This is a genomic window from Streptomyces sp. NRRL F-6676 (assembly GCF_000725625.1).
Taxonomy (GTDB): Bacteria; Actinomycetota; Actinomycetes; order Streptomycetales; family Streptomycetaceae; genus Streptomyces.
The window spans coordinates 403,274-449,819 of record NZ_JOHS01000010.1 but is presented as its reverse complement, the minus strand read 5'-3'; the positions used below and the strand labels follow the sequence as shown (position 1 = coordinate 449,819).

The 46,546-nt window shown below is 72.7% G+C and carries 43 protein-coding genes (1 of these 43 only partly in view); 19 read left to right on the top strand and 24 right to left on the bottom strand.

Annotation, left to right across the window (positions count from 1 at the left end):
- Window positions 1–244: 244 nt before the first annotated feature.
- Window positions 245–601, bottom strand: a complete 357-nt coding sequence (gene cutA / locus IO29_RS10795; protein WP_030383283.1) for a divalent-cation tolerance protein CutA — start codon at window positions 599–601, stop codon at window positions 245–247.
- 116 nt (window positions 602–717) lie between these two features.
- On the opposite strand from cutA, the gene IO29_RS39995 reads away from it, so the two are divergent.
- The 3 genes from IO29_RS39995 (at window position 718) to IO29_RS10780 (ending at window position 3,920) form a co-directional block, all read left to right on the top strand.
- The gene (locus IO29_RS39995; RefSeq protein ID WP_030383282.1) at window positions 718–2,349 is read left to right on the top strand and encodes a M4 family metallopeptidase; all 1,632 of its coding nucleotides are present in this window, start codon (window positions 718–720) and stop codon (window positions 2,347–2,349) included.
- Between the two features lie 260 nt (window positions 2,350–2,609).
- Window positions 2,610–3,134, top strand: coding sequence for a hypothetical protein (locus IO29_RS10785; protein ID WP_030383281.1), 525 nt, complete (start codon window positions 2,610–2,612; stop codon window positions 3,132–3,134).
- Between the two features lie 150 nt (window positions 3,135–3,284).
- A complete protein-coding gene (locus IO29_RS10780; RefSeq protein WP_030383280.1) occupies window positions 3,285–3,920 on the top strand; it encodes a class F sortase in 636 nt (211 codons plus the stop codon).
- A 1-nt stretch (window position 3,921) separates the two neighbouring features.
- On the opposite strand, the gene nirD is transcribed toward IO29_RS10780, so the two are convergent.
- The 4 genes from nirD to IO29_RS10760 all read right to left on the bottom strand — a co-directional run bounded on the left by nirD (window position 3,922) and on the right by IO29_RS10760 (window position 9,182).
- Window positions 3,922–4,272: a nitrite reductase small subunit NirD gene (gene nirD / locus IO29_RS10775; protein ID WP_030383279.1), complete on the bottom strand. Its 351-nt coding sequence runs from the start codon at window positions 4,270–4,272 to the stop codon at window positions 3,922–3,924.
- A complete protein-coding gene (nirB, locus tag IO29_RS10770; RefSeq protein ID WP_030383278.1) occupies window positions 4,269–6,872 on the bottom strand; it encodes a nitrite reductase large subunit NirB in 2,604 nt (867 codons plus the stop codon). The genes nirD and nirB overlap by 4 nt, the downstream gene beginning before the upstream one ends.
- Window positions 6,872–8,107, bottom strand: a complete 1,236-nt coding sequence (locus IO29_RS10765) for an NAD(P)/FAD-dependent oxidoreductase (protein WP_030383277.1) — start codon at window positions 8,105–8,107, stop codon at window positions 6,872–6,874. The genes nirB and IO29_RS10765 overlap by 1 nt, the downstream gene beginning before the upstream one ends.
- Before the next feature lie 139 nt (window positions 8,108–8,246).
- Complete coding sequence (locus tag IO29_RS10760; RefSeq protein WP_030383276.1) at window positions 8,247–9,182, bottom strand: AraC family transcriptional regulator; 936 nt, start codon at window positions 9,180–9,182, stop codon at window positions 8,247–8,249.
- A gap of 74 nt (window positions 9,183–9,256) precedes the next feature.
- Here IO29_RS10760 and IO29_RS10755 point away from each other — a divergent pair, with 74 nt between their 5' ends.
- Window positions 9,257–10,264 carry an SDR family NAD(P)-dependent oxidoreductase gene (locus IO29_RS10755; protein ID WP_030383275.1) on the top strand — a complete coding sequence of 336 codons (1,008 nt, stop codon included), beginning with the start codon at window positions 9,257–9,259 and terminating at the stop codon, window positions 10,262–10,264.
- Window positions 10,265–10,535: 271 nt separating this feature from the next.
- On the opposite strand, the gene ppdK is transcribed toward IO29_RS10755, so the two are convergent.
- A complete protein-coding gene (ppdK, locus tag IO29_RS10750; protein WP_030383274.1) occupies window positions 10,536–13,277 on the bottom strand; it encodes a pyruvate, phosphate dikinase in 2,742 nt (913 codons plus the stop codon).
- A 1,908-nt stretch (window positions 13,278–15,185) separates the two neighbouring features.
- On the opposite strand from ppdK, the gene IO29_RS10745 reads away from it, so the two are divergent.
- Window positions 15,186–16,883, top strand: coding sequence for an LTA synthase family protein (locus IO29_RS10745; protein WP_051707916.1), 1,698 nt, complete (start codon window positions 15,186–15,188; stop codon window positions 16,881–16,883).
- A 75-nt stretch (window positions 16,884–16,958) separates the two neighbouring features.
- Here IO29_RS10745 and IO29_RS10740 read toward each other — a convergent pair whose 3' ends face one another.
- The gene (locus IO29_RS10740; protein ID WP_030382084.1) at window positions 16,959–18,413 is read right to left on the bottom strand and encodes an MFS transporter; all 1,455 of its coding nucleotides are present in this window, start codon (window positions 18,411–18,413) and stop codon (window positions 16,959–16,961) included.
- A gap of 122 nt (window positions 18,414–18,535) precedes the next feature.
- Between IO29_RS10740 and dusB the strand changes: the two genes are divergently transcribed.
- Complete coding sequence (gene dusB, locus IO29_RS10735) at window positions 18,536–19,681, top strand: tRNA dihydrouridine synthase DusB (protein WP_030382083.1); 1,146 nt, start codon at window positions 18,536–18,538, stop codon at window positions 19,679–19,681.
- A 363-nt stretch (window positions 19,682–20,044) separates the two neighbouring features.
- On the opposite strand, the gene IO29_RS10730 is transcribed toward dusB, so the two are convergent.
- The 5 genes from IO29_RS10730 to IO29_RS10710 all read right to left on the bottom strand — a co-directional run bounded on the left by IO29_RS10730 (window position 20,045) and on the right by IO29_RS10710 (window position 27,363).
- Window positions 20,045–24,799, bottom strand: coding sequence for a cation-translocating P-type ATPase (locus IO29_RS10730; protein WP_051707915.1), 4,755 nt, complete (start codon window positions 24,797–24,799; stop codon window positions 20,045–20,047).
- Between the two features lie 18 nt (window positions 24,800–24,817).
- On the bottom strand, window positions 24,818–25,363 hold the full coding sequence (locus IO29_RS39365; protein WP_234307633.1) for a hypothetical protein: 546 nt from the start codon (window positions 25,361–25,363) through the stop codon (window positions 24,818–24,820).
- 146 nt (window positions 25,364–25,509) lie between these two features.
- Window positions 25,510–25,956 carry a GlcG/HbpS family heme-binding protein gene (locus IO29_RS10720; protein WP_051707914.1) on the bottom strand — a complete coding sequence of 149 codons (447 nt, stop codon included), beginning with the start codon at window positions 25,954–25,956 and terminating at the stop codon, window positions 25,510–25,512.
- A 70-nt stretch (window positions 25,957–26,026) separates the two neighbouring features.
- Window positions 26,027–26,347, bottom strand: coding sequence for an NIPSNAP family protein (locus IO29_RS10715; protein WP_030382079.1), 321 nt, complete (start codon window positions 26,345–26,347; stop codon window positions 26,027–26,029).
- Window positions 26,348–26,397: 50 nt separating this feature from the next.
- On the bottom strand, window positions 26,398–27,363 hold the full coding sequence (locus IO29_RS10710; protein WP_030382078.1) for an NADP-dependent oxidoreductase: 966 nt from the start codon (window positions 27,361–27,363) through the stop codon (window positions 26,398–26,400).
- Between the two features lie 147 nt (window positions 27,364–27,510).
- Here IO29_RS10710 and IO29_RS10705 point away from each other — a divergent pair, with 147 nt between their 5' ends.
- Window positions 27,511–28,497 (top strand): GlxA family transcriptional regulator, encoded by a 987-nt coding sequence (locus IO29_RS10705; RefSeq protein ID WP_030382077.1) that lies wholly within the window; start codon window positions 27,511–27,513, stop codon window positions 28,495–28,497.
- Window positions 28,498–28,532: 35 nt separating this feature from the next.
- Complete coding sequence (locus IO29_RS10700; protein ID WP_030382076.1) at window positions 28,533–29,129, top strand: TetR/AcrR family transcriptional regulator; 597 nt, start codon at window positions 28,533–28,535, stop codon at window positions 29,127–29,129.
- Window positions 29,130–29,140: 11 nt separating this feature from the next.
- Here the strand turns inward: IO29_RS10700 and IO29_RS10695 are convergent, their stop codons facing one another.
- Window positions 29,141–29,608, bottom strand: coding sequence for a VOC family protein (locus IO29_RS10695; protein ID WP_030382075.1), 468 nt, complete (start codon window positions 29,606–29,608; stop codon window positions 29,141–29,143).
- Window positions 29,609–29,747: 139 nt separating this feature from the next.
- On the opposite strand from IO29_RS10695, the gene IO29_RS10690 reads away from it, so the two are divergent.
- Window positions 29,748–30,644, top strand: coding sequence for a helix-turn-helix transcriptional regulator (locus IO29_RS10690; protein ID WP_030382074.1), 897 nt, complete (start codon window positions 29,748–29,750; stop codon window positions 30,642–30,644).
- Between the two features lie 63 nt (window positions 30,645–30,707).
- Here IO29_RS10690 and IO29_RS10685 read toward each other — a convergent pair whose 3' ends face one another.
- Entirely contained in the window at window positions 30,708–32,090 is a 1,383-nt protein-coding gene (locus IO29_RS10685; RefSeq protein ID WP_030382073.1) for a glycine--tRNA ligase, read from the bottom strand.
- Between the two features lie 217 nt (window positions 32,091–32,307).
- Here IO29_RS10685 and IO29_RS10680 point away from each other — a divergent pair, with 217 nt between their 5' ends.
- The 4 genes from IO29_RS10680 to IO29_RS10665 are packed head-to-tail and all read left to right on the top strand — an operon-like array spanning window position 32,308 to window position 35,463.
- On the top strand, window positions 32,308–33,270 hold the full coding sequence (locus IO29_RS10680; RefSeq protein ID WP_030382072.1) for a metal ABC transporter substrate-binding protein: 963 nt from the start codon (window positions 32,308–32,310) through the stop codon (window positions 33,268–33,270).
- A complete protein-coding gene (locus IO29_RS10675; protein ID WP_030382071.1) occupies window positions 33,267–34,061 on the top strand; it encodes a metal ABC transporter ATP-binding protein in 795 nt (264 codons plus the stop codon). The genes IO29_RS10680 and IO29_RS10675 overlap by 4 nt, the downstream gene beginning before the upstream one ends.
- Complete coding sequence (locus IO29_RS10670) at window positions 34,061–34,996, top strand: metal ABC transporter permease (RefSeq protein WP_030382070.1); 936 nt, start codon at window positions 34,061–34,063, stop codon at window positions 34,994–34,996. The genes IO29_RS10675 and IO29_RS10670 overlap by 1 nt, the downstream gene beginning before the upstream one ends.
- Before the next feature lie 59 nt (window positions 34,997–35,055).
- Window positions 35,056–35,463, top strand: a complete 408-nt coding sequence (locus IO29_RS10665) for a Fur family transcriptional regulator (protein WP_030382069.1) — start codon at window positions 35,056–35,058, stop codon at window positions 35,461–35,463.
- 143 nt (window positions 35,464–35,606) lie between these two features.
- On the opposite strand, the gene IO29_RS10660 is transcribed toward IO29_RS10665, so the two are convergent.
- On the bottom strand, window positions 35,607–35,990 hold the full coding sequence (locus tag IO29_RS10660) for a winged helix-turn-helix transcriptional regulator (RefSeq protein ID WP_030382068.1): 384 nt from the start codon (window positions 35,988–35,990) through the stop codon (window positions 35,607–35,609).
- 132 nt (window positions 35,991–36,122) lie between these two features.
- On the opposite strand from IO29_RS10660, the gene IO29_RS10655 reads away from it, so the two are divergent.
- Entirely contained in the window at window positions 36,123–36,524 is a 402-nt protein-coding gene (locus IO29_RS10655) for a RidA family protein (protein WP_030382067.1), read from the top strand.
- A gap of 90 nt (window positions 36,525–36,614) precedes the next feature.
- Here the strand turns inward: IO29_RS10655 and IO29_RS10650 are convergent, their stop codons facing one another.
- From IO29_RS10650 to IO29_RS10635, 4 genes are read right to left on the bottom strand one after another with little or no spacing between them, the layout of a single operon-like run.
- The gene (locus tag IO29_RS10650; RefSeq protein WP_030382066.1) at window positions 36,615–37,451 is read right to left on the bottom strand and encodes an isoprenyl transferase; all 837 of its coding nucleotides are present in this window, start codon (window positions 37,449–37,451) and stop codon (window positions 36,615–36,617) included.
- Between the two features lie 28 nt (window positions 37,452–37,479).
- Window positions 37,480–38,226, bottom strand: coding sequence for a DNA repair protein RecO (recO, locus tag IO29_RS10645; RefSeq protein ID WP_030382065.1), 747 nt, complete (start codon window positions 38,224–38,226; stop codon window positions 37,480–37,482).
- Window positions 38,227–38,260: 34 nt separating this feature from the next.
- Window positions 38,261–38,500 (bottom strand): hypothetical protein, encoded by a 240-nt coding sequence (locus tag IO29_RS10640; RefSeq protein WP_030382064.1) that lies wholly within the window; start codon window positions 38,498–38,500, stop codon window positions 38,261–38,263.
- Window positions 38,497–38,703, bottom strand: coding sequence for a hypothetical protein (locus IO29_RS10635; RefSeq protein ID WP_030382063.1), 207 nt, complete (start codon window positions 38,701–38,703; stop codon window positions 38,497–38,499). Before IO29_RS10635 ends, IO29_RS10640 begins: the two co-directional genes overlap by 4 nt.
- A gap of 116 nt (window positions 38,704–38,819) precedes the next feature.
- Between IO29_RS10635 and IO29_RS10630 the strand changes: the two genes are divergently transcribed.
- Both IO29_RS10630 and IO29_RS10625 read left to right on the top strand, forming a co-directional pair.
- Entirely contained in the window at window positions 38,820–39,653 is an 834-nt protein-coding gene (locus IO29_RS10630) for a helix-turn-helix domain-containing protein (RefSeq protein WP_030382062.1), read from the top strand.
- Window positions 39,635–39,925: a DUF397 domain-containing protein gene (locus IO29_RS10625; RefSeq protein WP_030382061.1), complete on the top strand. Its 291-nt coding sequence runs from the start codon at window positions 39,635–39,637 to the stop codon at window positions 39,923–39,925. Before IO29_RS10630 ends, IO29_RS10625 begins: the two co-directional genes overlap by 19 nt.
- A gap of 36 nt (window positions 39,926–39,961) precedes the next feature.
- Here the strand turns inward: IO29_RS10625 and IO29_RS10620 are convergent, their stop codons facing one another.
- The 5 genes from IO29_RS10620 to IO29_RS38870 form a co-directional block, all read right to left on the bottom strand.
- The gene (locus IO29_RS10620; protein ID WP_030382060.1) at window positions 39,962–40,285 is read right to left on the bottom strand and encodes a helix-turn-helix domain-containing protein; all 324 of its coding nucleotides are present in this window, start codon (window positions 40,283–40,285) and stop codon (window positions 39,962–39,964) included.
- The gene (locus IO29_RS10615; protein WP_030382059.1) at window positions 40,282–40,662 is read right to left on the bottom strand and encodes a type II toxin-antitoxin system RelE/ParE family toxin; all 381 of its coding nucleotides are present in this window, start codon (window positions 40,660–40,662) and stop codon (window positions 40,282–40,284) included. The genes IO29_RS10620 and IO29_RS10615 overlap by 4 nt, the downstream gene beginning before the upstream one ends.
- 135 nt (window positions 40,663–40,797) lie before the next feature.
- Window positions 40,798–41,526 carry a TerB family tellurite resistance protein gene (locus IO29_RS10610; protein WP_030382058.1) on the bottom strand — a complete coding sequence of 243 codons (729 nt, stop codon included), beginning with the start codon at window positions 41,524–41,526 and terminating at the stop codon, window positions 40,798–40,800.
- A gap of 236 nt (window positions 41,527–41,762) precedes the next feature.
- On the bottom strand, window positions 41,763–43,484 hold the full coding sequence (gene leuA, locus IO29_RS10605; protein WP_030382057.1) for a 2-isopropylmalate synthase: 1,722 nt from the start codon (window positions 43,482–43,484) through the stop codon (window positions 41,763–41,765).
- Window positions 43,485–43,777: 293 nt separating this feature from the next.
- Complete coding sequence (locus IO29_RS38870; RefSeq protein WP_030382056.1) at window positions 43,778–44,026, bottom strand: hypothetical protein; 249 nt, start codon at window positions 44,024–44,026, stop codon at window positions 43,778–43,780.
- A gap of 222 nt (window positions 44,027–44,248) precedes the next feature.
- Here IO29_RS38870 and IO29_RS10595 point away from each other — a divergent pair, with 222 nt between their 5' ends.
- The 3 genes in view from IO29_RS10595 to IO29_RS10585 are tightly spaced (at most 21 nt apart) and all read left to right on the top strand, a layout consistent with a single transcriptional unit that may run on beyond the window.
- Window positions 44,249–45,319: a M4 family metallopeptidase gene (locus tag IO29_RS10595; protein WP_030382055.1), complete on the top strand. Its 1,071-nt coding sequence runs from the start codon at window positions 44,249–44,251 to the stop codon at window positions 45,317–45,319.
- A gap of 21 nt (window positions 45,320–45,340) precedes the next feature.
- Window positions 45,341–45,607 carry a protealysin inhibitor emfourin gene (locus IO29_RS10590; protein ID WP_030382054.1) on the top strand — a complete coding sequence of 89 codons (267 nt, stop codon included), beginning with the start codon at window positions 45,341–45,343 and terminating at the stop codon, window positions 45,605–45,607.
- Window positions 45,604–46,546, top strand: the 5' portion of a protein-coding gene (locus IO29_RS10585) for a GH1 family beta-glucosidase (protein WP_267882000.1). It continues 458 nt past the right edge of the window; 943 of the gene's 1,401 nt are visible here — the first part of the coding sequence; the start codon lies at window positions 45,604–45,606; its stop codon lies beyond the right edge, outside the window. The genes IO29_RS10590 and IO29_RS10585 overlap by 4 nt, the downstream gene beginning before the upstream one ends.

Sequence of the window (46,546 nt, the reverse complement as noted above, 5' to 3'; positions counted from 1 at the left end):
GGGGTGGGGGTCGGGGTCGGGGAGGCTGAGGGGCTCTCGGTCGCGGTGTCGGCCGGGGCGCCGGGGGCCGGGGGCGGGGCGGGGTCGTCGGGGGAGCAGGCGGTGGTCGCCAGGAGGAGCGTCGCTGCCAGGGCGACGGCCGCCAGGGGGCGTGGGATGCGTCTGTCCGTCATGGCCCGGACCCTAGGCGGGGGGTCACCGGGGAGCGCGGGGGCACACTGCGCGGTCCCCCGCACGGCGGACCTCAGCCCGGTCCGGCGCCGTCCGGCGTCGTCTCCTGCCTCACCCAGCGGAGGTACTCCGCGCTCCCCCGTACCACCGGGGTCGCGATGATCTCCGGGGTCTCGTAGTCGTGGGCGGTGCGCAGCCGGCGTTCCAGGGCCTCGTAGCGTGCGGGCGTCGTCTTGAACGACACCTGCCACTCCGTGGCGGTCTCGACCGTGCCCTGCCAGCGGTAGACGGAGGTCACCGGTCCGGAGATCTGGGCGCAGGCCGCCAGGTGTGCCTCGATCGCGCCCCGGGCCAGTTCCCGCGCCTTCGGCTCGCTGTCCGTCGTCGTCACTACCGTCAGCGCCGCCACGTCCTCGTTCGCTTCGGTCATGGCCCCCATCATCCCCTCACCGGTCCCGTCCCACCCCCACCCAAGGAGGTATGGACATGACATGTCATGACCCCGTAAACCTGAGAGGTCCCCCCTCCCAGCGACCGAGGAGACCGATGAGCCGTACGAGACGTCTGCGCGGGACCGGCATCGCCGTCGCCGCCGCCGCGCTGCTCGCCGCCGCCCTCGCCCCCACGACCTCCGCCACGGCGGACACCCGGCCGAGCAGGGCCACCGCGATCGAGAACGCCGCCCACGTCCTCACGGACCGGGCCGGCGCCCTCGGTCTGACCTCCGCGCAGGACACGAGCGTCCGGGACGTCGTCGTCGACGCGGACGGCACCCAGCACGTCCGCTACGACCGCACGTACCGCCATCTGCCCGTCCTCGGCGGCGACTTCGTCGTCCACCTGGCCCGCGGCGGCGCCTACGAGGGCGCGGACCGGGCCACCACCCGCACGGTCGCGGTGGCGAGCACCACCCCCGCCGTCAAGGCGCCCCGGGCCGCCGACCTCGCCACCGCCGAGCTGCGCGCCGCCCACCGCGGCACGCTCAAGACGGTCAAGGCCAGGCCGGAGCTGGTCGTCGACGCCCTGCACGGCGCCGCCCGGCTGGCCTGGCGCACCCACGCGGTGGGGCTCGACCCGCTCGGCAATCCGGTCGCCCGCACCGTGCTCACCGACGCGCGCGGCGGCGAGGAGATCGACTCCTGGGACGCCATCGAGACGGCGACCGGCGACGGGCAGTCGCTGTACAGCGGGACGGTGCCGCTTCAGACGACGCAGTCGGGGTCGTCGTACCAGCTCAAGGACGCCACCCGCGGCGGTACGTACACCGGTGACGCGGAGAACAAGACCGACCTCTGCCTCTTCGGCATCTGCTTCAGCCGCGCCCCCGCCACGCTCTACACCGACGCCGACAACCACTGGGGCACCGGCACGACCGCGGACCGCTCCTCGGCGGCGGTCGACGCGCAGTACGGCACCGACGAGACCTGGGACTACTACAAGGAGGTGCACGGCCGCACCGGCATCGCCGGCGACGGCAAGGGCTCGTACAACCGCGTCCACTACGGCAGCGGCTACAACAACGCCTTCTGGGACGACAGTTGCTTCTGCATGACGTACGGCGACGGCGACGGGTCGACGTTCGGGCCGCTGGTGGCCCTGGACGTGGCCGGGCACGAGATGTCGCACGGCGTGACCTCGACGACGGCGGGGCTGACCTACTCCGGCGAGTCGGGCGGGCTGAACGAGGCGACGTCGGACATCTTCGGCACGCTGGTGGAGTGGTACGCGGACAACTCCTCCGACGCCGGTGACTATCTGATCGGCGAGAAGGTCGTCCGCTCCGGCTTCGGCGAGCCGGCCCTGCGGTACATGGACGAGCCGTCCCGGGACGGCGCCTCCGCCGACTGCTGGAGCAGCTCGGTCGGCGACCTCGACGTCCACTACTCCTCCGGTGTCGCCAACCACTTCGCGTACCTGCTCGCCGAGGGCAGCGGCGCCAAGACGCTCAACGGTGTCGCGTACGACTCCCCCACCTGCGACGGCTCGGCGGTCACGGGGATCGGCCGGGACAAGCTGGGCGCGATCTGGTACCGGGCGCTGACGGTGTACATGACGTCGTCGACGGACTACGCGGGGGCACGCGCGGCCACGCTGAGCGCGGCGGCCGACCTGTACGGGTCCGGCAGCGCGGAGTACGCCGCGGTGGGCGCGGCGTGGAGCGCGGTGGCCGTCGGCTGACCTCCGCGTCACCCCATTCGCCCCGTCCTCTGCTCCCTCCGGGTGATCCTGTCCGGCGGGTCGGGGGCGGGGCGTTGACCTGCTGGAACGGGGCCGTACCGGTCATGTGTGCGAGGTACGGAACACCCGTTCTCCGTATTTCTGACGGGCGCTCAGGAAGCGCGCGGCCGCCCCTGCCCTTTTGCTCGGTAGGGCAGGGGCATGGCCGACGCAGTGGCACATGAGGGGTGTCGCGGGCCGGGCCCCCTCGGAGGAGCACCATGCGCCGCACGGCCCGTCTGCTGACCGGTACCGCGCTCGCCGTCACCGTCGCCGGTCTCGCCGCCGCGCCCGCGTACGGCGGCGAGGGCGCCGGGAAGCTGGAGGTGTACCCCTCCACGGTGATCCCCGGCGACAACGTGTCGGTGAACACCGGCGCGTGCGGCGCGGACGGCGCGGCCACGGGAGACGCGAGCGCCGTGGGCGCCGGGCGGTTCGCGCTCGCGCCGAGCGCGCACGAGCACGACGCGATCGGCCAGTTCGAGGTGCCGCCGAGCGCGCAGCCGGGGACGTACGAGATCGTCGCCCGCTGCTCCGAGGGCGGCGGGCGGGTCACGGGCGACCTGGTGGTGGCGTTGAGCGCCACCCGGAACCACACCCAGCCCAGAGGAAGCGTGAAGACGGGGGTCGGCGGCGGGCTCGGCGCCGACCCCGTGCGGACCGCGGCCGGCGTGGCGGCCCTCGCCGTCGCCGCCGCGGGCGGTACCTGGCTCCTGCATCGCCGGGCGAGAGGCGAGGGGATCTGACGGACACCCTCCGCTGTCCGTCCGCCGGTACCGCACACGCCCCTCCCCCTCCGGGTCCGCCCGCCCCTCGCGGGCCCGGAGGGGGTGCGGGTCCCTCCGCAGCCGGAGCAGAAGGGGCGCCGGCGGAAGCTGACGGAAAGGGGGCGCCTCGTGCGCAGACGCAGGATAGGCAACTCCGCCATAGCGGCCGTCACCCTGGTCGCCCTCGGGTCCGGCGCCTGGCTGCTGCACGGCGCCGCCGGGACCCAGGCGCCGCCCCCGCAGCCGTCGGCCGCGCAGGCCGCCTCCGCCGGGACCGACCGCACGGGCGCCGCGGCCCCCGCCCTGCCGTCGTCGCCGCCGGACCGCATCCGCATCCCGTCGATCCATGTGGACGCGCCCCTGATGGGCCTCGGCCTGACGAAGTCCGGCAGCCTGGACGTGCCGCCCGCGGACGAGAAGAACCTGGCCGGCTGGTACGAGGCCGGCACCACCCCCGGCGAGACGGGCACCGCGATCGTCGCCGGCCACGTCGACAACGCCGAGGGGCCCGCCGTCTTCTACGACCTCGGCGCCCTGAAGAAGGGCAGCACGATCGACGTGGACCGCCGGGACGGCGCCGTCGCGGAGTTCACCGTGGACGCCGTCGAGGTGTACGAGGCGAAGAACTTCCCCGACGAGAAGGTGTACGGCGCCGCCGCCCGCCCCGAGCTGCGGGTGATCACCTGCGGCGGCGGCTACTCGCGGGCAACCGGCTACCAGGGCAACGTGGTCGTCTTCGCCCACCTCACCGGCAGCCGCACCTGATTCAGCGTGCCCGCACCTCGTACGCCGGTACCCGCACCCCGTCGTCGTCCAGGCACTGGCCCGACTCCAGGTCGAAGCGCTGCTTGAGCAGCGGGGAGGCGACGAAGGGGCGGCCGGCATGGGTGCCGGTCAGGCCGCGGGAGAGGACCGCGGCGCCGGTGAACGGGTCGCGGTTGCCGATCGCGTAGAGGCGCCCCGCGCGGTCGCGGAAGAGGGCGGCCTGGTGGCCGTCGGGGAGGAGGGCGGCCACGCCGCGGCCGGGGGTGAGGGCGGTCAGGTCGCAGACGGTGAGCCAGTCGTCGGCCAGCCGGAGCTGGATCTTCAGGTCCGTCGTCTCGGGGGCCAGGGTCATCGCTGGGCTCCTTCCAGGGGCCGGGTGCCGAGGGTGAGCAGGGGCAGGTCGGGCTTGATCTGGTCGCGCTCGGGGACGAAGGCGACGACCGGGTCGGGGGTGTCGGGGGCGTTGACGAAGGAGACGAACCGGGCGAGCTTCTCCGGGTCGTTGATCGTGTCGGCCCATTCGTCGCGGTAGTGGGCGACGTGCGCCGCCATCAGGGACTCCAGCTCCGCGCAGATGCCGAGCGAGTCGTGCACGACGACGTCCCGGACGTGGTCCAGGCCGCCGGGGAGCCGGTCCAGCCAGACGCTGGTGCGCTCCAGCTTGTCGGCGGTGCGGATGTAGAACATCAGGAACCGGTCGATCAGGCGGACCAGTCCGGCGTCGTCGAGGTCCTGGGCGAGGAGGTCGGCGTGGCGCGGGGTGGCGCCGCCGTTGCCGCCGATGTACAGGTTCCAGCCGTTCGCGGTGGCGATGACGCCGAAGTCCTTGGACTGGGCCTCGGCGCACTCGCGGGCGCAGCCGGAGACGGCGGACTTCAGTTTGTGCGGGGAGCGCAGGCCCCGGTAGCGCAGCTCCAGGTCGATCGCCATGCGGACGGAGTCCTGGACGCCGTAGCGGCACCAGGTCTGTCCCACGCAGGACTTCACCGTGCGCAGCGCCTTGCCGTAGGCGTGTCCGGACTCGAAGCCGGCGTCGACGAGGCGGGTCCAGATCAGCGGGAGCTGTTCGACGCGGGCGCCGAACATGTCGATGCGCTGGCCGCCGGTGATCTTGGTGTAGAGGCCGAAGTCGCGGGCGATCTCGCCGATCACGATGAGCTTCTCGGGGGTGATCTCGCCGCCGGGGATGCGCGGGACGACCGAGTACGAGCCGTTCTTCTGCAAGTTGGCGAGGAAGTGGTCGTTGGTCTCCTGCAACGCGGCCTGCTCGCCGTCCAGGATGTGGCCGCTCGCGCCGATCGTGGGGGCGAGGGAGGCGAGGATCGAGGCGACGGCGGGCTTGCAGACGTCGCAGCCGTCGCCGCCGCGGGCGTTCTCGCGGCCGTGGCCGTCCAGCAGGTCCTGGTAGGAGTCGATGCGCAGGGCGAGGACGGTCTCGTACAGCTCCTCGCGACTCTGCGCGAAGCAGCCGCACAGGCCCTTGTCGACCTCGACGCCGCTCGCCTCCAGCTCGGCCTCGACGAGCTGTCCGAGCACCTTGACGCAGCTGCCGCAGCCGGTACCGGCCCGGGTGCACTTCTTCACCTCGGGCACGGTGGTGCAGGAATGCTCGGTGACGGCGCCGCGGATGGTGCCCTTGGTGACGTTGTGGCAGGAGCAGATGACGGCGTCGTCGGGCAGCGCGGACGGGCCGAGCTGCGCGGGGGCTCCGGCACCGGCGGGCAGGACGAGGGACTCGGGGGCGAGCGGGGGCACCGAGCCGGTGAGGGCGCGCAGGGTGCCGTAGGCGTCGGCGTCGCCGACGAGGATGCCGCCGAGGAGGGTGCCGTCGCGGCCGATGACGAGCTTCTTGTAGAGGCCGGCGCGGGAGTCGGAGTAGACGACGTCGAGACAGTCCTCGGCGGTGCCGTGCGCGTCGCCGAAGGAGGCGACGTCCACGCCGAGCAGCTTGAGCTTGGTGGAGAGGTCGGCGCCGGTGAACGTGCGCTGCTCGGTGTCGTCGGCGGCGATGGCCGCGGCGGCCGTCTCGGCCTGCTCGTAGCCGGGCGCCACCAGCCCGTAGACCCGTCCGTCGGCGGCGAGCGCGCACTCGCCGATGGCGAAGACATGCGGGTCGGTGACGGTGCGGCACTGTTCGTCGACGCTGATGCCGCCGCGTTCGCCGACGGCCAGCCCGCAGTCCCGGGCGAGCTGGTCGCGGGGGCGGACGCCGGCGCTGAACACGACGAGGTCCGCGGCCAGTTCGGAGCCGTCGGACAGCTTCATGCCGGTGACGGCGCCGGTGTCGTCGGCGACGATCTCCTGGGTGCCGACGCCCGTGTGGACGGCGAGCCCCATGTTCTCGATGGTGCGCAGCAGCGCGGCGCCGCCGCCGTCGTCGACCTGGACGGGCATCAGACGGGGCGCGAACTCCACGATGTGGGCGTCCAGGCCGAGCCCCTTGAGCGCGCCGGCCGCCTCCAGGCCGAGCAGCCCGCCGCCGACGACGGCGCCGGTGGTGGCGCGGCGCTTCGCGTACTCCTCGATGGCGAGCAGGTCCTCGATGGTCCGGTAGACGAAGCAGCCCTCGGCGTCCTTGCCGGGGACCGGCGGGACGAAGGGGGAGGAGCCGGTGGCCAGGACGAGGGTGTCGTAGGCGAGCGTCAGACCGGAGCGGGCGGTGACGGTGCGGGCCGCGCGGTCGACGCTCACGGCCGGGTCGCCGAGGCGCAGTTCGATGCCGTGTTCGGCGAGGAACGCGGGGTCGGTGAGGGACAGCTCCTCGGGGGTGCGGCCGGCGAAGTAGGAGGTGAGCTGGACGCGGTCGTAGGCGGGGCGGGGTTCCTCGCAGAGCACGACCACGCGGTGCGTGGCGGTGAGCCCGCGTGCGGCGAGCGCCTCGAGGAAGCGCTGGCCGACCATGCCGTGGCCGACGAGCACGAGCGTGGGGGTGGCCCCGGGGGCGGTGGTCATCAGGAGCCTCCGTCGTTGGTGAGCAGATGGAGCAGGGGGGTGCCGTCGGGGAGCGGCTCCGCTCCCTCCCAGGCGCGGGCCAGCGCGCCGACGGTGCCGAGTTCGCCGACGAGGACCCCGCCGACGACGCGGTCGCCGCGGACGACGACCTTGCGGTAGGTGCCGCGGGTGGCGTCGGCGAGCTGTACGACGTCGTCGCCGGGGCGGGGGTCGGGGTCGCCGAAGGCGGCGAGGTCGAGGAAGGGGTGCGGGGCGGCCGGGGGGCCGTCTCCCGCGAGTGTCAGCCGGGTCAGTGCGCGGGTGCCGGTGTAGCGGGCGGTGGCGCCGGGGTCCGCGAGCAGGGTGGCCAGGACGCCGGCCTGTTCGAGGGCGGGTGCGGCCAGGCCGTACACCGTCCCGTCGTGCTCGGCGCAGTCGCCGATCGCACGGATGTGCGGGTCCGAGGTGCGCAGCTCGTCGTCGACGAGGACGCCCGTGCGGACGGCGAGCCCGGCCTCCTCGGCGAGCCCGGTACGGGGCCGCACCCCGCACGCCAGGACGACGAGGTCGGTGTCGAGCCGGTAGCCGTCGGCCAGCTCCACCGAGCGGACCGCACCGCCCGCGCAGCGCACGTCGCGCACCCGGGTCTCGGTGTGGACCTCCACGCCGAGCCCGGTGAGATGGCGCCGGACCAGCCCGGAGGAGACCGGGTCGAGCTGACGTTCCATCAGTCGCTCGGCCTGCTGGGCGAGGACGACCTGCGCACCGCGCGCGGCCAGCGCGCGGGCGGCGGAGACCCCGAGCAGCCCTCCGCCGACGACGACGGCGCGCACGCCGGGGCGCACGGCGCGGGCGAGCCCGAGGCAGTCGTCCATGGTGCGGAACGCGTGCACGCCCGCGGGCAGCCGGCGGTCCTCGCCGAACAGCCCGCGCAGCGGCGGGAGTACGGGGTTGGAGCCGGTGGCGAGGACGAGCGTGCCGTACGCGATCTCGGTGCCGTCCGCGCACCGCACGCGCCGCGCGGCACGGTCGATCCCGGTGACGCGGGCGCGCACCGGCCCTTCGCCGCCGGGCAGCGCGATCACCTCGGGCGCGTACCGCCCGGCCAGTACCTCGGCGAGCAGCACCCTGTTGTACGGGCGGTGCTCCTCCTCCCCCACGACCAGCGCGGGCACACCGAGCTCACCGAGCCGCCGGGCGAGCGCGACACCCGCGAGCCCGGCCCCGATCACCACCACACGCACGTCCGAGGTCATGCCCCAGAGCGTGCGTCGCGGGTGTTACCCGACCGCATCCCCCCTGTTTCCCCGGAGGAACGCTGCCCTCAGTGGGGGCGGGGGGCGGGTGTGAGGGGGGCGGCTCCTCCAACGCCCGCCGGAGCCGGTACGGGGGGGGTCACGCCGCCCGTCGGAGTCGCTGGCGGTAGCGCAGGGGGGCCTCGCCGACCTCGCGTTTGAAGGCGGTGCTGAAGGCGCTCTCCGAGGTGTAGCCCAGGCGGGCGGCGAGGGCGCCGATGCGGACGTCGTCGTCGCGCAGCGCCCGGCGGGCCAGCAGCATCCGCCAGGAGTTGAGGTACGTCAGCGGGGGGACGCCGGCCGCGGCGCGGAAGCGCACGGCGAACGACGTGCGCGACATCGCGGCCGCGCGGGCCAGTTCCGCGAGGCCCCAGGGCCGGCCGGGGTCGCCGTGCATCAGGGTCAGCGCGGGGCGCAGCCGCTCGTCGGTGAGCGCGCGCAGCCATCCCGGTGGCGGTTCGGCCCGGTCGAGGTAGGCCCGGAGCACCTCGAGGAGCAGCAGCTGGGCGTGCTGGCGTACGGCGAAGGCGGCGCCCGGCCGGTCGCCGGTCGCCTCCTCGACCAGCCGGTCGACGCAGGCGTGCAGGGCGGGCGCGGCGGCGTCGGCCGCCCGGACGAGCGCGACGGGCGGCAGCGCCTGCGTCAGCAGCGCCGCCCCGGCCGGGTTGAGGTCGACGTGGCCGCCGAGGACGACGTCGTCGGTGGCGAAGTCCGCGTCGCCGACGCGCAGCGCGTACTCGCCGGGCGCGGGTGTGAACTCCACGGGCGGACCGGCACCGGCACCGCTGCCCGCGCCGCCCTCGGCGCACAGCCACGAGCGGCCGGTGAGGACCGCGACGTCACCGGCCGTCATCTCGATCGGTGCGGCGAGCCCGTCGGTCGACAGCAGGCACCGGCCGCGCACCATCACGCTCAGCTTGAGCGGGCTGGTGATCACGGAGCGCGTGATCCAGCGGCCGCGCGCCGCGAACGCGCCGGAGAGCTGCCCGCGCACCTCGACGAGGTCGAACACCTCGGACAGTTGATCGATGGCCATGTCTGAACTGTCGCGAAGGAAATGCGTCCCGTCAAGCATTCTCCGTTCAGCCGGACCCGCCCAGACTGGGAGCCATGACCAGCATCCTGGAACTTCAGCAGCCCCTCGCCTCGGGCTTCACCGCGTTCTCCACCGCCGACGAGGTGCTCGCCGGCCTCGACCTCACCGGCCGGAACGTCCTCGTCACCGGCGGCCACAGCGGACTCGGCCTGGCGGCCACCGGCGCGCTGAGCAGGGCCGGCGCCGCCGTCACCGTGGCGGCCCGCGACACCGACCGCGCGGCCGCGGCGGTGGCGGGTGTCGACGGCGTCCGGGTCGAGCGCCTCGACCTGCTCGACCCGGAGTCGATCGACGCCTTCGCCGCCCGCTGGACGCACTCCGGCCGGCCGCTGCACATCCTGATCAACTGCGCGACCGTCACCAACCGGGACCTCGTTCTGGACGCGCGCGGCTACGAGACCACCCTCGCCGTCGCCTTCCTCGGCCACTTCCAGCTGACCCTCGGCCTGCTGCCCGCGCTGCGCGCCGCCCACGGCGCCCGGGTCGTCAACGTGGCCTCCGGCAGCCACCGGCTCAGCGACATCCGCTGGGACGACCCGCACTTCGCCGGCGGCTACGACAGCAACCTCGCGTACGGCCAGTCCAAGACCGCCCTGATGCTGTTCACCACCGAACTGGACCGCCGCTGGGCCGCCGACGGCATCCGCGGCTACAGCCTGCACCCGGGCATCTCGGTGGCCACGTCCCTGAGCAAGGCGTCGGGCTCGCTCTACGATCTGGCGGAGCTGCGCGCCATGGGCCTGATCGGCGAGGACGACCAGCCGGTCATCGATCCCGAGCACGAGAAGAAGACCCCGGAACAGGCCGCGGCCACCATCGCCTTCGCGGCGGCGAGCCCGCTGCTCGACGGCATCGGCGGCGTCTACCTGAAGAACAGTGACATCGCCCCGGTCGACGCCCGCCCCCTGACCCCGGAGATGCTCGCCGCGGGCGAGGTCACCACCGACCTCGCCCCGCACGCCGTCGACCCCGCCTCGGCCCGCCGCCTCTGGGACCTCGCGGAACGCCTCCTGGCGAAGTGACTCCGCCGGTGCGCCGCGCGGGTACAAGGGGGCGCACACGTACGAAGGAGGCGGCACCCCTCCGCACAAGGGGTGCCGCCTCCTTCCGGCGGGCCGGAGCCGTCGCCGCGCGGTGAGGGTCGGTGCGCGGGGTGCGGCGGCTCCGGGGTGTGGCCCGGTGGTGCCGGGGCCCGGCGGTTCGGTCAGGGAACCGGGGCCCCGGCGTTCGGGGGGTGGTCCGGGGCCCGGGTCGGTTCGGTCGGGGACCCGGGCCCCGGGGTTCGCGGGCGGGTCAGCGGTGGTCGCTGCCCGTCGACGACGAGGCCGCGCGGCCGGCCTCCAGGCGGGCGACCGGGATGCGGAACGGGGAGCAGGAGACGTAGTCCAGGCCCACCTCGTGGAAGAAGTGGACGGACTCCGGGTCGCCGCCGTGCTCGCCGCACACGCCGAGCTTGAGGTCGGGCCGGGTCTCGCGGCCCGCCTTCGCCGCGGCCCTGACCAGGGAGCCGACGCCGTCCTGGTCGATCGTCTCGAAGGGCGACACCCCGAAGATGCCCTTCTCCAGGTACGCCGTGAAGAAGCTCGCCTCCACGTCGTCGCGGCTGAAGCCCCACACCGTCTGGGTCAGGTCGTTGGTGCCGAAGGAGAAGAACTCCGCCGCCTCCGCGATCTGCCCGGCGGTCAGCGCGGCGCGCGGCAGCTCGATCATCGTGCCGATCGCCAGCTTCAGCTCCGTGCCGGTGGCGGCCTGGACCTCCGCGACGACCTGGTCGGCCTCCTCGCGGACGATCTCCAGCTCCTGCACCGTGCCGACGAGCGGGATCATGATCTCGGCGCGCGGGTCGCCCTTGGCCGCCTTGCGCTCGGCCGCCGCCTCGGCGATGGCCCGTACCTGCATGGTGAACAGGCCGGGGATGACCAGCCCGAGCCGTACACCGCGCAGGCCCAGCATCGGGTTCTGCTCGTGCAGCCGGTGCACGGCCTGGAGCAGCCGCAGGTCGTTCTCGTGCGGGTCCTTGCGGGACTCGGCGAGCGCGACGCGCACCGACAGTTCGGTGATGTCGGGGAGGAACTCGTGCAGCGGCGGGTCCAGGAGACGGACCGTCACCGGGAGGCCGTCCATCGCCTCGAACAGTTCGATGAAGTCCTGCTTCTGGAGGGGCAGGAGCTGCTTGAGGGACTCCTCGCGTTCGGCCTCGGTGTCGGCGAGGATCAGACGTTCGACCAGCTCACGGCGGTCGCCGAGGAACATGTGCTCGGTGCGGCACAGGCCGATGCCCTGGGCGCCGAAGCGGCGGGCGCGCAGCGCGTCCTCGGCGTTGTCCGCGTTGGCCCGCACCCGCAGCCGGCGCTTGCGGTCGGCGAACGCCATGATCCGGTGGACGGCCTCGACCAGCTCGTCGGCGTCGTCGGCCCCGGCGTGCATCCGTCCCTCGAAGTACTCCACGACCGGCGAGGGCACCACCGGCACCTCGCCGAGGTAGACCTTGCCGGAGGACCCGTCGATGGAGACGACGTCGCCCTCCTCCACGACCACCCCGCCCGGCGCCGTCAGACAGCGCCGCTTGGTGTCGACCTCCAGCTCCTCGGCGCCGCACACACACGTCTTGCCCATGCCGCGCGCGACGACGGCGGCGTGCGAGGTCTTGCCGCCGCGCGAGGTGAGGATGCCCTCGGCGGCGATCATGCCGTCCAGGTCGTCGGGGTTGGTCTCGCGGCGGATCAGGATGACCTGCTCGCCCGAGCGCGACCACTTGATCGCGGTGTAGGAGTCGAACACCGCCTTGCCGACCGCCGCGCCCGGCGAGGCCGCGATGCCCCGGCCGAGCTGCTTGACCTTGGCGTTCTCGTCGAAGCGCGGGAACATCAGCTGCGCGAGCTGGGCGCCGTTGACGCGCTGCAACGCCTCCGCCTCGTCGATCAGACCCTGGTCCACGAGCTGTGTGGCGATCCGGAAGGCGGCACCGGCGGTGCGCTTGCCGACGCGGGTCTGAAGCATCCACAGGGTGCCGCGCTCGATGGTGAACTCGATGTCGCAGAGGTCCAGGTAGTGGTTCTCCAGGGTCTCCATGATCTGCATCAGCTGGTCGTACGACTTCTTGTCGATCTGCTCCAGCTCCGCCAGCGCGACGGTGTTGCGGATGCCGGCGACGACGTCCTCGCCCTGGGCGTTCTGGAGGTAGTCGCCGTAGACGCCCTGGTGGCCGCTCGCGGGGTCCCGCGTGAACGCGACACCCGTTCCGGAGTCGGGGCCGAGGTTGCCGAAGACCATGGAGCAGACGTTGACGGCCGTGCCGAGGTCGTGCGGGATGCGCTCCTGGCGGCGGTAGAGCTTGGCGCGGTCGGTGTTCCAGGAGTCGAAGACCGCCTTGATCGCGAGGTCCATCTGCTCGCGCGGGTCCTGCGGGAAGTCCCGGCCGGCCTCCTTCTTGACGATCTTCTTGAAGGTGGCGACCAGCTTCTTGAGGTCCGCGGCCTCCAGCTCGGTGTCGACCTCGACCTTCTTGGCCTCCTTGGCCTTGTCCAGGGCCTCCTCGAAGAGGTCGCCGTCGACGTCGAGGACCGTCTTGCCGAACATCTGGATGAGGCGGCGGTAGGAGTCCCAGGCGAAGCGGTCGTCTCCGGCCTGCTTGGCCAGACCCTGGACGGACTTGTCGGACAGTCCGATGTTCAGGACGGTGTCCATCATCCCGGGCATGGAGAACTTGGCCCCGGAGCGGACGGAGACGAGGAGGGGATCGTCCGCCTGGCCGAGCCTCTTGCCCATCTTCTCCTCGAGGGCGTCGAGGTGCGCACTCACCTCGTCACGCAGTGCCGCCGGCTCCTCGCCGCTGCCGAGGTAGACCTTGCACGCCTCGGTGGTGATGGTGAAGCCGGGCGGGACGGGGAGCCCGAGGTTGGTCATCTCGGCGAGGTTGGCGCCCTTGCCGCCGAGGAGGTCCTTCAGGTCCTTGTTGCCCTCGGTGAAGTCATAAACGAACTTCACGTCCTCGACGGCGTTCCCGGTTACGTGAGGATCTTTGTTTTCCGACACGGTCTCGACTCCTCGAGGACGCGGTGGCTGCCCTGACGGCGAGGAACATACCCAGATCGAAGGTGCATGGGTACGTCCACTCGCGCGTCGTACGCCCGTAACCAGCCGTCCGCCGCTGGATCGAAAGTGGGTGCGGGAGGGGGCGATGAGCGGGGGTCCGTTCATTTCTTGAAGAGAGGAGGGGAGCCGAAGGCGGCTTTGGCGCTCACATGAGCGCACCTCGGCACGTATGCATGCAGTCCGTGAACGATCGAGCATTGGCACTGAGTGCCACGCCTCCGAGACTTACAGTCGCTCGGCATTCGCTCATCTGAGCATGCCCCCTATCAAGGGTGGCGAGAATCACGCTCTCGGGAGGGGTCGGATTTCACCATGCGGACGCCTGGTGGACATCACCAGGGGGAGCGTTGACGAGGCGTTTGCCGGGTGTTTGCCGGGCGCGGGGGCGCCTGCTTGAACGCGGGCCGACGGGGGCGCGTACGGGAGGACGGCGGGCCGGCCTCCCCCAACGGCCCCGCCTCTCACCACGGCTGCGCACGGAAGGACCCGCGGGTGCCTCTCAATACGGACACGCGACAAACGGCGGACGAGACACCCCCGGCACACCCCGCGAAACGGTCGACGCCGGCGGTGCCGACCGGGGCGGCCGGGGCGGAGGGGCGCGCGGTGCCGGTGGCACCGGCCGCGCCGGCCGCGCCGGCCGAGGCGGCCGAGGCGGCCGAGGCGGCCGAGGCGACGGTCGCGGAGGTCGCCAAGGCCGGGGGCCGCGCGAAGCCGGCGGCACCGGCAGGGGCGGACGGATCCACGGAGCCGACCGGCGCAGCGGGGACGGTCACGCCCGCCGAGGCGGCGGCCGCGGAGGTCGCCAAGGCCGAGGGCCGCGCGGAGCCGACGGCAGCAGTCGGGGCACACGGACAGGCGGCGCTGACCGTAGCGGCCGGGACCGCCAAGGCGGCCAAGGCCGAGGGACAGGCCGAGCCATCGGCACAGGCCGGGGCGGAGCCAACGGCGCCGGACGCGCCGGACGGACAGGCTGGTCCGGTTGCTCAGACCAAGGCCACCGGGGCTGAGAGCCGCGCGGAGCCGACGGCACCGGCCGGGGCGGAGGAGCCGGCCGAACCAGCCGTTGCCAAGGGGCCCGCCAAAGCCACGGAACCGGCCGAGGCGGCTGAGGCGGGTGCACGGACCGACGCAGAGCCAACCGAGGGGACCGAGGCAGGCACGCGGACCGGCGCGGAACCGACCGAACCGACCAAAGCAGGCGCACGGACCGACACGGAGCCGACCGAGGGAGCCGAGGCAGGCGCACGGACCGACGCGGAACCGACCGAACCGGCCGAGCCGAGCGAACCGGCCGAGCCGGGCGGGGTGACGGCCGCAGGGGCCGTCAAGGCCGCGGTGACGGCGGACGCCGCCGACCCGGCGGGCGAGTCCGCACCGGCGAACGTTCCCGCTCCGGCGGACGCCGCCGAACCTGTGGACGCGTCCGAACCAGCGGGCACTACCGCATCAGGCACCACCGCGCCCGCGGACGAACCGGAGCCAACGCAGGACGCCGCAGCGGAGCCGGCGCAGGAAGCCCCGGCGGAGGCGGCGCCCGCCGCGACCGCCGGACCCGGCGAGAACGAGACGGACGAGACGACGCAGGACACCGCACCGGAACCGACGCAGGAAGCCCCGGCGGAGGCGGCGCCCGCCGCGACCGCCGGACCCGGCGAAGACGCGGAGGCGGCGCCCGCCGCGGCCGCCGGACCCGGCGAGAACGAGACGGACGAGACGACGCAGGACGCCGCAGCGGAACCGGCGCAGGAGGCCTCGCCCTCGCCGGCGGCGTCCGCCGCGGTCGCCGGGCCCGGCGAGGGCGGGGCGGGTGAGGCGGAGGGCCGTGCGCCGGACGGCGTCGGCGCAGTGGCCCCGCGGGGGGCGCGTCGCCGCGCCGCATGGCGGAGGCGGCGGGCGTGGCGGGACGCGCACCCCGTCGCCGCGCGCGTGCTCCGCGACGGCACCACCCTCCTCGCCGCCCTCCTCGTCCTCACCGCGATGGTGCTGCCCAACCGGATGCACCTGCGCCCCGCGCAGTTCACCCGCATCCCCGTGGAGGCGCTGCTCGGCGGCGTCGTGCTCATGACGCTGCCCCGGCGCTGGCGGCTGGTCGCGGCGTGGGCCGGCGGCCTCGTCCTCGGCGCGCTGACCGTCCTCAACTTCTTCGACATGGGGTTCTACGAGTTCCTCGGCCGCCGCTTCGACATCGTCATCGACTGGGTGCTGCTCGGCGACGCCAAGTCGTATCTGAACGACACCCTCGGCAAGAGCGGCACGACGGCCGTACTGATCGGCGCGGTCGCGCTGATCGCCGTCCTGGTCGTCCTGATCGCACTCGCCGTCGTACGGCTGAGCGAACTGCTCGCCCGGCACCGCCACACCACCGGCCGTACGCTGCTCGTCCTCAGCATGGTGTGGATGACCTGCACCGTGCTGGGCCTCCGCATCGACGGCGTACCGATCGCCTCCGAACACACGATCGCGCTGGCCCGCAGCCGCGCCGAGGCCGTGCAGGACACCCTGCGCGACGAACGGGAGTTCGCGAAGACGGCGAAGGCGGACGCGTTCGGCGACACCCCGCCGTCCCAGCTCGTGCCGGACCTGCGCGGCAAGGACATGATCTTCACGTTCATCGAGAGCTACGGCCGCAGCGCGATCGAGGACCCGGTGACGGCACCCGGCGTCGACAGGACCCTCGCCGCGAGCACCAAGGCGCTGGCCCGGGCCGGGTTCCACGCGAAGAGCGGCTGGCTGACGTCGGCGACGTACGGCGGCAGCAGTTGGCTCGGGCACTCGACGTTCCTGTCGGGCCTGTGGATCGACAACCAGAACCGCTACCGCACGGTGACCAACAGCGACCACCTCAGCCTGACCAAGGCGTTCCGGAAGACCGGCGACTGGGACACCGTCGGCATCATGCCCGGCGTCCAGAAGGGCTGGCCGGAGGCGAAGTTCTACGGCCTGGACAAGGTCTACAACGCGTTCCAGATGGGGTACGAGGGGCCGAAGTTCAGCTGGTCGACGATGCCGGACCAGTACGCGCTGGAGGCGTTCCAGCGGCTGGAGCACAGCAAGAAGCGGGACAAGCCGCTGATGTCCGAGATCATCCTGACGTCCAGCCACCAGCCGTGGGCGCCGATCCCGAAGATGGTCGGCTGGGACCAGGTGGGCGACGGCTCGGTGTACGACGCGATCGAGAAGGCGGGCAAGGACCCGGGCGACGTCTTCTACGACTCCACGAAGGTCAAGCAGGAGTACGGCAAGTCGATCCAGTACTCGGTGACGGCGCTGACGCAGTTCCTCGAACGCTACGGCGACGACGACACCGTGCTCGTCTTCCTCGGCGACCACCAGCCGGTGGCGAAGGTGAGCGGCGACGGCGCCAACCACCAGGTGCCGGTGTCGATCGTGGCCAAGGACCCGAAGGTGCTCGACAGGATCGCGGGGTGGAACTACACGGACGGCCTCCGCCCGGCGAAGAACGCCCCGGTGTGGAGGATGAGCGCGTTCAGGGACCGGTTCCTGACGGCGTACGGATCGACGCCGCACCCGTCGAAGGGATGAGCCGGCCCCTGGCCCCAAAGGGATGAGCAGGTACTGGTCGTGTCCCTGACCCTGCCCCTGACCCTGCCCCTCCCCTCACGTCCGTATCCGCTCCGCCGCCCCCGCGTCCCGCACCTCGGGCTCCGCCAGCCGCCGGGCCGTCCGCTCGGCGGTGCCGCGGGCCCAGCGGCCGGTGGTCAGCACGCCCAGGGCCAGCACCAGCACCCCGCACGCCATGAGGATCCACCAGCCGGGGCGGGCGGCCGAGACGAACGCGTGCCGGTACGTCGAGGCCCCCACGCCGGACACCAGCACCGCACCCACCACCGCGACACCCAGCGTCTGCCCGATCTGCCGGCTGGTGGAGGCGACCGCCGCCGCCACCCCGGCCTGCTCCCGGGGCATCCCGGAGACGGCGGTGTTGGTGATCGGCGAGTTGACGAAGCCGAAGCCGATGCCGAAGAGGACGTAGCCGAGGAACAGGGTCACGTTCGACGTCTCCCCCTCGAACACGGCGAACAGCGCGCAGCACGCGGTCATCGCGCACCCCGCGAGGACGAGCGGCAGCCGCGGGCCCCGGCTGCCGACCAGCCGTCCGGAGATCGGTGCGCACAGGCACGTCGGCACCGCCATCGGCAGCATCCACAGGCCGGCGTGGAGCGCGTCGAGACCGCGTACGTTCTGTAGGTACAGCGTCGTCAGGAAGAGGAAGCCGCCGAGCGACGCGAACGCGCTGATCGCGATCACGGTCGCCCCGCTGAACGGCGCGGAGCGGAAGAAGCGCAGCTCGATGAGGGGTTCGGCGCGCCGGGGCTCGTACCAGAGAAGGCCGAGGAGGGCGGCGACGACGAGGACGACGCAGGGGAGGACGGCGAGGAACCCGGCGTCCGGCGCCTCGATGATCGCGTACGTCAGCGCGCCGAAGAGGACGATGACGAGGAGCTGTCCCACGGGGTCGAGCCGGCGCGGCTTCGGCGCCCGCGACTCGGGCACGAACTTCAGCGTGAGCAGCAGCGCGGCGACGCCGACCGGCAGGTTGAGCCAGAAGATCGACCGCCAGCCCACGGACTCCACGAGCAGCCCGCCGACCAGCGGCCCGGCGGCCATGGAGACGCCCATGACGGCACCCCAGACGCCGATCGCCCGCGCGCGTTCGCGGGGGTCGGTGAAGGTGTTGGTGATGATCGACATGGCGACCGGATTCAGCATCGACCCGCCGACGGCCTGCACCATGCGGAAGATCACCAGCGTCTGGAGGTTCGGGGCGACGGAGCACAGCGCCGAGCCGGCGGTGAAGACGGCGAGGCCGGTCATGAAGACGCGTTTGCGTCCCATCCGGTCGGCGGTGGAGCCGGACAGCATCAGCAGGGAGGCCAGGACGAGGAGGTAGGCGTCGATCGCCCACTGCAACCCCGAGGTGCCGGCGTGGAGGTCCTTCTGCAACGCGGGCAGCGCCACGTTGAGGACGGTGTTGTCCAGTCCCACGATCAGCAGGCTCATGCAGCAGATCGCGAGCACCAGCATGCGGCGGCGGTGGCTGAGCTCAGGCATTGCCTCATCGTACGACAATAAGAATAGCAAGCCTAACTAATGACTTACCTAATTAATGACCTATGCATCTTCCTGTGGACGACGCCGCACGAGGACCCGGCTCCGTACGGGACAATGGAGCAATGTCCACGCCCACCACCACTCCGTTGCAGATCGGCCCGCACACCGTCGGACCGCCCGTCGTCCTCGCCCCCATGGCCGGGATCACGAACGCACCCTTCCGTACGCTGTGCCGGGAGTTCAGCGCCGGCAAGGGCCTGTACGTCAGCGAGATGATCACCACCCGCGCCCTGGTCGAGCGCAACGACAAGACGATGCAGCTCATCCGCTTCGACGCGAGCGAGAAGCCGCGCTCGATACAGCTGTACGGCGTGGACCCGGCGACGGTCGGGAAGGCCGTGCGGATGATCGCGGAGGAGGGGCTCGCCGATCACATCGACCTCAACTTCGGCTGCCCCGTGCCGAAGGTGACCCGCAAGGGCGGCGGCTCGGCCCTGCCGTACAAGCGGAACCTGCTGCGGTCGATCCTGCGCGAGGCGGTCAGCGGCGCCGGGGACCTCCCGGTGACGATGAAGATGCGCAAGGGCATCGACGACGACCACCTCACCTACCTCGACGCCGGGCGCATAGCGGTCGAGGAGGGCATCACCGCCATCGCGCTGCACGGCCGCACCGCCGCCCAGCACTACGGCGGCACGGCGGACTGGGACGCGATCGCCCGCCTCAAGGAGCACGTGCCGGAGATCCCCGTGCTCGGCAACGGCGACATCTGGTCGGCGGAGGACGCGCTGCGCATGGTGCGCGAGACGGGATGCGACGGCGTGGTCGTGGGCCGGGGCTGCCTGGGCCGGCCGTGGCTCTTCGCCGACCTCGTGGCCGCGTTCGAGGGGCGCTCCGACGCCTACGTCCGCCCGACGCTGCGCGAGGTCGCCGACGTCATGGTGCGGCACGCGACCCTGCTCGGAGAGTGGCTCGGGGACGAGGCGCGGGGCGTGGTCGACTTCCGCAAGCACGTGGCCTGGTATCTGAAGGGCTTCGCGGTCGGCTCCGAGATGCGCAAGCGCCTCGCGATCACGTCGTCGCTGGCGGAGCTGCGGGGCGGACTGGACGAGCTGGACCTCGACCAGGGCTGGCCGACGGGCGCGGACGGCCCGCGCGGCCGGACCTCCGGCAACAACAGGGTCGTCCTCCCGGACGGCTGGCTCAAGGACCCGTACGCATCGGTAGACGTAGGAGAAGAAGCAGAACTGGACACATCGGGCGGCTGACGACACGGCAGCACCACGGCCGACGCGGTCTACGCGGCTCCGCCGCAGGGGGCGCGAGCAACCACCGTGCCCTGAATGGGCGCGGGGCCGTGTTGTCTACGCGGCTCCGCCACGGGGGGGGCGCGGGGTCGTGTTGTCTGTGCGGCTCCGCCGCAGGGGGCGCGAGCAACCACCGCGCCCTGAAGGGGCGCGGGGCTGAGTTGTCTACGCGGCTCCCGCCGCAGGGGCGCGAGCAACCACCGTGCCCTGAAGGGGCGCGGGGAACTGCGCGAGCAACCACGGCGCACCCGCACACCAAAACGCCCCCGAACCCCCCACCCCCTGGGGGGATCCGGGGGCGAAGCCCCCAGGCGGCACCGGGCCCTACGCGGCCGCAGACGCACCCGCAGCCGCAGCCGCGCCCGCAGGCTTCGGGCGGAGCGCCAGCACCGCCCGCTCCAGTCCCGGCAGGTACCGGTGCGCCACAACCGCAAGGACGAGCGCACCGACCACGCCCGCCCACGCCACCGGCCCGAGCGGCGTACAGCCGAACAACTGGCTGAGCCCCGGCGTCTGGATCAGGGCCACCAGCGCCGCCGCCGACCCCAGGGCGGTGAGCCGGACCAGCGGACTGTCCCGCCGGTCGGCCAGCGTCTGGGCGAGCTGCGTGCCGACCACCCCGCACAGCGCCATCGTCGTGGAACGGCGCGCCGTTCCGGGAGTGAAGCGCCCGACCAGCCAGGCGGCGGTCGCACCGAGACACGTCGTGGCCGCGCGATGGCGGATCTGACGGATCAGCGGCTCGCCGAGCAGAGCCGTGACCAGCGGCTCCGTGGTCTCCACGTCGTCCGTCGGGACCTGTTCCTTCGGCGTGACGGCGACCGCCATCGCCGGGAACAGGTCGGTGAACAGGTTCACCAGCAGCATCTGCCGGGTGGACAACGGCGCCGAACCCGACAGCAGCGTGCCGAGGATGCCGAAGCTCACCTCGCCCGCGTTGCCGCCGATGAGGATGGCGATGGCGTCCGCGACGCTGCGCCACAGCGCGCGGCCCTCGGCGACCGCCTCGACGAGGACGGTCATGTCGTCGTCGGTGAGGACGAGGTCGGCCGCGTTGCGCGCGGCGGCCGAGCCGCGGGCGTTGATCCCGACGCCGATGTCGGCGGCGCGGATCGCGGCGGCGTCGTTGGCGCCGTCGCCGACCATCGCCACCACCCGCCCCGCGTCCCGCAGCGACTCGATGACCTGGAGCTTCTGCTCGGGCGCGACCCGGGCGACGACCCCGACGTCGCGCAGCATACGGGCGCGCGCGGAGCGGTCGGCGGCGGCGAGTTCGTCACCGGTGACGACGCCGGTGTCCTCCGGCCAGCCCAGCTCGGCGGCGATGGACCGGGCGGTCCCAGGATGGTCGCCGGTGAGCATCACGGGCCGTACGCCCGCCTCGCGCAGCCCGCGCACAAGGGCGGTGGAGCTCTCGCGGGGCGTGTCCGCGAGGGCGAGCAGACCGGTGAACTCCAGGTTCCCCAGCGGGCGTTCGAGGACATCGGCGGGCCGTTCGCCGTCCGCCAGCGGCCGGTGGGCCACCGCGAGCACACGCAGCCCGCGGTCGGCAAGCTCGTGCGCGGCCTCCGTGGCATGGTCGGTGAGCCCGGCGACGGCGGGCAGAACGGTCTCGGGGGCGCCCTTGACGACGAGGACGCGCGCGCCGTCGTCCTCCCGTCCCACGGCGGCCGAGTAGCCGCGGGCGGCCTCGAAGGGCAGGTACTCGTCCTGCCGCCAGCCGGGGTCGGGCCGGGCGGCGTCGAGGACGGCCTCGTCGGTGGCGTGGGCGACGCGGACGGAGTCGCCGTTCGGCCGGGGACAGGCGCGGGCGGCGGCGCGCAGCGTCCGTGCGGCGGCCTCGGCCCCGCCCCCGGACCCGGCCTCGACCCCGCCCCCAGCCTCGGACCCAGACCCGGCCCCGTCCCCGGCCTCGGCCCCAGACCCGTCCCCGGCCCCCGCCTCGTCCGGCCGGTACACCGTGCCGTCCGCGTCGGTCAGCCGGACCAGGCGCAGCCGGTTCTCGGTGAGCGTGCCGGTCTTGTCGAAGCAGACGGTGTCCATCCGGCCGAGCGCCTCCAGCGTGCGCGGGGCACGCACCAGCACCCCGCGGCGGCTGAGCCGGCGCGCGGCGGCGAGCTGCGCGACCGTCGCCACCAGCGGCAGCCCCTCGGGGACGGCCGCCACGGCGACCGCGACGCCGCCGCCGACCGCCTGGCGCAGCGGCGTGCCGCGCAGCAGCGCCAGGCCGGTGACTGCGGCGCCGCCCGCCATGGTGAGCGGCAGCGCCTTGCGGGTCAGTTCCTGCAACCGGGCCTGGACTCCGGCGGCCGGGGGCGTGCGGGCGGCGAGATGGACGGCGCGCGCGGACTCGGTGTCGTCGCCGGTGTCGACGACGACCGCGCGGGCGTGCCCGGCGACGACGGTGGTGCCCTCGAAGACCATGCAGCTGCGGTCGGCGACGGCGGCCCTCGGGGTGGGCGCGGTCTGCTTGTCGACGGGCAGCGACTCCCCCGTCAGCGCGGACTCGTCGACCTCCAGGCCGTCCTCCCACAGCAGCCGGGCGTCGGCGGGCACGACGTCGTCGGCCCCCAGCTCGATGACGTCGCCGGGGTGCAGCTTGGCGGCGTCGACGGTGCGGGGCGCGGCGTCGGGGGTCCCGGCGCGCACCCGGGCCTTGCGCTTCTGCTCGTCGAGCAGCCCGGACAGCGCCCGCTCGGCGCGCAGCCGCTGGACGCCGCCGACCAGGGCGTTGAGGTCGAGGGCGCCGAGGACGAGGAGGGCGTCGACGGCGGAGCCGAGGATGGCGGAGGCGGCGGAGCCGACGGCGAGGACGGGGGTGAGCGGGTCGTCGAGTTCGCCGCGTACGGCCCGGCCGAGCTGCCAGGACCAGCGGGCGGGGGCCAGCACACGGATCTTTCCGGCGCGGTCGGCCAGCTCGCGTGCCCGTGCGGTCGCCTGTTCGACCGGCCCCGGCTGTGTCTCGGGCTCGTCGTGCAGCCGGTTCTGGACGTCCTTCGGCTTCAGCGCGTGCCAGGCCACCCGGGGCCGGGGGTGCGGGGCGCGCGACACGGCGACGCCGAGCGCCGCGCGCGCCCCGGTGTAGAGGGCGGCCGCCGCGCTGACGTCGACGGGGGCGTGCCGCAGCCCGGGCCACGGCGACGGGCGGCCCCGCCGGGACTCGCCGACGGCGACGAGCAGCCCGGACAGCGCGGCCCCCGACCGCGCCAGCGTCTGCGACCTGCGTCCCACCGCCCGCGCGGCGGGCACGGCGGTGAGCAGCCGCCACACGTCGGCCGGCCCGTGCGGGGCGAGCACGTCGGCGCCCCAGACGACGGCGGCGTCCCGGTCGGTGAGGGCGACGGCCACATCCCCGGCGAGCAACCCGTCGAGGACGTCGTCACGGCCGCCGGTAGTGGCGTCGCCGTAGGTGTCGCCGGTAGTGGTACCGGCCGGCACCCGGGCCACCGTGACGACCGTGCCGCCGTGGCGTTCCCGTTGCCGCGCGACCACCTCCGCCAGTGGGCGTTCCGGGTCGGCGACGTGGTCGGCGAGGCCGGTGAAGTCGGCGAGGGCCGGGTGGTCGACGACCACCACGCGCAGCCCGGCCCGGCGGGCGGCCTCCAGGACCTCCTCCGCCCACGGGTCGGCGCCCCCGCCCGGCGCGAGCAGCGCGCCGGGGTGCAGGACGAGAGTGTCGGCGGTGCCGAGCTGGGCCAGCCGGTCGGTGTCGCGGACGAGGACACCCGTGCGGGACAGGGCGGCGGCGAGGACGGCGTGGAAGGCGGCGGGCCCGTAGCGGGCGGCCTTCGGGGAACCGGCGAGCACCGCCTCGGCCGCCTCGCCGATGTCGTGCTTGACCAGCAGGGTCGCGGCGGCGCCCACCATGCTTCCGGTGGCGGCCGAGGCGGCGTACTCCTGCGCCGGGGAGGTGCGCAGCGGCGGCCGCGGGCACCAGCCGGCGGGTACGCCGGTGCGGTCGGGCCGGCACACCTCGTCGTGCGTCGCGTCGAACGCGGCGGCGCGCGCCACGGTCTCCCCCACCTGACAGACGCGCAGCGCCCCGTCGAGCACCAGTGCGGTCGGGGTGCGGCCGGCGCCGTGGACGGCGGCGTTGGCGACGGCGAGGGCCAGGTCCATGCGGGAGCGGCCGATGCGGGTGCGCAGCCAGCCGCGGAACCGGGGGTTCTCGCGCAGCAGCGTCGTGACGGCGGTGACCGGCCGTGGCGACACCGGCAGCCGCAGGGCCGAGCCGGCGAACGCCAGCCCGATACCGGCGGCGTCGGCGGCGAGGGCCGCGACGGCGGTACGGACGCCGGCGGGATCGCCCGGATGGGAGAACTCCTCCACCCGCTCGTCGCTCTCCCCCAGCCCGTGCCGGGCGGCGAGCTCGGACGCGCGGTCCAGTACCCGGTCCATCGCGCTGTCCTCGGTCGCGGCCACCACCAACCGGGCCAGCCCACCGTCCCAGTAGGCGAACGCCACGTCCGGATGCTCGGCGAGGGCGGCGGCGAGCCGGCGCGCGCGGTGCTCGGTCCGCGCGGCGTGCGCGGCACGCCGCGCACGGGCGTCGCCGGGGGCGCCGGCGTCCGACCGGCCGCGGGCTTCCGGCCGCGCGCGGCCGTCGGGGGCGCCGCCTTCCGGCCGGGAGCCGGCACCGGGCGCGTCGCCTTCCGGCCGCGCGCCGCGCACGCCCCCACTGCCGCCGGTCCCCCGCGCCAACGCGCCGCCGCCACCGGCGCCCGCACCGCCCGCCTCCCCCGCGAGCGCGCCCTCCTCGAAGCCCTCCTCGAAGCCCTCGTCGAAGCCCTCGTCGATGCCCTCCTCGATGCCCTCCTCGACGTCGCCCCCCGCGCGCAGCGCCAAGTGCGCCCGTGTGCCCGAGCGCCACGTGCGTGGCCCGCCCGGCAGGGCGTTGCGGACGACCCGGCGTACCCGGGCCGCGCCGTCCACGCCGCGTACGCCCGCCCGGGCCGTGCCCGCCGCCGCGCCGGCGACGGCGCCGGCCACCGGCGCGGCGGACCGGGCCAGCAGCCGTGGCCCGGCCAGGGCGAAGGTCGCGGCCGCGGCCGACGGTCGGGTCAGCAGTGCCAGTGCCATGTCGTCCGCCGCCCCCGCTCAGCCGGCGCTGCGGCCGCGTGCGGCGGTCGCCCGCCCGGCCGACTTCGCCGACCGGGAGCCTCCGCCACCGGCCGTCTTGCTCTTCCTGACCGTGGGCGAGGCGGCACCCTTCGTCGCCGCCTTCGTGGTGGCGCGGGCGGCCCGCGCCGCCGTGCCGCCCGCGGCGACCGCCTTGCCCTTCAGCGCGGGCGAGGCGCTGCGCGCCGTGGAGACGGCGGCGGGCGGCGCCGGGGTCGTGACCACGGGTGCCGCACCCGCGGAGTCACCGGACGCCTCGTCCGCACGCTCCTGCGGCCGGGGCTGCGTCAGCCAGGCGACGGCCGCCCCCGTGACCGCGACCGGCCACTCGACGACCCCCGCGAGGCCGAGCACCCCGGCCCCCGTGTACACGACGAGCCGTCGCCCGCGCGGCGACACCGCGCCGACCTTGTCCAGCGCGCCCCCGGCGGCCCGGGTCACCGTCCCGGCCCCGGGTACCTTCCCCAGCACCGACGCGGCGGTGCGCAGCGGGAACGGCAGACTCGACGACTTCTCCTCGGCCATGGCTCACCTCACGTACGCGACAACCCGTTGCGAACCGGACGAGTGCCCGCGTTCGGGGAGGTCAACCGGGCTGTTCGGGCGAGTGCCGAGCAGACCGGCGGCGCGGTGGCCCGTCAGTGGCCGACCGTTGGCCGGTCAGTGGCCGGTCACTGGCCGGGCAGCTCGAACCCGAGGGCGGCCAGGGCCTCCTCGGCGGCCTGCCGGTCCTGCTCGTGGCTGCCGCCGGAGATGCCCAGTCCCCCGACGCACTGGCCGTTCTCGAGGATCGGGTAGCCGCCGCCGACGGCCATCAGACGGGGGTGGCCGGCCAGTGGGGCGACCCGCGGGTCGCCGAGATAGTCGTTCCACGTGTGCGTGGGGATGCGGAACGAGGCCGCGGTCCACGCCTTGTCGACGGCGACCTCGGCGGTGAGGAAGGGCGCGTCGTCGGCCCGGTCGAACGCCCTCAGATGCCCTCCCCGGTCGGTGACGGCGACCGCCGCCGTGAAGCCGATCCGGGCGGCGGCGGTGTGTACCGCCGCGATGAGTGCGCCGGCGGCGGCCTGGGTGACGGACGGGGCGGGGGCCGACCTCGGCAGTGTGTCGGTGCTCATGAAGGTTCCCTGGGGATGGTGGGCGGTGCGGTGTGTGGTGCGGTGGTGGGCCGAACGGCCCGGGCCGGGGTCACCGCAGCGGTGAGGCCGGGGTCGGGACCACCCGGGTGACGGCGATCTTCTCGGCGAGGAGCAGACCGTGCACGGCCGGGCCGATCTCGTTCTTCCAGCGGTCGTGCTCGTAGACGGCCGCGTACAGCGCCTCGCTCTGCGCCTCGTCCTCGAACCGGCGCATCCACACATAGCCGTCCCCGTCCTCGGCGTCGACGAAGGAGGCGGTCACGTCCATGCCCAGCGAGGCCTGGAACGGGATGACCACGTCCTCCATGTACCGCACCCACTCCGCACGCCGCCCGGGCCGGACCTGGTAACGACGGATCTCGTAGTACACGCTGCTGCTCCGAACTTCTCGTTGCTTCTCGACGGCGGAAAGGGCCGGGTTCAGTCGGTGACGGTCAGGACGAGCTTGCCGCGGGTGCGGCCCGTCTCGCCGCGGCTGTGGGCCTCGGCGACCTGCTCCAGCGGGAACGTCTCCGCCACCTCCACGGTGACCTCACCGGCGTCGATCAGGCCCGCGATCGTGGTCAGCGCCGTGCCGTCCGGCTCGACCAGGTACGGGGTGGCCCGCACGCCGGCCGCCTCGGCGGCCGCCAGCAGGTCCGGGGAGACACCGGACGGCACGGCCACCAGCAGTCCGCCGGGGCGGAGCACCTTCAGCGCACGGGTGCTGGTCCGGTCGTGCGCGTCGCCCACCAGGTCGATGACGACGTCGACGCCGGAGACGGCGTCCTCGAAACGGGTGGTGGTGTAGTCGATGGTCTCGTCGGCGCCGAGCTCCTTGAGCCAGGCGTGCCGGGCGGCACTGGCGGTGGCGATCACGTGGGCGCCCCGGTGCCGGGCGAACTGCACCGCGAAGTGGCCCACCCCGCCGGCGGCGGCCGTGATCAGCACCCGCTGTCCGGCCTGCACATAGGCGGTGTCGACCACGGTCTGCCAGGCGGTCAGCGCCGCCAGCGGCACGGCGGCCGCGTGGACGTGGTCGAGGGTGGCCGGCTTGCGGGCCCACTGACGGGCCGGCGCGGTCACGTACTCGGCGTAGGCGCCCGCGGCACGCGGGAACCACGGCATGCCGTACACCTCGTCGCCGGGCGCGAGTGTGGTCACGCCGAAGCCGACCTTCTCGACGACCCCGGAGACGTCCCAGCCCAGGGCGAGCGGGAGCGTCTGCAACCCGGCCATGCCCTGCCCCTCGCGGGTCTTCCAGTCCACCGGGTTGACCCCGGCGGCGTGCACCCGCACCAGCACCTCGGTCGGCAGCGGCTCGGGGCGCGCGACCTCCTCGACGGTCAGCACCTCCGGCCCGCCGAACTCCTTGACGGTGACGGCCCGCATGACGTGCTCGCTCATCGTGTCCTCGCTCTTGTAGCTCATGTATCCGGTTCCACTGTTTCTCTCGCGGAGACGGGTGACCGTGGGCTCCGCAAGAGAAACAGTGCCGTGCCCGCGGGAAGGCGAGTGAGTGGCCGGAGGGCCACCTGTCGTACCATTCCGGCCATGGCCCTACCGCACCGTGTCGTCGTCCTCGCCCTCGACGGAGTCCTCCCCCTGGACCTGGGCATCCCGGCCCGGGTCTTCAACGAGGCCCGCACACCGGACGGGACCCGCCTCTACTCCGTCACCACCTGCTCCCTCGGCGGCCGGCCGGTGCGCACGCACGAGGACTACCGGATCGTCGTCGAGCACGACGAGTCGGCGCTGGAGAGCGCGGACACCGTCGTCCTCGCCACGCAGGAGCCCACCGCGCGGCTGCTCACCACCGGCGCGCTCCCCGCCGAGCTCGCCGCCGCGCTCGACCGCATCGGGCCGCGCACCCGCATCGTCAGCCTGTGCACCTCGGCGTTCCTGCTCGCGGCGGCCGGTCTGCTGGACGGCAGGCGGGCCACCACTCACTGGACGCTGTGCGACGCGCTGGCGCGGCGGTTCCCCGCCGTCGAGGTCGATCCCGACGTGCTGTTCGTCGACAACGGCCGCATCCTGACCTCCGCCGGCGGAGCGGCCGGCATCGACCTGTGCCTGCATCTGGTCCGCCTCGACCACGGGGCGACGGTGGCCTCGGCCGCCGCACGGCGCTGCGTGGTGGCCCCGTGGCGCGAGGGCGGTCAGGCGCAGTTCATCGAGCACCCGGTCCCGCGCGACACCGACCGCTCCACCTCGGCGACCCGGCAGTGGGTCCTCGACCGGCTGGCCGAGCCGGTCACCCTGGAGGACATGGCCCGGCACGCGCACATGAGTGTGCGCACGTTCACCCGGAAGTTCCGCAGCGAGGTGGGCAGCAGCCCGCTGAAGTGGCTGGCCCAGCGGCGGCTGGCGCACGCGCGCCTGCTCCTTGAGTCCACCGATCTGACCATCGCCCGGATCGCCACCGCCTGCGGCTTCGGCGACCCCGTCGCCCTGCGCAAGCACTTCCACACGTACGTCGGCCTGTCCCCGCTCGCCTACCGCCGCGCCCACAGCGCCCCGGAGCCGGCGGTGGCAGGGTGACCGGGCGGCCGTACGGCCCGGGTACCGTCTCCCGCATGGCACCGACCAGCGACGTCCTCACCGCCGAGCGCATCCTCGAAGCCACCGAGGAGGTGCTGCGCCGCCACGGCCCCGCCAAGGCGACCGTGGTGGACGTGGCCCGCGCGCTCGGGGTCAGCCACGGCAGCGTGTACCGGCACTTCCGTACGAAGACGGCGCTGCGGGAGGCCGTGGCGCAGCGCTGGCTGGACCGTACGCACCAGGGGCTGGCCGGGATCGTCGGCGACACCGCCCTCGCCCCGGCCGAACGGCTGCGCGCCTGGTGCCGCGCGCTGTTCGACATCAAGCGGCGCCGTGCGGTGGACGACCCGGAACTGTTCGCCACGTTCGGCGTGCTGGCCAGGGAGAACAGCGCGATCGTCGACCGCCACGTCGGCGACCTCACCGCCCAGCTCACCACGATCGTCCGCGCCGGCATCTCCGACGGCAGCTTCCGGCAGACCCTGGACCCGGCCTCCACCGCCACGGCCCTCCTCGACGCCACCTCCCGCTTCCACGCCCCGTACCACGCCCGCGACTGGCAACAGCCGGGCGCCGGCACCCGTCTGGAAACCGTCCTCGACCTGCTGGTGACAGGGCTGCGGGCGCCCTGAGACAGCGAACGTCAGGCGACGCAGAACTCGTTGCCCTCCGGGTCGCGCATCACCCACCAGTGGCCCGCCGGCCCCCGGTCGACCTCCTCGACCCGCCGCGCGCCCAGCGACTCCAGGCGGGCGACGGTCGCCTCCCGCCCCTCCTTCCCCGCGTGCACGTCGAGGTGCAGCCGGTTCTTCGCCGTCTTCGGCTCCGGCACGTCCTGGAAGAGGATGCGCCGGCCCGTGCCGATGCCGGTGGCCTCGTCGTACGGGTCGTCGGGGTGCCGGATCCCCGCGAGGCCCCGGAAGATCCGGCGGCCGCCGTGCTCGGCCGTCGCCGCCTCGGGCAACTGCCCGGCCGCCAGGAGCCGTTCGATCAGGGCGCTGTTGTCCTCGACGGCGTAGCCGAGCGCGGCGGCCCAGAACTCCGCGAGCGCGGGGGCGTCGGCGGTGTCGACGACGAGTTTGACGTGCAGGGTTTCGACGTGTGCGGTCATGACATCGCTTCTACGGGGCGGGAGGCGGTCGTGTCCAGCGGCACCGGTCGCGCAACGCCCCCAGGCTGGTACCGGAGTGTCCTCATCCTGGTACCAGCACCACCTGGAAACAGGTTCCGGCAGACGCCATCCTGGAAGCATGACGACGACCGCGCAGGAGACGACGACCGTACGAGAGACCGCGCCGGGGCGCGAGGGCTCCGCGTCGGCGGTGCGGCGGCACGAACTGGCCGCCTTCCTGCGGCACCGCCGCGAGCATGTCACGCCCGAGCAGGTCGGGCTGCCCCGCGGCGTGCGCCGGCGCACCCCCGGGCTGCGCCGCGAGGAGGTCGCCCAGCTCTCCGCGGTCGGCGTCACCTGGTACACATGGCTGGAGCAGGCCCGCAACATCCAGGTCTCGGTGCAGGTCCTGGACTCCCTCGCCCGGGCGCTGCTGCTCGACTCCAGCGAGCGCGCGCACCTGTTCAACCTGGCCGGGGCCATCGACCCCGCCCCCGGCGCCGCCTGCACCGGTGTCACCGACGCCCAGCGCATCCTGCTGAAGCAACTGGAGCCGCTGCCCGCCTGCGTGCAGAACAGCCGGTACGACATCCTCGCCTACAACCGCACCTACGGCCTGATGCTGTGCGACATGGACGCGGTGCCCCCGCAGGACCGCAACTGCATGCTGCTCGCCTACACCCACCCCGAGTGGCGCACCTCGCTGACCAACCGCGAGGAGGTGCTGCGCCTGATGACGGCCAAGCTCCGCGCGGCGATGGCAGAGCATCTCGCCGAGCCCGCCTGGAAGACGCTCCTGCACCGGCTGCGCACGGAGTCGGAGGAGTTCGCCGAGCTCTGGGAGCGGCACGAGGTGATGGGCGCGCACGGCAAGCGCAAGCGGTTCGACAACTCCCGGGTCGGCCTGCTCACCCTGGACCACACCGACCTCTGGCTGGGCCCGCGCAACGGCCTCCGTCTGGTCACGTACGCCCCGGCGGACGACGAGACGCGCGCCCGCCTGGAACGGCTGCACGCGATGGCGACGGGCGCATGAGAACGCCGTTCCCCGCGGCCCCTGCGAGGGACACGGGGAACGGCGCGCACACCCGCGAACCGGCTAGCAGCCGACGAGCCGGCTCCCCAGGTAGCCCTCGATCTGGTCGAGGGACACCCGCTCCTGCTTCATCGAGTCCCGCTCCCGCACCGTCACCGCGTTGTCCTCGAGCGTGTCGAAGTCGACGGTCACGCAGAACGGCGTACCGATCTCGTCCTGGCGGCGGTAACGGCGCCCGATCGCGCCCGCGTCGTCGAACTCGATGTTCCAGTTCTGCCGCAGCGCCTGCGCGAGCCCCTTCGCCTTCGGCGACAGCTCGGCGTTGCGGGACAGCGGCAGGACGGCGACCTTGACCGGCGCCAGGCGCGGGTCGAGCCGCAGCACCGTGCGCTTCTCCATCTTGCCCTTGGCGTTGGGCGCCTCGTCCTCGACGTAGGCGTCGAGGAGGAAGGCGAGCATCGTGCGGCCGACACCGGCGGCGGGCTCGATGACGTACGGCGTCCAGCGCTCGCCGGCCTCCTGGTCGAAGTACGACAGGTCCTGGCCGGAGGCCTTGGCGTGGGCGCCGAGGTCGTAGTCGGTGCGGTTGGCGACGCCCTCCAGCTCGCCCCACTCCGAGCCGCCGAACCGGAAGCGGTACTCGATGTCGGCGGTGCGCTTGGAGTAGTGGGAGAGCTTCTCCTTCGGGTGCTCGTACCAGCGCATGTTCTCCTCACGCAGGCCCAGGCCCCGGTACCAGTCCCAGCGCTGCTCCATCCAGTACTCCTGCCACTTCTCGTCCTCGCCCGGCTTGACGAAGAACTCCATCTCCATCTGCTCGAACTCGCGGGTGCGGAAGATGAAGTTGCCGGGCGTGATCTCGTTGCGGAAGGACTTGCCCATCTGGGCGATGCCGAACGGCGGCTTGCGGCGCGAGGTCTGCTGGACCTGGGCGAAGTTGGTGAAGATGCCCTGGGCGGTCTCGGGGCGCAGGTAGGCGACCGAGCCGGAGTCCTGGGTGGGGCCGAGGTGGGTGGAGAGCAGACCCGAGAACTGCTTGGGCTCGGTGAAGGTGCCCTTGTTGCCGCAGTTGGGACAGTTGATGTCGGCCAGGCCGCCTGCCGGGGCGTGCCCCTTCTTCTCCTCGTAGGCCTCTTCCAGGTGGTCGGCGCGGAAGCGCTTGTGGCAGGAGGTGCACTCGGTGAGCGGGTCGGTGAAGGTGGCGACGTGACCGGAGGCCACCCAGACCTCGGTGGCCAGGATCACCGACGAGTCGATACCGACGACGTCCTCGCGGGAGGTGACCATGTAACGCCACCACTGGCGCTTGATGTTCTCCTTGAGCTCGACGCCGAGCGGGCCGTAGTCCCAGGCGGCGCGCTGCCCGCCGTAGATCTCACTACAGGGGTACACGAACCCACGGCGCTTGCTCAGGCTGACGATGGTGTCGATCTTGTCGGCGGCCACGATGCTCTCTTCATACGACGGAACGGCGCGAATGCTTCAGGTTACCGGCGCGGCCCGGCCTCGCATCAAATCGGTGGGGCCGGTGTACGGACACCGGTGACAAAAGGGGCCGACCGACTCGCCGTCGGCCCTCCGGCGGCGCTCGCCACCCCCTCCTCACCCCCTCCCTACGGACGCTTATTGACAATCGTTTCCATTGTCGTTGAAAATGACTGTCATGAACGTACGGCGCCGACTCATACCCACGGCCGCGCTGACCGCGGTCTCCGCGCTCACCCTCGCGGCCACCTCCGCCTGCTCCTCCGACGATGCCGCGGGCGGCAGCACCGACAAGTTCGACGTCGTGGCGTCCTTCTACCCGCTCGCCTTCCTCGCCGAGTCGATCGGCGGCGACAACGTGCACGTCACGAGCCTGACCCAGCCCGGCCAGGAGCCGCACGACCTGGAGATCAGCGCCCAGCAGACCGCGCGGCTCCAGGAGTCCGACGCGGTGCTCTACCTCGACAACCTCCAGCCCTCCGTGGACGACGCCGTCGCCCAGTCCGAGGTCAAGACGAAGATCGACGCCGCCTCCCTGACCACGCTCGAAAAGCACGGCAACGAGGTCGGCGGCCACGCCGCCGAGCACGACGACGAGCACGGCGAGGAGGAGTCCGGCGGCAAGGACCCGCACATCTGGCTCGACCCCGTGCGCTACGCCGAGGTCGCCGAGGGCGTCGGCAAGGCCTTCGAGAAGGCCGACCCCGACCACGCCGACGCGTACCGGAAGAACACCGCGGCCCTGGTGAAGCGGCTCGACAAGCTCAACACGCGGTTCGAGACGGGCCTGAAGAACACCTCCTCCAAGGTCTTCATCACCACGCACGCCGCCTTCGGCTACCTCTCGGAGCGCTACGGCCTCACCGAGGAGGCCATCAACGGCCTGGACCCGGAGTCGGAGCCGAGCGCGGCCCGGGTCAGGGAGCTGGAGAGGATGGCGAAGGCCGACGGCGTCACCACCGTCTTCTACGAGACGCTCGTCAGCGACAAGACCGCGAAGACGATCGCCGCCGACGCGAACCTCAAGACGGACGTCCTCGACCCGATCGAGGGCATCACGGACAAGTCCCGCGGCGACGACTACTTCCAGGTGATGGAGTCCAACCTGAAGGCGCTCCAGAAGGCTCTGGGCAGCGCATGACCGGGCGCGACGGTGCGGCGGACGGGCTCGCCGAGCCCGTCATCGCCCTGCGCGGTGTCACCGCCGAGCTGGGCTCACGGCCGGTGCTGCGCGGCATCGACCTGACCGTGCGGCGCGGCGAGGTCGTCGCCCTGCTCGGCGCCAACGGCTCCGGCAAGTCCACGGCGGTCCGTACGGTGATCGGCCAGGTGCCGGTCACCTCCGGCGACGTCGAACTGTTCGGCACGCCCCGGCGGCGGTTCCGCGACTGGCGGCGCGTGGGATACGTGCCCCAGCGGACGACGGCCGCGGGCGGCGTGCCCGCCACGGTGACCGAGGTCGTCTCCTCCGGCCGGCTCTCCCGGACCCGCTTCGGCGTACTGCGCCGGGCCGACCGCGACGCCGTGCGCCACGCGCTGGAGCTGGTCGGCATGGCGGACCGCGCCAAGGACTCCGTGGACGCGCTCTCCGGCGGCCAGCACCAGCGGGTACTGATCGCCCGCGCGCTGGCCGCCGAGCCGGAGCTGCTGATCATGGACGAGCCGATGGCGGGCGTGGACCTGGCCAGCCAGCGCGTGCTGGCCGAAGCCCTGCGTGGCCAGGTCGCCGAGGGCGTCACCGTCCTGCTCGTCCTGCACGAACTGGGCCCGCTGGAGCCGCTGATCGACCGCGCGGTCGTGCTGCGCGACGGCTGCGTCCTGCACGACGGCCCGCCACCGAAGGCGCTCGGCCTGCACGCCCTGCCGGGCCACGACCACGTCCACCCGCACGCCCCCGCCGGGGCCGCGAGCCGCACGGGACTGCTGAGCTGATGGAAATCCTGAACTACGCCTTCATGCAGCGGGCGCTGCTGGCCGCCGTGCTGGTGGGGATCACCGCGCCCGCGGTCGGCATCTACCTGGTGCAGCGCCGCCAGTCCCTGATGGGCGACGGCATCGGCCACGTCGCGATGACCGGCGTCGGCCTGGGCTTCCTGCTCTCCTGGTCCCCGGTGTGGATGGCGACGGCGGTCTCGGTCCTCGGCGCGGTGCTGATGGAGCTGATCCGCTGGTACGGCCGTACGCGCGGCGACATCGCGCTGGCGATGCTCTTCTACGGCGGCATGGCGGGCGGCGTCATGCTCATCAACCTGGCGCCGGGCGGTTCCAACGCCAACCTGACCTCGTATCTGTTCGGTTCGCTGTCGACGGTGTCGGAGTCGGACGTCACGGCGATCTGTGTGCTCGCCGCCTTCGTCGTCCTGGTCACCCTGGGGCTGCGGCGACAGCTGTTCGCGGTCAGCCAGGACGAGGAGTTCGCCCGGGTGACGGGGCTGCCGGTGCGGGCGCTGAACCTGCTCACCGCCGTCACGGCGGCGGTGACGGTGACGGTGGCGATGCGGGTGGTGGGGCTGCTGCTGGTCTCGGCGCTGATGGTGGTGCCGGTGGCGGCCGCGCAGCAGCTCGGCCGCAGCTTCGCGGCGACGTTCGCGCTCGCGGTGGCGATCGGCGTGAGCGCCACGATCGGCGGCACGGTGACGTCGTACTACCAGGACGTGCCGCCCGGCGCGACGATCGTGCTGCTGACGATCGCCGCGTTCCTCGTCCTCACGGCGCTGGCGGCACCGCTGGCCAGACGCCGGGCCAGGCGTGCGGAGGCGGGAGGCGGGGACCCGGTGGAATGCGCCCTGCCGGAAGGGGCAGCATCCCCGGGACCGGAAGCGACGCTTCCGGCGATGCGAGGACCTGCCGAGGGGGTCGACGCCTGACCCCGCACAGCCGGGGCTGGCACAATGGCCCCGCGAGATGCAGACGTGAGGAGGCAACGGTGACCACCGCCGGCCCGCCCGTACGGGGACGATCCACGCGCCAGCGCGCCGCCGTGGCGGCGGCGCTGGACGAGGTGGAGGAGTTCCGCAGCGCCCAGGATCTGCACGACATGCTCAAGCACAAGGGCGACGCGGTCGGTCTGACCACGGTCTACCGCACGCTCCAGTCCCTCGCCGACGCCGGCGAGGTCGACGTCCTGCGCACGTCCGAGGGCGAGTCGGTCTACCGCCGCTGCTCCACCGGCGAACACCACCACCACCTGGTCTGCCGCGTCTGCGGCAAGGCGGTCGAGGTCGAGGGCCCCGCGGTCGAGAAATGGGCCGAATCCATCGCCACGACCCACGGCTACGTCAACGTGGACCACACCCTGGAAATCTTCGGCACGTGCGGGGACTGCGCGTCGTAGGAACGCGCGCCCACACCGACCTTCCGGCTCCGCCGCGGGGCGCGGGCCCGCGTTGAACCCGCGGTTCCGCCGCGCGGGCGACCGGGGCGCGACCAGGACGGCGAGTACGCGTCAGGGTCCCTTCGTGGGGACCGCGCCGGGGCTCAGGCGTCGAAGCTGTCGCGGGCGCGTTCGATGTGGGTGAGGTGCTGCTGGGTCCAGCCGCAGAGGGAGTCGACGGCGATGTGCAGGCCCCGGCCCGGTTCGGTGAGGGTGTACTCCACGCGTGGGGGCACGGTGGGGTACACCGTGCGGTCGACCAGGCCGTTGCGTTCCAGCATGCGCAGGTTCTGGGTGAGCATCTTGTGGCTGATGCCCTCGACCTCGTTCCGCAGCTCGCTGAAGCGCAGGGTGCGCTCGTGGAGGGCCTCGATGATCAGGAGCGCCCACTTGTTGGCCACGTCGGAGAAGATCTCCCTGGCCAGGGAGTCCGCGCGTCGCAGGTCGGCGTCCTCGGGCAGGCCCTTGAGCTGTTGCTTGGTCACCATCGGGTTCCCCCGTCACCAAAAAGTGCGTTCTTCCAGGTCAGCGGCAACTCTCCTACAGTTCCCCAGTAACCACAAGAGCCCACGCGTTCAGTGATGAGGGCGGCTCGAGCAATCCGATGGAGGGCGAGCACCATGGCCAGCGACGATGTTTTCAGCTACGACATCCCGGCAGAGAGCGACTTCGGCTACGCACAGGCGATCAGGTCCGGCGAGCTGATCCATGTCTCCGGGCAGGTGGCGTTCGACGAGGCGGGCGGGTTCCCGCACCCCGGCGACTTCGCCGCCCAGCTCGCGCTGACCCACGCCAACATGGACAGGGTCCTCGCCCACTACGGCGCCACCCGCAAGCAGATCGTCTCGCAGACCGTGTACATGGTCGGGGTGCAGCGGAACGGCGTCACGGTGTCGGAGGGCAATCTGAAGTACTTCGGGGACCACCGGCCGGCCAGCACGGTCCTGGGAGTCACGGAGCTGGCCGTGCCCGGCCAGGTGGTGGAGATCGCCTTCGTCGTCGACATGCGGCTGCCCGCCTGAGCCCCTGCCCCGGGCGGTGGGTCCGCCCATGCCCACCGCCCGGGGCACGGACCGGATCAGGGCGGCGCCGACGCGAACCCCCAGCCCGCCCTACTCCCCCTGCCGCCCCTCCATCGCCAACAACTCCTCATTGGGAATCGCTCCCCCGAACCTCCGGTCCCGCGACGCGAACTCCACACACGCCCGCCAAAGATCCCGCCGATCGAAGTCCGGCCACAGCACATCCTGAAAAACCATCTCCGCATACGCGCTCTGCCAGATCAGGTAATTCGACGTCCGCTGCTCCCCACTGGGCCGCAGGAACATGTCCACATCAGGCATGTCCGGGTAGTACAGATACCTCGCCAGCGTCTTCTCACTGACCTTCGACGGCTCCAACCTCCCCGCCCGCACATCCTCGGCCATCGCCTTCGCCGCGTCGGCGATCTCCGCCCGCCCCCCGTAATTCATGCAGAAGTACAACGTGATCCGGTCGTTGTCCTTCGTCTGCTCCTGCGCCTCCTGGAGCTCCTTCGCCACGGATTTCCAGAGCTTCGGCATCCGCCCCACCCACCGCACCCGCACACCCAGCGAGTCGAGCTGGTCCCGGGACTTGTGAATGAAATCGCGGTTGAAGTTCATCAGGAAGCGCACCTCCTCCGGCGACCGCTTCCAGTTCTCGGTGGAGAAGGCGTACAGCGAGATCGCCCCGACGCCCATCTCGATGCCGCCCTGGAGCACGTCGAGAACGCGCTCGGCCCCCACCTTGTGCCCCTCGGTCCGCGGCAGCCCCCGCTCCTTCGCCCACCGCCCGTTCCCGTCCATGACGATCGCGACATGCTTGGGGATCAGCTCACCCGGGAGCTTCGGCGGACGGGCACCGGACGGATGCGGCTCCGGCGTGCGGTACTCCCGGCGCCGGCCCCCCAGAAACCCACGTACGGCCATGTGCTACTCGTCTCCTCTACTCACCAGGTCATTTCTCGACATACCGCAAGGACCGCAACCCTCGCTCCAGATGCCAGTGCAGGTACGCGGACACCAGTCCGCTCCCCTCCCGCACGTACCGCCCCTCGCACGCGTCCGCCGTCGCCCAGTCCCCCGTGAGCAGCGCGCCGAGCAGGTCCAGGGCCTGCGGCGAGGGTACGACGCTGCCGGGCACCCGGCAGTCGACGCAGACGGCCCCGCCGGACGCCACCGAGAAGAACCGGTTGGGCCCCGGCATGCCGCACTTCGCGCAGTCGCCGAAGCTGGGCGCGTAGCCGTTGACGGCGAGGGAGCGCAGCAGGAAGGCGTCCAGCACGAGGTGCGGGGCGTGCTCGCCGCGGGCGAGCGTACGCAGTCCGCCGACCAGCAGCAGGTACTGCTGCACGGCCGGCTCCCCCTCGTGGTCGGTGAACCGCTCGGCGGTCTCCAGCATGGCCGTCCCGGCGGTGTACCGGGCGTAGTCGGTGACGATGCCGCCGCCGTACGGGGCGATGGTCTCGCTCTGGGTGCACAGCGGCAGCCCGCGCCCGATCAGCTCGCTCCCCTTGGCGAAGAACTGCACGTCCACGTGGGAGAAGGGCTCCAGCCGGGCCCCGAACTTCGACTTCGTGCGCCGCACCCCGCGGGCCACGGCCCGTACCCGCCCGTGACCGCGCGTGAGCAGCGTGATGATGCGGTCCGCCTCACCCAGCTTCTGGGTGCGCAGCACGATGCCGTCGTCGCGGAACAGGCTCATGCGCCCATTCTCGCCTACGCCCGGGGTGCGCCGGTCAAGGCACCTCGCCCCGGCTGCGGGCGTTCACGTACGCCGTCGCCGCGCTGAGCCGCTCGGCCGGGGTGGCGCTGCGTACGGCCCCCGGCTCGACGTCCCACTCCCGCCCGCCACCGAGCGGCCGGAGCTGCACGTAGGGCCCTTCGTGCCCCATGACGACGCCGAGCAGCCCCGTCCGGGTGTCGACGGCGTAGGCACCGACGGGCGGCGTGCGGGGCTGCGGCTTACGGGGCCTCACCGCAACGCCGTCACGAGCCGGCCGGCCGTCTCGACGGAGCAGCGTCCCAGCTCCACGAGCGGACACGGCGCCTCCCGGGCGACGGACACGGGGTCCAGCCCCAGGGACGGCAGGACGATTCCCGCCTTCGCGAGCGCACTGCGCAATTCCTTCACGGTCTCCTCCGCCTCCTCGACGCAGAACGCCGAATGCTGTGCCGTCACGGTGGTTCCCCTTCTCTGCCGGGTTTCACTCTTCGCACCCACATGGTGACCCTCCGCGCCTACACTCGGCAGGAGTCTGCGCACTACAAGTGCGGGGCAGCACAGGGAGGTTGTCCATGGCCAACGGTTCCCGCCAGGCGGCGTGGGAGTTCTTCGGCACGGAACTGAAACGACGAAGGGAGGACGCGGGCCTCACCCAGGCGGACCTGGGAATGCGCGTCTTCGTCTCCGGCGGCTACATCGGCCAGTTCGAACAGGCCATTCGCAAACCGCAATTGGACGTGGCCCAGCGGATCGACACGGCACTGCAAACCGACGGTATCTTCGAGCGGCTCTGGCGGAAGCTCATCAAGGACCAGCCGTACCGGGAGTACTTCGCGCACGCGGCGGAACTGGAGCGGCTGGCCACGGAGATCTGCGAGTACGCACCGGCAGTGGTCCCTGGCCTGCTCCAGACCCGGGAGTACGCGCGAGCGGTGTTCCTGGGGAACAACCCCCTCGCCACCGAGGAGTACCTCGAAGAGCTGATCAAGGGCCGCATGGACCGCACCCAGCTCCTCAAGGACGCGGCACGGCCCATGTATTGGGCCGTCCTCCACGAGGCGGTGCTGCGCATCGCCATCGGAGGTCCCACCGTCATGGCCCGCCAACTGGACCACCTCGCCGCGCTGATGCGCGAGCGCACGGTGGTGCTGCAAGTGCTGCCGTTCGCGGCGGGCGCCCACCCTGAGATGGGCAAGATGATGAAGCTCATGGAGTTCGAGGACACTCCGCCGACCGTCTATACAGAAGCCGTGCTGTCGGGCAATCTGCTCGACGAACCGACCCTGGTGAGTCGAACCCGCTCGTCCTACGATCTGCTCAGGGCCGTCGCGTCGTCGCCGGAGACGTCCCTGACCCTGATCGAATCGGCAGCGGAGGACTACAGACGATGCGCGGGTACGACCTGACGAACGCCCGCTGGCGCAAGAGCACCTACAGCGGCGGCAACGGCGGTGAGGACTGCGTCGAGGTCGCCCACGACTTCCCTGGCGCCGCCCGCTGGCGCAAGAGCACGTACAGCGGCGGCAACGGCGGTGAAGCCTGCGTCGAGGTAGCCGACGGAGTCCCCGGCATCGTCCCCGTCCGGGACAGCAAGGTCCCGGACGGCCCCGTCGTCCTCGTCGGCCCCGCCGCCTGGACCGACTTCGTCGACGCGGTGGCACACGTCACCGACCGGTGAACCCACGAGTCCGACGCGGAAAGCCGGGAGCCGCGTTCAACCGACCTTGCGCAGCTCCCCATCCGCGAAGACGGCGACCAGCATCAGGTTGCCGCCCAGCGCTTCGACGTACCTGGCCACGACATCCGTACCGGACACCTGGCCACTCTCGATCTGCGAGACCCGCCCCTTGCTGACCCCCATGCGTTCGGCCACGTCCGCCTGGGTGTACCCACGTTCCTGACGCATCTCGACCAACCGCCAGGCACGCGATGCGGTGAGCAACCGCTGAGCCCCTTCGAGGAACGTCTCCCGCCCACCGGCGAGTTCCTCCGCCCGTTCGCGGTGCCCACTGGCAGACCACGCAGTGTGTCCACTCACTTCCCCGACTCCTTCTTCCGATCAGTCAGGTATTCCGCATAACGCCGCTCGGCCAACGGGACCGCCTCGTCGTACCACGCACTCCAGTTACCGGACTTGTCTCCCGCCACCAGAAGGATCGCGGAACGCCACGGGTCGAACATGAATAGAACGCGCACCTCACTGCGCCCCATCGAACCGGGACGCAGCTCCTTGAGATTGTGCAGGGCCGATCCCTTGATCCGGTCGACCAAGGGACGCCCTTCGGCAGGACCGCGGCAGGCCAGGACCCAGATCGCCTGATTCACCAGCACATACGAACCGGGATCGGTCTTCTCCAGATCGTGCAGCCATTGATCCACCTCGGTGGTCAGGTAAACATCCCACTCTTCTTCCACCCTCAGCCCTTTCGCGAGTTTAGCATCCACTAAACCTGCACGGCCTGGCGGCAAAAGCCCCACGTGGGGATCTTCACCCGATCGAGGAAACAGCTGTACCGAGCCCCTCGAAGGAATCGACGTCCCCGCAGGCGCTCACGACGGCGTGCGCGCCGACTCCAGGAGGCGGGTGACCTCGTCCGCCGGGAGGGTCAGGGCCGCGCCCACCGTCGCCAGGACGTCCCGTTCCGCGGGGGTGTCGGGGCCGTCGGCGAGGGCGATGCGGGCGCCCTGGAGGAAGATGGACTCGCGACCGGCGGGGGCGAGGTGGGGCGTCAGGGGGTCGAGCGCCTCGTGGAGCTCTATGGCGAGCCCGGGGCCGCACGCGCGGCCGTAGACGCGACCCGTGTCCGCCTCCAGCGCCTCGACGAGCGCGGCCAGCTGGCCCTCCGTGCAGTCGTCGAAGCCGGCCGCGCGCACGGCGACGGCGGCGGTCTCCAGCGACGTACGGGAGGTGCTGCCGCCCGCCGCGAGGACGGCGAGGGCGACCGTGTGCACGGCGTCCCGCAGCATCGCCGCGAAGCGGACGGTGGTGGGGTGGTCCAGGACGTCCGTGCCGTAGTGGTGGCGGCAGGCGGCGCATTCGACCACGGGGCCCGTCTCGCCGCGCGGCAGCACCGGCACGCCGGCCACGGCCAGCCGGCGCCGGCCGGTCAGCCGCTGGTAGTTGCGGTCGCCGCCGCAGCCGGGGCAGAAGAACTCGCCGTCGCCGACGGCGGTCCACGCCGTGCGGGTGCCGACGAGGCGGGTCACGGGGATCGCGAGCGCGCGCGGCACGCGTCGGTGGCCGGCTTTGTGGCCGCTTCGTCCCCGTCCTGGCAGCACGTCGCACCTCCGTAACTCCCCCGCGCCCTGCGAGGGGCGCGAGTGGTGCCGCGACGACGTCGTCGCGTCTGCGTGATGTTAGCCACATCGTCGACGCGTAGTCAGTACCTTGGACGAGACCTATGTGTGACCCTTACACGGATTGGCCGGTTGCCGACGGTCCGACGACGGACCCCCGCCCGCCGGAAAAGGCGGACGGGGGCCGGAAACGCCGAGGTCAGGGCCGGAGGGCCGGTTCAGCGCGCGGCGCGGTTGACCGCCGAGACGACCGCCTTCAGCGAGGCACGTGTCGTATTCGCGTCGATCCCGATCCCCCACAGGACCTTCCCGTCGATCGCACATTCGATGTAGGAGGCGGCCTGCGCGGAGGCGCCCTCGCTCATCGTGTGCTCCTGGTAGTCCAGCAGCCGTACGTCGATGCCGAGGGATTGCAGGGCGTCGAAGAACGCCGAGATCGGGCCGTTGCCGGAGCCGGTCAGGACCGTGTCCGCACCGTCGACCGTCGCCTCGACCGTGAGCGCGTCCACGCCGTCGGTGTCCGTGGTCGACTGCCCCGTCCTGACCTGGATGCGGCCCCAGGGGTTGTCCGGGTTGGGCAGGTACTCGTCCTGGAAGGTCGCCCAGATGTCGGCGGGCGTGATCTCGCCGCCCTCCGCGTCCGTCTTCGCCTGGATGATCTTCGAGAACTCGATCTGCATCCGGCGCGGCAGGTCCAGCTTGTGGTCGTTCTTCAGGACGTACGCGATGCCGCCCTTGCCGGACTGCGAGTTGACGCGGATGACGGCCTCGTAGGAGCGGCCGACGTCCTTGGGGTCGATCGGCAGGTACGGCACCGCCCACTCGATGTCGTCGACGGTGACGCCCTTGGCCTTCGCGTCGGCCTCCATGGCGTCGAAGCCCTTCTTGATGGCGTCCTGGTGGGAGCCGGAGAAGGACGTGTAGACCAGGTCGCCCACGTACGGGTGGCGCGGGTGGACCTCCATCTGGTTGCAGTACTCCCAGGTGCGGCGGATCTCGTCGATCTGGGAGAAGTCGATCTGCGGGTCGACGCCCTGGGAGAACAGGTTCATGCCCAGGGTGACCAGGTCGACGTTGCCGGTGCGCTCGCCCTGCCCGAACAGGCAGCCCTCGACGCGGTCGGCGCCGGCCATGACCGCCAGCTCGGCCGCCGCCACGGCCGTGCCGCGGTCGTTGTGCGGGTGCACCGACAGGCAGACGTGCTCGCGGCGGGAGAGGTTGCGGTGCATCCACTCGAAGCGGTCCGCGTGCGTGGACGGCGTGGAACGCTCGACGGTGGCGGGCAGGTTGAGGATGATCTCGCGGCCCGGTCCGGGCTGGTAGACGTCCATCACCGCCTCGCAGACCTCCAGCGCGAAGTCCAGCTCGGTGTCGGTGAAGATCTCCGGGCTGTACTGGTAGCCGAACTCGGTCTCGGGGCCCAGCAGCTTCTCCGCGTACTCCATCACCAGGCGGGTGCCGTCGACGGCGATCTGCTTGATGTCGTCCTTGGAGCCGCGGAAGACGACCCGGCGGAAGACCGGCGCGGTCGCGTTGTACAGGTGGACGGTGGCCCGCTTGGCGCCCTTCAGCGACTCCACGGTCCGCTCGATCAGGTCCTCGCGGGCCTGGGTCAGTACGGAGATCGTGACGTCGTCCGGGATCGCGCCCTCTTCCTCGATGATCGAGCGCACGAAGTCGTAGTCGGTCTGGCCGGAGGCCGGGAAGCCGACCTCGATCTCCTTGTAGCCCATCTTCACCAGCAGGTCGAACATCGCGCGCTTGCGCGCGGGCGACATGGGGTCGATCAGGGCCTGGTTGCCGTCGCGCAGGTCGGTGGAGAGCCAGCGGGGGGCGGTGGTGATGCGCGCTTCCGGCCAGGTGCGGTCGGGGATGTCGACCTGGTCGTAGCGGCCGTACTTGTGGATCGGCATGGTGCTGGGCTGCTGGCGGTTTGCCATGGTGGCGTGGGCTCCTCGAAATGTCCGCGGGTCAGCGGGTCCGGAAGGGACGGCCGACGGCGCAACGCCGAACTCCGCGGGGAGGGGGTCGGCCTCGACTACAGGCCCTCGCCGCGGCAGCTAAGGAGAAGCAGCCCGATACGCATGATGCTCCGCATGCTAGCGGAGCCGGTGCGGTGGGCGGGGCCCCGTATCAGTATGCGGGACCGTGGGCCCGGCACCCGTGCCCGTCGCTGCCGCGGCCCCGGGCGGTCGGCGACCGGTCCAACGGTCGCCGACCGGGTGGGCTCCGCTCAGCGGACCCACTCCTCCCAGAATCCGGTGCTCGCGTTCCAGCGGCACTGGAACTCGTGGTAGCCGTTGTACGCCAGGTCGTACCGGCCGTCCTCCTGGCAGGCCTCGTGCGTCCGGTTGCCGCCGGCCAGATGGAAGCCGTCGGGGTCAGTCACGGCGGAGGCGGAACCCGCCGCCGTGAGCGGGATGGTGACCGCCGCGGCGCCGATCACGGCGGCGGCGGCGATACGGGAACGCCAGGACTTCACGTACGTCTCCTCACGATGGGGAACCGGACCGGCCGGGGCCGGCCGGCGGCTCTCTGCGCCTTGCGTCCTGTATGACTGGCCGCACCCGGGCCCGGGTTCACGGCAGGGGTGAGGAGGTCCGGTGAACGCCTCCCGAGGATCTCGCGTCACCTTCCAACCCCTCGTTCACCAAAACCGGTTGCACCTAGTGACAATCAGGTAACGCGGTGCAATCGTTGCCGTATGACTCAACACGGGGGCCCCGCGCCTGTCTTCTGTTCCATCGTTCCGCCGCACGTCCTCGACCGGCTCGCCCGGCACGGCGATCCGGCGCTCGCGCGTCCCGCCCGGCGCACCCTGGAGCGTGACGCCCTGGAGCGCACCCGGCGTCGGCTGACCACCGTCGTCGGCGCGGCCGCCGTCGCCCCGCGCCCCGGCGCCGAGGCCGGGAAGCCGCACCGCACGGTGTACGACGCCGGGCACGGCACCGACCTGCCCGGCCGGAAGGTCCGCGGCGAGGGCGACGAGCCGACCGCCGACGCCACCGTCAACCGCGCCCACGCGGGCCTCGGTGCCACGTTCGACCTGTATCTCAAGGCGTACGGCCGCGACTCCATCGACGGCTCGGGGCTGCCGCTGGACGCCACCGTGCACTACGACAGGGACTACAACAACGCCTTCTGGAACGGCGAGCAGATGGTGTTCGGCGACGGGGACGGGGAGATCTTCCTCGACTTCACCCTCCCCGTCGACGTCATCGGCCACGAACTGACCCACGGCGTCACGCAGCACACCGCCAACCTCGCCTACTTCGGCCAGTCCGGCGCGCTCAACGAGTCGCTGTCCGACGTCTTCGGCTCGCTGATCAAGCAGTACACGCTCGGCCAGACCGCCGCCGAGGCGGACTGGCTGATCGGCGCCGGGCTCCTGGCGCCCCGCGTGACCGGCACGGCACTGCGCTCGATGAAGGAGCCCGGCTCGGCGTACGACGACGACGTCCTCGGCAAGGACCCGCAGCCGGGCACGATGGAGGACTACGTGCACACCGGCAGCGACAACGGCGGCGTGCACATCAACTCCGGCATCCCCAACCACGCCTTCTACCTGGCCGCCACCGCCCTCGGCGGCCACGCCTGGGAGCGGGCCGGGCAGGTCTGGTACGACGTGCTGACCGGCGGCGAACTGCACGAGGACGCCCTGTTCGTCGACTTCGCCACCCTCACCGTGTCCGCCGCCCGGGAGCGGTTCGGAGCGGGCAAGGAACTCCAGGCCGTCCTCAAGGCGTGGGAGCAGGTGGGGGTGCGCACGCTGTAGATCCGTACTACACAGAACGCCATGCGGATTCAGGTGAGGCGTACCGGGGGTTTCGCGGGCATCGAGCGGCGGGCCGAGGTGGACACCGCCGGGCGGCCCGACGCCGGGGAGTGGCGGGCGCTGGCCGAGCGGGCGCTGGCGGGCGGCCGGGACCGGCCCCCGTCCGGCGTCCCGGACGGCTTCGGCTACCGGATCACGGTGGACGGGACGACGGTGTACTGCGCGGACCCCCGGCTGACCGAGGCGCAGCGCGAGCTGGTCTCCCGGGTGCTGAAGGAGGGCGCATGACCTCCGGTGCATCCAGCACGGCCGGGGCATCCAGCACGGCCGGGGCCCCTCAAGACCGTGCCGGGGCCCCTCACGACCGTCCCCTGCCCCGGTTCCCGGCCGGGTTCCTGTGGGGCGTGTCCACCTCGGCGCACCAGATCGAGGGCGCGGCCGACGCGCGCGAGCCGTCGGTGTGGGACGCGTTCACCGCCGGGCCGGGGCGCGTGAAGGACGGCTCGACGGCGGCGGTGGCCTGCGACCACTACCACCGCCACAGCGAGGACGTGGCGCTGCTGCGCGGCCTCGGTGTGGACGCGTACCGCTTCTCGGTCTCCTGGCCGCGTGTGAACAGCCCCGGCGGCCTGGATTTCTACGACCGCCTCGTGGACGAGCTGTGCGCGGCCGGCGTGCGGCCGGTGCCGACCCTCTTCCACTGGGACCTGCCGCTCGCCGTGGAGGAGGCCGGGGGCTGGCGGTCGCGGGAGACGGCGGAGCGGTTCGCGGAGTACGCGGCCCGCGTCGCCGCGCGGCTCGGCGACCGTGTGCCCACCTGGCTCACGCTCAACGAGCCCGCCGAGCACACCCTCCTCGGCCACGCGCTCGGCACCCACGCCCCCGGTCACCGGCTGCTCTTCGACGCGCTGCCCGTCGCCCACCACCAGCTCCTCGCGCACGGCCTGGCGGTACGGGCGCTGCGTGCGGCCGGGGCGGAGGACGTCGGGATCGCCAACTCCCACGGCCCGACCTGGCCGGCCTCCCAGGACCCGGCGGATCTGGAGGCGGCCGGTTTCTACGACCTGCTCCTGAACCGCCTCTTCGCCGACCCGCTGCTGCTCGGCGCCTACCCCGACGGCCTCGGCGAGCTGATGCCGGGCACGGCGGCGCGGGTGGAGGCCGATCTGAAGGTGATCGCCGAGCCGATCGACCGGTACGGGATCAACTACTACGCCCCGACCCGGG

What these genes read in the sequence shown, in the direction of transcription:
- IO29_RS10675 (WP_030382071.1), top strand. Translation starts at nt 33,267, where the DNA reads ATGACCGGGCGCGACGGTGCGGCGGACGGGCTCGCCGAGCCCGTCATC.
- IO29_RS10755 (WP_030383275.1), top strand. Translation starts at nt 9,257, where the DNA reads ATGACCAGCATCCTGGAACTTCAGCAGCCCCTCGCCTCGGGCTTCACC.
- IO29_RS10740 (WP_030382084.1), bottom strand. Translation starts at nt 18,413, where the DNA reads ATGCCTGAGCTCAGCCACCGCCGCCGCATGCTGGTGCTCGCGATCTGC.
- IO29_RS10730 (WP_051707915.1), bottom strand. Translation starts at nt 24,799, where the DNA reads ATGGCACTGGCACTGCTGACCCGACCGTCGGCCGCGGCCGCGACCTTC.
- IO29_RS10700 (WP_030382076.1), top strand. Translation starts at nt 28,533, where the DNA reads ATGGCACCGACCAGCGACGTCCTCACCGCCGAGCGCATCCTCGAAGCC.
- nirB (WP_030383278.1), bottom strand. Translation starts at nt 6,872, where the DNA reads ATGACCACCGCCCCCGGGGCCACCCCCACGCTCGTGCTCGTCGGCCAC.
- leuA (WP_030382057.1), bottom strand. Translation starts at nt 43,484, where the DNA reads ATGGCAAACCGCCAGCAGCCCAGCACCATGCCGATCCACAAGTACGGC.
- IO29_RS39365 (WP_234307633.1), bottom strand. Translation starts at nt 25,363, where the DNA reads ATGGCCGAGGAGAAGTCGTCGAGTCTGCCGTTCCCGCTGCGCACCGCC.
- cutA (WP_030383283.1), bottom strand. Translation starts at nt 601, where the DNA reads ATGACCGAAGCGAACGAGGACGTGGCGGCGCTGACGGTAGTGACGACG.
- IO29_RS10760 (WP_030383276.1), bottom strand. Translation starts at nt 9,182, where the DNA reads ATGGCCATCGATCAACTGTCCGAGGTGTTCGACCTCGTCGAGGTGCGC.
- IO29_RS10660 (WP_030382068.1), bottom strand. Translation starts at nt 35,990, where the DNA reads ATGGTGACCAAGCAACAGCTCAAGGGCCTGCCCGAGGACGCCGACCTG.
- nirD (WP_030383279.1), bottom strand. Translation starts at nt 4,272, where the DNA reads ATGACCCTGGCCCCCGAGACGACGGACCTGAAGATCCAGCTCCGGCTG.
- IO29_RS10630 (WP_030382062.1), top strand. Translation starts at nt 38,820, where the DNA reads ATGGCCAACGGTTCCCGCCAGGCGGCGTGGGAGTTCTTCGGCACGGAA.
- IO29_RS39995 (WP_030383282.1), top strand. Translation starts at nt 718, where the DNA reads ATGAGCCGTACGAGACGTCTGCGCGGGACCGGCATCGCCGTCGCCGCC.
- IO29_RS10720 (WP_051707914.1), bottom strand. Translation starts at nt 25,956, where the DNA reads ATGAGCACCGACACACTGCCGAGGTCGGCCCCCGCCCCGTCCGTCACC.
- IO29_RS10590 (WP_030382054.1), top strand. Translation starts at nt 45,341, where the DNA reads ATGCGGATTCAGGTGAGGCGTACCGGGGGTTTCGCGGGCATCGAGCGG.
- IO29_RS10785 (WP_030383281.1), top strand. Translation starts at nt 2,610, where the DNA reads ATGCGCCGCACGGCCCGTCTGCTGACCGGTACCGCGCTCGCCGTCACC.
- IO29_RS10705 (WP_030382077.1), top strand. Translation starts at nt 27,511, where the DNA reads ATGGCCCTACCGCACCGTGTCGTCGTCCTCGCCCTCGACGGAGTCCTC.
- dusB (WP_030382083.1), top strand. Translation starts at nt 18,536, where the DNA reads ATGTCCACGCCCACCACCACTCCGTTGCAGATCGGCCCGCACACCGTC.
- IO29_RS10655 (WP_030382067.1), top strand. Translation starts at nt 36,123, where the DNA reads ATGGCCAGCGACGATGTTTTCAGCTACGACATCCCGGCAGAGAGCGAC.
- recO (WP_030382065.1), bottom strand. Translation starts at nt 38,226, where the DNA reads ATGAGCCTGTTCCGCGACGACGGCATCGTGCTGCGCACCCAGAAGCTG.
- IO29_RS10680 (WP_030382072.1), top strand. Translation starts at nt 32,308, where the DNA reads ATGAACGTACGGCGCCGACTCATACCCACGGCCGCGCTGACCGCGGTC.
- IO29_RS10650 (WP_030382066.1), bottom strand. Translation starts at nt 37,451, where the DNA reads ATGGCCGTACGTGGGTTTCTGGGGGGCCGGCGCCGGGAGTACCGCACG.
- IO29_RS10765 (WP_030383277.1), bottom strand. Translation starts at nt 8,107, where the DNA reads ATGACCTCGGACGTGCGTGTGGTGGTGATCGGGGCCGGGCTCGCGGGT.
- IO29_RS10625 (WP_030382061.1), top strand. Translation starts at nt 39,635, where the DNA reads ATGCGCGGGTACGACCTGACGAACGCCCGCTGGCGCAAGAGCACCTAC.
- IO29_RS10710 (WP_030382078.1), bottom strand. Translation starts at nt 27,363, where the DNA reads ATGAGCGAGCACGTCATGCGGGCCGTCACCGTCAAGGAGTTCGGCGGG.
- IO29_RS10690 (WP_030382074.1), top strand. Translation starts at nt 29,748, where the DNA reads ATGACGACGACCGCGCAGGAGACGACGACCGTACGAGAGACCGCGCCG.
- IO29_RS10595 (WP_030382055.1), top strand. Translation starts at nt 44,249, where the DNA reads ATGACTCAACACGGGGGCCCCGCGCCTGTCTTCTGTTCCATCGTTCCG.
- IO29_RS10670 (WP_030382070.1), top strand. Translation starts at nt 34,061, where the DNA reads ATGGAAATCCTGAACTACGCCTTCATGCAGCGGGCGCTGCTGGCCGCC.
- IO29_RS10695 (WP_030382075.1), bottom strand. Translation starts at nt 29,608, where the DNA reads ATGACCGCACACGTCGAAACCCTGCACGTCAAACTCGTCGTCGACACC.